Annotated in this window: 54 protein-coding genes and 2 tRNA genes (1 of these 56 only partly in view); 27 read left to right on the top strand and 29 right to left on the bottom strand. The window is 40.9% G+C overall.

From position 1 onward, the window contains the following. Nucleotides 1–703: the final stretch of a dipeptidyl-peptidase 3 family protein gene (locus PSH48_RS13675; protein ID WP_055254716.1), read on the top strand. It extends 998 nt beyond the left edge of the window; 703 of the gene's 1,701 nt are visible here — the last part of the coding sequence; the start codon falls outside the window, past its left edge; it ends in the stop codon at nt 701–703. 44 nt (nt 704–747) lie between these two features. Here the strand turns inward: PSH48_RS13675 and PSH48_RS13670 are convergent, their stop codons facing one another. Continuing rightward, complete coding sequence (locus PSH48_RS13670; protein WP_273611752.1) at nt 748–1,152, bottom strand: HIT domain-containing protein; 405 nt, start codon at nt 1,150–1,152, stop codon at nt 748–750. 112 nt (nt 1,153–1,264) lie between these two features. Between PSH48_RS13670 and PSH48_RS13665 the strand changes: the two genes are divergently transcribed. Together PSH48_RS13665 and PSH48_RS13660 are read left to right on the top strand one after the other, a co-directional pair. Continuing rightward, nucleotides 1,265–3,490 (top strand): S9 family peptidase, encoded by a 2,226-nt coding sequence (locus PSH48_RS13665; RefSeq protein WP_004586850.1) that lies wholly within the window; start codon nt 1,265–1,267, stop codon nt 3,488–3,490. Nucleotides 3,491–3,633: 143 nt separating this feature from the next. Then, nucleotides 3,634–5,271, top strand: coding sequence for a methyl-accepting chemotaxis protein (locus PSH48_RS13660; protein ID WP_273611751.1), 1,638 nt, complete (start codon nt 3,634–3,636; stop codon nt 5,269–5,271). Nucleotides 5,272–5,490: 219 nt separating this feature from the next. Here the strand turns inward: PSH48_RS13660 and PSH48_RS13655 are convergent, their stop codons facing one another. After that, the gene (locus PSH48_RS13655; protein ID WP_004588515.1) at nt 5,491–7,026 is read right to left on the bottom strand and encodes a M17 family metallopeptidase; all 1,536 of its coding nucleotides are present in this window, start codon (nt 7,024–7,026) and stop codon (nt 5,491–5,493) included. A gap of 239 nt (nt 7,027–7,265) precedes the next feature. Continuing rightward, complete coding sequence (gene dinB, locus PSH48_RS13650) at nt 7,266–8,318, bottom strand: DNA polymerase IV (protein WP_024031675.1); 1,053 nt, start codon at nt 8,316–8,318, stop codon at nt 7,266–7,268. Between the two features lie 476 nt (nt 8,319–8,794). Between dinB and PSH48_RS13645 the strand changes: the two genes are divergently transcribed. The 3 genes from PSH48_RS13645 (at nt 8,795) to PSH48_RS13635 (ending at nt 11,369) form a co-directional block, all read left to right on the top strand. Continuing rightward, on the top strand, nt 8,795–9,217 hold the full coding sequence (locus tag PSH48_RS13645) for an acyl-CoA thioesterase (RefSeq protein WP_004588512.1): 423 nt from the start codon (nt 8,795–8,797) through the stop codon (nt 9,215–9,217). Nucleotides 9,218–9,283: 66 nt separating this feature from the next. Further along, nucleotides 9,284–10,336, top strand: coding sequence for an aldo/keto reductase (locus PSH48_RS13640; RefSeq protein ID WP_273611750.1), 1,053 nt, complete (start codon nt 9,284–9,286; stop codon nt 10,334–10,336). Nucleotides 10,337–10,490: 154 nt separating this feature from the next. Continuing rightward, nucleotides 10,491–11,369: an ABC transporter substrate-binding protein gene (locus PSH48_RS13635; protein WP_273611749.1), complete on the top strand. Its 879-nt coding sequence runs from the start codon at nt 10,491–10,493 to the stop codon at nt 11,367–11,369. On the opposite strand, the gene PSH48_RS13630 is transcribed toward PSH48_RS13635, so the two are convergent. The 6 genes from PSH48_RS13630 to PSH48_RS13605 all read right to left on the bottom strand — a co-directional run bounded on the left by PSH48_RS13630 (nt 11,326) and on the right by PSH48_RS13605 (nt 17,729). Next, entirely contained in the window at nt 11,326–11,940 is a 615-nt protein-coding gene (locus tag PSH48_RS13630) for a fumarylacetoacetate hydrolase family protein (protein ID WP_138684363.1), read from the bottom strand. The genes PSH48_RS13635 and PSH48_RS13630 overlap by 44 nt on opposite strands. 15 nt (nt 11,941–11,955) lie before the next feature. Continuing rightward, on the bottom strand, nt 11,956–13,926 hold the full coding sequence (locus PSH48_RS13625; RefSeq protein WP_029774157.1) for an ATP-binding response regulator: 1,971 nt from the start codon (nt 13,924–13,926) through the stop codon (nt 11,956–11,958). A gap of 61 nt (nt 13,927–13,987) precedes the next feature. After that, complete coding sequence (locus PSH48_RS13620) at nt 13,988–14,449, bottom strand: response regulator (protein WP_024031669.1); 462 nt, start codon at nt 14,447–14,449, stop codon at nt 13,988–13,990. Next, a complete protein-coding gene (locus tag PSH48_RS13615; RefSeq protein ID WP_273611748.1) occupies nt 14,450–15,934 on the bottom strand; it encodes a sensor histidine kinase in 1,485 nt (494 codons plus the stop codon). 27 nt (nt 15,935–15,961) lie between these two features. Beyond that, nucleotides 15,962–16,177, bottom strand: coding sequence for a hypothetical protein (locus PSH48_RS13610; protein ID WP_004588505.1), 216 nt, complete (start codon nt 16,175–16,177; stop codon nt 15,962–15,964). A 211-nt stretch (nt 16,178–16,388) separates the two neighbouring features. Next, the gene (locus PSH48_RS13605; protein WP_024031667.1) at nt 16,389–17,729 is read right to left on the bottom strand and encodes a sigma-54-dependent transcriptional regulator; all 1,341 of its coding nucleotides are present in this window, start codon (nt 17,727–17,729) and stop codon (nt 16,389–16,391) included. A 238-nt stretch (nt 17,730–17,967) separates the two neighbouring features. On the opposite strand from PSH48_RS13605, the gene PSH48_RS13600 reads away from it, so the two are divergent. Both PSH48_RS13600 and PSH48_RS13595 read left to right on the top strand, forming a co-directional pair. After that, nucleotides 17,968–18,486, top strand: coding sequence for an NUDIX hydrolase (locus tag PSH48_RS13600; RefSeq protein ID WP_054983507.1), 519 nt, complete (start codon nt 17,968–17,970; stop codon nt 18,484–18,486). A gap of 182 nt (nt 18,487–18,668) precedes the next feature. Next, complete coding sequence (locus tag PSH48_RS13595; RefSeq protein WP_004588502.1) at nt 18,669–20,045, top strand: NAD-dependent succinate-semialdehyde dehydrogenase; 1,377 nt, start codon at nt 18,669–18,671, stop codon at nt 20,043–20,045. A 208-nt stretch (nt 20,046–20,253) separates the two neighbouring features. Here the strand turns inward: PSH48_RS13595 and PSH48_RS13590 are convergent, their stop codons facing one another. Next, a complete protein-coding gene (locus PSH48_RS13590) occupies nt 20,254–20,517 on the bottom strand; it encodes a hypothetical protein (protein ID WP_029774160.1) in 264 nt (87 codons plus the stop codon). Nucleotides 20,518–20,899: 382 nt separating this feature from the next. Between PSH48_RS13590 and PSH48_RS13585 the strand changes: the two genes are divergently transcribed. After that, the gene (locus PSH48_RS13585) at nt 20,900–21,769 is read left to right on the top strand and encodes a hypothetical protein (protein ID WP_029774161.1); all 870 of its coding nucleotides are present in this window, start codon (nt 20,900–20,902) and stop codon (nt 21,767–21,769) included. Between the two features lie 111 nt (nt 21,770–21,880). Then, a complete protein-coding gene (locus tag PSH48_RS13580) occupies nt 21,881–22,390 on the top strand; it encodes a hypothetical protein (protein ID WP_029774162.1) in 510 nt (169 codons plus the stop codon). 271 nt (nt 22,391–22,661) lie between these two features. On the opposite strand, the gene PSH48_RS13575 is transcribed toward PSH48_RS13580, so the two are convergent. The 3 genes from PSH48_RS13575 to PSH48_RS13565 all read right to left on the bottom strand — a co-directional run bounded on the left by PSH48_RS13575 (nt 22,662) and on the right by PSH48_RS13565 (nt 24,452). After that, nucleotides 22,662–23,741 carry an endonuclease/exonuclease/phosphatase family protein gene (locus PSH48_RS13575; protein ID WP_273611747.1) on the bottom strand — a complete coding sequence of 360 codons (1,080 nt, stop codon included), beginning with the start codon at nt 23,739–23,741 and terminating at the stop codon, nt 22,662–22,664. Between the two features lie 23 nt (nt 23,742–23,764). Beyond that, nucleotides 23,765–24,127, bottom strand: a complete 363-nt coding sequence (locus PSH48_RS13570) for a hypothetical protein (protein WP_029774164.1) — start codon at nt 24,125–24,127, stop codon at nt 23,765–23,767. Between the two features lie 76 nt (nt 24,128–24,203). Beyond that, a complete protein-coding gene (locus PSH48_RS13565) occupies nt 24,204–24,452 on the bottom strand; it encodes a TIGR03643 family protein (protein ID WP_004588496.1) in 249 nt (82 codons plus the stop codon). Between the two features lie 118 nt (nt 24,453–24,570). Between PSH48_RS13565 and PSH48_RS13560 the strand changes: the two genes are divergently transcribed. The 3 genes from PSH48_RS13560 to PSH48_RS13550 all read left to right on the top strand — a co-directional run bounded on the left by PSH48_RS13560 (nt 24,571) and on the right by PSH48_RS13550 (nt 28,066). Further along, entirely contained in the window at nt 24,571–25,263 is a 693-nt protein-coding gene (locus PSH48_RS13560; protein ID WP_273611746.1) for a substrate-binding periplasmic protein, read from the top strand. An 11-nt stretch (nt 25,264–25,274) separates the two neighbouring features. Next, nucleotides 25,275–25,931: a YoaK family protein gene (locus PSH48_RS13555; protein ID WP_273611745.1), complete on the top strand. Its 657-nt coding sequence runs from the start codon at nt 25,275–25,277 to the stop codon at nt 25,929–25,931. 74 nt (nt 25,932–26,005) lie between these two features. Continuing rightward, a complete protein-coding gene (locus tag PSH48_RS13550; protein ID WP_273611744.1) occupies nt 26,006–28,066 on the top strand; it encodes a TonB-dependent receptor in 2,061 nt (686 codons plus the stop codon). A 15-nt stretch (nt 28,067–28,081) separates the two neighbouring features. Here PSH48_RS13550 and PSH48_RS13545 read toward each other — a convergent pair whose 3' ends face one another. Then, nucleotides 28,082–28,864 (bottom strand): AraC family transcriptional regulator, encoded by a 783-nt coding sequence (locus PSH48_RS13545; RefSeq protein ID WP_029771712.1) that lies wholly within the window; start codon nt 28,862–28,864, stop codon nt 28,082–28,084. A 101-nt stretch (nt 28,865–28,965) separates the two neighbouring features. Between PSH48_RS13545 and PSH48_RS13540 the strand changes: the two genes are divergently transcribed. Next, on the top strand, nt 28,966–30,168 hold the full coding sequence (locus PSH48_RS13540) for an MFS transporter (protein ID WP_223230507.1): 1,203 nt from the start codon (nt 28,966–28,968) through the stop codon (nt 30,166–30,168). On the opposite strand, the gene PSH48_RS13535 is transcribed toward PSH48_RS13540, so the two are convergent. The 6 genes from PSH48_RS13535 to PSH48_RS13510 form a co-directional block, all read right to left on the bottom strand. Beyond that, entirely contained in the window at nt 30,165–30,389 is a 225-nt protein-coding gene (locus tag PSH48_RS13535; protein ID WP_004588490.1) for a hypothetical protein, read from the bottom strand. The two genes, PSH48_RS13540 and PSH48_RS13535, sit on opposite strands and share 4 nt — an antisense overlap. 273 nt (nt 30,390–30,662) lie before the next feature. Beyond that, nucleotides 30,663–31,109, bottom strand: a complete 447-nt coding sequence (locus tag PSH48_RS13530) for a RidA family protein (RefSeq protein ID WP_029771736.1) — start codon at nt 31,107–31,109, stop codon at nt 30,663–30,665. A 15-nt stretch (nt 31,110–31,124) separates the two neighbouring features. Continuing rightward, the gene (locus PSH48_RS13525; RefSeq protein ID WP_029771733.1) at nt 31,125–31,535 is read right to left on the bottom strand and encodes a GFA family protein; all 411 of its coding nucleotides are present in this window, start codon (nt 31,533–31,535) and stop codon (nt 31,125–31,127) included. Nucleotides 31,536–31,565: 30 nt separating this feature from the next. Beyond that, nucleotides 31,566–32,177, bottom strand: coding sequence for a TetR/AcrR family transcriptional regulator (locus PSH48_RS13520; protein ID WP_029771731.1), 612 nt, complete (start codon nt 32,175–32,177; stop codon nt 31,566–31,568). A gap of 102 nt (nt 32,178–32,279) precedes the next feature. Further along, complete coding sequence (locus PSH48_RS13515) at nt 32,280–33,569, bottom strand: M20 family metallopeptidase (RefSeq protein WP_054983526.1); 1,290 nt, start codon at nt 33,567–33,569, stop codon at nt 32,280–32,282. A gap of 19 nt (nt 33,570–33,588) precedes the next feature. Further along, a complete protein-coding gene (locus PSH48_RS13510) occupies nt 33,589–35,022 on the bottom strand; it encodes an amidohydrolase family protein (RefSeq protein ID WP_055254757.1) in 1,434 nt (477 codons plus the stop codon). Between the two features lie 135 nt (nt 35,023–35,157). Here PSH48_RS13510 and PSH48_RS13505 point away from each other — a divergent pair, with 135 nt between their 5' ends. The 7 genes from PSH48_RS13505 to PSH48_RS13475 all read left to right on the top strand — a co-directional run bounded on the left by PSH48_RS13505 (nt 35,158) and on the right by PSH48_RS13475 (nt 43,019). Next, a complete protein-coding gene (locus PSH48_RS13505) occupies nt 35,158–37,227 on the top strand; it encodes a bifunctional 2',3'-cyclic-nucleotide 2'-phosphodiesterase/3'-nucleotidase (protein ID WP_273611743.1) in 2,070 nt (689 codons plus the stop codon). A 162-nt stretch (nt 37,228–37,389) separates the two neighbouring features. Next, nucleotides 37,390–38,304, top strand: coding sequence for a LysR family transcriptional regulator (locus PSH48_RS13500; protein ID WP_273611742.1), 915 nt, complete (start codon nt 37,390–37,392; stop codon nt 38,302–38,304). A gap of 108 nt (nt 38,305–38,412) precedes the next feature. Continuing rightward, complete coding sequence (locus PSH48_RS13495) at nt 38,413–40,368, top strand: TonB-dependent receptor domain-containing protein (protein WP_273611741.1); 1,956 nt, start codon at nt 38,413–38,415, stop codon at nt 40,366–40,368. A 322-nt stretch (nt 40,369–40,690) separates the two neighbouring features. Next, complete coding sequence (locus tag PSH48_RS13490; protein WP_273611740.1) at nt 40,691–41,158, top strand: DUF4405 domain-containing protein; 468 nt, start codon at nt 40,691–40,693, stop codon at nt 41,156–41,158. Further along, nucleotides 41,158–41,451, top strand: a complete 294-nt coding sequence (locus PSH48_RS13485; RefSeq protein WP_273587942.1) for a hypothetical protein — start codon at nt 41,158–41,160, stop codon at nt 41,449–41,451. Before PSH48_RS13490 ends, PSH48_RS13485 begins: the two co-directional genes overlap by 1 nt. Nucleotides 41,452–41,529: 78 nt before the next feature. Continuing rightward, the gene (locus PSH48_RS13480) at nt 41,530–42,249 is read left to right on the top strand and encodes a GDSL-type esterase/lipase family protein (protein WP_273611739.1); all 720 of its coding nucleotides are present in this window, start codon (nt 41,530–41,532) and stop codon (nt 42,247–42,249) included. After that, entirely contained in the window at nt 42,246–43,019 is a 774-nt protein-coding gene (locus PSH48_RS13475; protein ID WP_273611738.1) for a polysaccharide deacetylase family protein, read from the top strand. The genes PSH48_RS13480 and PSH48_RS13475 overlap by 4 nt, the downstream gene beginning before the upstream one ends. A 255-nt stretch (nt 43,020–43,274) precedes the next feature. On the opposite strand, the gene PSH48_RS13470 is transcribed toward PSH48_RS13475, so the two are convergent. After that, nucleotides 43,275–43,359: transfer RNA gene (locus tag PSH48_RS13470), tRNA-Leu, on the bottom strand. 306 nt (nt 43,360–43,665) lie between these two features. Here PSH48_RS13470 and PSH48_RS13465 point away from each other — a divergent pair. Continuing rightward, entirely contained in the window at nt 43,666–44,166 is a 501-nt protein-coding gene (locus PSH48_RS13465) for an RDD family protein (RefSeq protein ID WP_029771767.1), read from the top strand. A gap of 300 nt (nt 44,167–44,466) precedes the next feature. Here PSH48_RS13465 and lptG read toward each other — a convergent pair whose 3' ends face one another. Next, nucleotides 44,467–45,534, bottom strand: a complete 1,068-nt coding sequence (gene lptG / locus PSH48_RS13460; protein WP_031289389.1) for an LPS export ABC transporter permease LptG — start codon at nt 45,532–45,534, stop codon at nt 44,467–44,469. Further along, nucleotides 45,531–46,643, bottom strand: a complete 1,113-nt coding sequence (gene lptF / locus PSH48_RS13455; RefSeq protein WP_024031637.1) for an LPS export ABC transporter permease LptF — start codon at nt 46,641–46,643, stop codon at nt 45,531–45,533. Before lptF ends, lptG begins: the two co-directional genes overlap by 4 nt. Before the next feature lie 308 nt (nt 46,644–46,951). On the opposite strand from lptF, the gene pepA reads away from it, so the two are divergent. The 3 genes from pepA to PSH48_RS13440 all read left to right on the top strand — a co-directional run bounded on the left by pepA (nt 46,952) and on the right by PSH48_RS13440 (nt 52,085). Further along, nucleotides 46,952–48,463: a leucyl aminopeptidase gene (pepA, locus tag PSH48_RS13450; RefSeq protein ID WP_273611737.1), complete on the top strand. Its 1,512-nt coding sequence runs from the start codon at nt 46,952–46,954 to the stop codon at nt 48,461–48,463. 267 nt (nt 48,464–48,730) lie between these two features. Further along, the gene (locus PSH48_RS13445) at nt 48,731–49,177 is read left to right on the top strand and encodes a DNA polymerase III subunit chi (protein WP_024031635.1); all 447 of its coding nucleotides are present in this window, start codon (nt 48,731–48,733) and stop codon (nt 49,175–49,177) included. Between the two features lie 55 nt (nt 49,178–49,232). Next, nucleotides 49,233–52,085, top strand: coding sequence for a valine--tRNA ligase (locus PSH48_RS13440; protein WP_273611736.1), 2,853 nt, complete (start codon nt 49,233–49,235; stop codon nt 52,083–52,085). A 105-nt stretch (nt 52,086–52,190) separates the two neighbouring features. Here the strand turns inward: PSH48_RS13440 and PSH48_RS13435 are convergent, their stop codons facing one another. Further along, nucleotides 52,191–53,492, bottom strand: coding sequence for an outer membrane protein transport protein (locus PSH48_RS13435; RefSeq protein WP_273611735.1), 1,302 nt, complete (start codon nt 53,490–53,492; stop codon nt 52,191–52,193). A 280-nt stretch (nt 53,493–53,772) separates the two neighbouring features. On the opposite strand from PSH48_RS13435, the gene PSH48_RS13430 reads away from it, so the two are divergent. Then, nucleotides 53,773–54,096, top strand: coding sequence for a hypothetical protein (locus PSH48_RS13430; protein ID WP_029772472.1), 324 nt, complete (start codon nt 53,773–53,775; stop codon nt 54,094–54,096). Here the strand turns inward: PSH48_RS13430 and PSH48_RS13425 are convergent. Then, nucleotides 54,056–55,282, bottom strand: coding sequence for an HD-GYP domain-containing protein (locus PSH48_RS13425; RefSeq protein WP_273611734.1), 1,227 nt, complete (start codon nt 55,280–55,282; stop codon nt 54,056–54,058). The genes PSH48_RS13430 and PSH48_RS13425 overlap by 41 nt on opposite strands. A gap of 151 nt (nt 55,283–55,433) precedes the next feature. Further along, nucleotides 55,434–55,508 (bottom strand) — tRNA-Arg (locus PSH48_RS13420). 234 nt (nt 55,509–55,742) lie between these two features. Between PSH48_RS13420 and PSH48_RS13415 the strand changes: the two genes are divergently transcribed. Then, nucleotides 55,743–55,925 (top strand): hypothetical protein, encoded by a 183-nt coding sequence (locus PSH48_RS13415; protein ID WP_024031630.1) that lies wholly within the window; start codon nt 55,743–55,745, stop codon nt 55,923–55,925. Here PSH48_RS13415 and PSH48_RS13410 read toward each other — a convergent pair. Genes PSH48_RS13410 through PSH48_RS13400 form a run of 3 tightly spaced genes read right to left on the bottom strand, consistent with a single transcriptional unit; the run spans nt 55,922 to nt 57,642 of the window. Beyond that, entirely contained in the window at nt 55,922–56,728 is an 807-nt protein-coding gene (locus tag PSH48_RS13410) for a phosphotransferase (RefSeq protein ID WP_273611733.1), read from the bottom strand. The two genes, PSH48_RS13415 and PSH48_RS13410, sit on opposite strands and share 4 nt — an antisense overlap. Nucleotides 56,729–56,731: 3 nt before the next feature. After that, nucleotides 56,732–57,349, bottom strand: a complete 618-nt coding sequence (pnuC, locus tag PSH48_RS13405) for a nicotinamide riboside transporter PnuC (protein WP_004588465.1) — start codon at nt 57,347–57,349, stop codon at nt 56,732–56,734. 41 nt (nt 57,350–57,390) lie between these two features. After that, nucleotides 57,391–57,642 carry a hypothetical protein gene (locus PSH48_RS13400; RefSeq protein ID WP_004588464.1) on the bottom strand — a complete coding sequence of 84 codons (252 nt, stop codon included), beginning with the start codon at nt 57,640–57,642 and terminating at the stop codon, nt 57,391–57,393. Nucleotides 57,643–57,671 lie beyond the last annotated feature (29 nt).

The raw sequence follows: 57,671 nt of genomic DNA, 5'->3' as shown, positions 1-57,671 counted from the left end.
ACCAAACGATGAGCAAGTACAGCTTGAAAAAGGCACTCGTCGCCTGCAGCTTAAAAACGCAATGCGTGCAAAATTTGATAAAATTTTAGTGCCAATTGCTGAGCAGTTAATTGTACCTGAGCAACGTAAGCATATTACCTTTAACGCCTTTTTTGCCAATACCATGTTTCACGAAGTGGCTCATGGCCTAGGTATTAAAAACACCATTACAAATAAAGGCACTGTGCGCCAATCATTACAAGAGCACGCAAGTGCACTTGAAGAAGGTAAAGCCGATATTTTAGGTTTATACATGGTTGAGCAGTTACTTAAAAAAGGCGAAATTACCGAAGGCACATTAGAAGATTACTACACCACCTTTATGGCGGGTATTTTCCGCTCAGTACGTTTTGGTGCATCAAGCGCACATGGTAAAGCCAACATGATCCGCTTTAACTTTTTTGCTCAAGAAGGCGCTTTTTCTAAAAATGAAGAGGGTTTATACCGTGTAAATATGGAAAAAATGGGCGTGGCTATGGCTAAGCTGTCGCGCTTAATTTTAACATTACAAGGTGACGGCGATTACGAAAAAGTAGATCAACTAATTGCCACTCATGGCGATATTAAAGAAGAGCTTGCTAAAGACTTAGAAAAACTAAGCCAAGCAAATATTCCGGTTGATGTAACCTTTAAACAAGGTAAAGACGTGTTAGGCCTTAACTAACCCAACACGTAATACTTTGTAATAGTTTAATAAAGCGCTGTAGTTTATAACTGCAGCGCTTTTTTTAGCGCTATTATTTGCTCATCTGTGTATGGTTTTGCAGGAAACTTACCCCACACCGGTGCAGGCCACGCAGCATCAGTTGTAAAACGTGCAATATGATGAATATGTAATTGCGGCACCATATTACCCAAAGCGGCCACGTTTAATTTATCAGGGCTAAACACTTGCATAATAAGCTTGCTGAGTTTGGCCGACTCTTTTAAATATACAATTTGATCGGCATCAGATAAATCGATGATCTCTTTTAAATTAGGTTTTCTGGGCACCAATACAAACCAAGGATATTGGCTGTCGTTAAGCAATAGCACCTTACATAAAGGCCAATCTGCCAGTTCTATACAATCGCGCTTAAGCTCTGGGGCGAGTTTAAAAGTGTGGTTCGTCATCGTCACATCCTAGTTAGTCTTTAATAATGGCCACTTTATAGCATTTATTTGCAGTTGCACACGCTTAGCTTTACCATTTAATACAATATTTATAATAAGCTAAGGCAACCTTGTGCTAAAAAAAATAAAACACTTAACCCTCGCACTACCGCTAGCTGTTGGCGCACTGAGCGTACAAGCAAAACCATTATCGCTAGAGCGTATTTTTGATGATCCGAGCTTGTCGGGTAAAGCTCCCGTACAACTTAAGTTTTCACCAGACGGTAGCCGCGTAACTTACCTGCAAGGTAAAACCGATGACTACAACCGTTATGATTTATGGGAATACAACTTAAAAGATAACACCAACAGAATACTGGTTGATTCTGCAAAGCTGTTTTCAGGCCCAGAAAACCTCTCTGATGAGGAAAAAGCACGCCGCGAACGCCAACGTATTTTTGGTAAAGGTATTTTAGAGTATAAATGGTCTAAAGATGGCAAAGCCCTGTTATTCCCACTCAATGGTGACCTGTATTATTACGAGCTTGCATCTGGTAAAAGTAAAAAACTTACCAATACAGAAGCGTTTGAAACCGATGCCCGTTTTTCTCCTAAAGGTAACTATGTATCGTTTATTCGCGAGCAAAACCTTTACGCTTTAGCACTTGATTCAGGTAAAGAAATACAACTGAGCAAAGATGGCGGCGGCGTTATTAAAAACGGCATGGCCGAATTTGTAGCACAAGAAGAAATGAGCCGTATGACTGGCTACTGGTGGGCTGGCGATGAATCTAAAATTGCATTTACCCGCGTAGATGAAACCCCAGTAAAAGAAGCTATCCGTAACGAAATTTATGCAGACGAAGTAAAGCTATTTAATCAGCGTTACCCATTTACAGGCACAGACAACGTTGAAATACAACTTGGCGTTGTGTCTTTAAATAATCAAAACGTTGACTGGGTTGATTTAGGTGACGATAAAGACATTTACATTGCACGTGCTAAATGGCTAAAAGACAGCACTACCCTTTCGTATCAATGGCAAAATCGCTCACAACATAAGTTAGAACTACGTTTTTACAATAGCGATACTAAAACGCAAAAAGTAGCGTTAACAGAAAACAGCGATACGTGGATCAATTTAAACTTTGATCTGCATTTCTTAAAAGACAAAAAGCATTTTGTATGGGCTTCTGAGCGCGATGGTTTTAAACACCTTTATTTGTACCGCACTAATGGCCAGCTAATTCGACAAATCACTTCAGGAGACTGGGTTGTTGATAGCTTAAAAGGCGTGGATGAGAAAAAAGGCATAGTGTACTTTGCAGGACGTAAAGACACCCCGCTTGAAAGCCATTTATACAGCGCACCACTGTTTAAAAAAGGCAATATTAAGCGCATTACCGAACAAGGCCAATACCACAAAGTGGTAATGGCTAAAGACAGCAAAACGTTTATTGATAATAGCTCATCGGTAAACAAGCCTAACTCGGCGGCACTACGTAAAGTAAATGGCGAATTTATCACATGGCTTGAACAAAATAAGCTTGATGATAGCCACCCATTAACACCTTATTTAAGTGATTTAGCAACTCCAGAGTACGGCACAATTAAAGCTGAAGATGGCCAAGTAATGCATTACCGCTTGTTTAAACCAAGTAATATTGCAGACGGTAAAAAGCACCCAGTAATTGTTAATGTATATGGCGGCCCGCATGCACAACGCGTTACAAATAGCTGGCGCAGCAAAAACTTGTACTTTCAATACATGGCGCAACAAGGCTATGTTATTTTTCAGCTCGATAACCGAGGCTCATACAACCGTGGTAAAAAGTTTGAAGATGCTATTTACAAACACTTAGGTGTTGTAGAAGTAGCTGATCAAATTAAAGGGGTTGAGTTTTTACGCACGCTTGATTACGTAGACCCACAACGCATTGGTATTTATGGCCACAGTTATGGCGGCTACATGGCCCTAATGACCATGTTTAAAGCGGGCGATTACTTTCAAGCCGGTGTTTCAGGTGCACCAGTTACTGACTGGGCACTTTACGACACCCATTACACTGAGCGCTACCTTGGTCATCCAAAAACCAATGCCAAAGGCTACGAAGACAGCGCTGTATTCCCATACGCTGATGGCTTAAAAGGCCCATTAATGATTTACCATGGCATGGCCGATGACAACGTGTTATTTACCCACGCCACTAAATTATTTAAACAACTACAAGATAACGAAAAACAGTTTGAAATGATGACCTACCCAGGCTCAAAACACAGCTTACGCGGTAAACAGGTGCAAACACATTTACACCAAACCATTACAAACTTCTTTAATCGACATTTTGATGTTAAATAATCATATGACGACTAAATAGACTAAAGGCTGATTGAAAAATCAGCCTTTTTTTTGTCTTAATAAGTTAATGAGCCTAGATTAAACGCTTTTTTTAGCTACGCTTATTCTATGCGCTAAGGCGTACACTAATTGAGGACAAATTAATGCTTAACCTACGTAGTTTCAGTATTTTCCAGCGTTTTTTACTGTTAATAGCCATTGTTGTATTTGGCTTAATAGTACTTAGTATATCTAGCTTAACTCATCAATATAGCTCACTCAAAAACGAGCAATATCTAAAAACCCAAAATGTGGTAGAAACGGCATACAGTGTTATTGAGCATTACCACCAGCTTGAACAAAACAATACACTCACACAAGCGCAGGCTCAAACACAAGCACTGGCCGCTATAAAAGCGCTGCGCTATGACAAAACAAATTACTTTTGGGTAAACAACTATCAGCCCCAAATGGTAATGCACCCAATAAAGCCTGCGCTTAACGGTAAAGACTTAAGTAATAATAAAGACCCCGATGGCAAAGCACTATTTGTAGAAATGGTGAACATTGTAAAACAACAAAAAGAAGGTTTTGTGCCCTATAAATGGCCAAAACCAGGAAAAGATCAGCCAGTAGATAAAGTCGCATTTGTAAAAGGTTTTAGCCCGTGGCAATGGATTATTGGCTCAGGCGTATACCTAGATTCAATAGATGAAGCATTTAGCGAGCAGCGTAATCTCATCATAATTAGCGCCTTAGTTATGATTATTGCTGTAATTATACTAAGTTACTTTATTGGTAAAAGTATACTCACGCCTACTCGTCTTGCCGCAGACATGATGAAAAACATATCGCAAGGTGAAGGTGACTTAACACGTACGCTAAACGAATCGGGCAATGATGAAATATCAGAGCTGTCACGCTCTTTTAATTTATTTGTTTTAAAAATGCGCGAGTCGTTAGTACATGTATCGCACAGTGCTGATGATGTAAGCCGACACGCTCACACGGTGGATGAGTCAAGTAGAACAAGCCACTCCTTTATTGAGCTACAAAACGACAGCTCCACACAGGTAGCTGCCGCCATGGAGCAAATGACGCACCAAATTCATGATGTGAGTCGTAATGCCGACGCCGCAGAACAAGCTGCCAATGATGCAGCGGACAATGCCTCAACCGGTAAAAACGTGGTAGCGAATACCATTACCGCTATAGAAACACTCTCAAGTAATATAGAAACAGTGAGTCAAGTAACTGAAGATTTAGCAAACGAAAGTAACAATATAGGCTCTGTGCTTGATGTGATCAGAAGTATATCGGAGCAAACAAACTTACTTGCACTCAACGCTGCTATAGAGGCGGCTCGTGCAGGCGAGCACGGCAGAGGGTTTGCAGTTGTTGCCGATGAAGTGCGCACATTAGCCAGCAGAACAGGGCAAAGCACAGATGAAATTCAAGCCATGATCACTAAATTACAAGAAGGCGCTAAAGCGGCAGTAGAGGCGGTAAAATCAAGCCAAGCACTGTCGGTGACGACGGTAGAGCAGGTTTCATCTGCCGATACATCGCTCAATGAAATAGAAAGGCTGGTATCTATAATTACCGACATGAACAGCCAAATAGCCCGAGCCACCGAGCAGCAAACGCAAGCCGCTGACGAGGTTAATTTACGTATTAACGAGCTATCTCAATCAACCGAGCAATCACTAAATAATACAAAGCAACTTACCGATGCCAGCGATAACCTTAAACAAAGTAGCCAAGGGCTTTCGAGCGTGGTTAATCGCTTTAAATTAAAATAATTAAAAAACAAAAGCCCTGAATTAACAGGGCTTTTTATTACATAAGCGTTTTTAGCTTATACCATTTCGCATAATTAAGTGATCTATTTTTAGGATGGAAAAACGTGTTGATGGCTAGGCAAAAAATTTGCTATTTAGTTGTTCTAAATGAGAATTTTTTAACACAGATAGCGACACGTTTAGCCCCGAAAAATGATTAAGTATTATTGCGGATTGGTATTACATACAGTAGCGTGCAAATAAGCTCGTTACTGATGCTGCGGTTGGCTTGCCGTGCTGCCAATCACCGCCTTCAACACCACTACCAGCAATGTCCATATGTACATAAGGAAGCGGCTGCTCAGAGTCGTTACCGTGTTTATCAAGCCCACCAACAACGGCTAAAAACGCCATAGGGAATTGATGCCCACGGGCTGTAACAGCAGAGGCCGCATTATTGCTTGATAAAACATCATCAGCGAGGGTACGCGGTTTGATAAAGTCGTAATCTTCACGGCGAGAGCGAGAAACCTCAGCTGCATCTGCCCATAAATCACCACAATCCGCTATTTGACGAGAGGTATTAGCGCTACGTGCAGGTCCGTTTTCAACATATGCTCCGTAAGGGCCCATAGCACGTGCCGCATGGCCTGTAAGGGTTGCCACGGTGAACAGTGTTGGGTTAACTTCACCTTTAGCTACATCTTTCATTTCGCTAAGTAGGTCACCCATAGCTAAACGCCCTTCTGCATCGGTGTTACCAATGCGTACACGTACGCCTTCACGGCTAGTGATAATTTCATCTGGTACAAAACAATCTGAGCCAATTGAATTACGGACCACAGCTAAGTAAGAAATAACTTTAACGCCTTTAGGTTGGTAATCTGCCACGGCTTTCATAAAGCCCGCAACGGATGCAGCCCCACCTTTATCGCGGCTCATACCCGCCATGTAACCGCCTACTTTTAAATCGGCGCCGCCGGTATCGTATACTAAGCCTTTACCAACAAACATTAGCGTGCGCGTTACTTCACCTTCTGGAACGTATTCTAGCTTAACAACACGTGGATGATGGCGCTCAACCGCATAAGATGCGCGCGCAACAGTGCTAAGCATAGGGTAGTTTTTATCTATCGTGTTAATATCGTCAATCACATCAACCGCTACTTTAGAGCCTTTAAAAAGCTCAACACAGTAATCAGCAAAACGTGGTGGCGCCATACGTTCAGGCTCAGTACCGCATAAGTCACGTGCTGCATATTGCCCTGCTGCAATTGCATTTACAGCTTTAACTGTTTGCTCATTTGCATCTATTAAACCAATTTGCGTAATAGGCTCAATGCTTTCGCCGTGGTATTCGCGCGCCTCTAAAGGTTGCCATAATGCTTGGCATGCGCCTAAATACGCCACTTCTAATGCATGCTGGTAACGCGCATCTGTATGTAATTTTGGTAAGTAAATAGCAGGGTTTACACTACCCGCGGCTTTTGCTTCGTTAATCGCTAGCTTAGCGGCATCAAAGTAGCGTCTTACATCATCGTAATCGCGGTTAAGCGGCCCAGTAGGCGCTAAAACAACGCGTACATTATCAACCACTAAAAACGTAACTTGTTTACCAATACGAGAATCTACTTTAGCGTGTGATTCGATAGCATCACTTAATGAGTTATTGGCTAATTGAGAAAAGTCATCACTAATTATAATAAGTGCATCGTGAGAAAATGAGTCAAAGCTTGCACTAAGTGATTGTGCAGCTATCGCTTGAGGATATGCCATAAGTAAAACTCCTGTTAGAAAACATAAGGGGCTATTATCGTTGATATAAAAACACAAAACCAGCCAACTGCGATCAGCTCATTTTAATCTGGCAACTTGGTTTTACAGCTAACTAAAGTGACTCAGTGTTTTAAGAAGAAATTAACAACCACTATATAGTTTTTTGTAAAGGCAGCCCCTGCTTATACCACGTTTAAATTACTTTGCTAAAGCACTCTAAATTGCAAAAAAGCGTGTAGTTAATCAAGAATACTCAGTTGCAAATTTAAATTAGGTTCATTTTTAACACCCACTCCAATACCTAATAAACGCACCGGTTGCTGCATACCGCGTTGATACGCCTTAGAGAGTAATTCAGTAAAAATAGCAGTATTTAATTGATGATGAGCTTGATCCGCTGAGGTAACAACAAAGTTTGCAAACTTCACTTTTACACTTAGCTTATTAATACGATTTTGTAGCTGTTGCTTATTAAGGCGCGCTGTTAGCTCTTCCAGTAATTTAGGTAACTGATCTAAACATTCTTGTAAGCTATTTTTATTGTATTCATAGGTGTGTTCAACACTAAGGGATTTACGCACTCGCTCAGTGGTTACTTTACCAATATATTCGCCAGCACATTTTTGATAAAGCGATACACCAAAATTCCCCACGTGCTGCTGCATCCAATTAACGCCTTTCTCGCGAACGTCTTTACCTGTGTATAACCCCTTTAAATTAAGCTTTTCGAGGGTTACTTTGCCCACACCAGGGATTTTACCTAGCGGTAAATTATTTAAAAACGCATCAACTTCATCCGGCAAAACCACAAATTGGCCATTGGGTTTATTTTCGTCACTGGCTATTTTGGCAATAAACTTAATGGGGGCAACTCCGGCAGAGGCGGTAAGACCGGTATCGTTATAAATATCTGCTCTAATTTGCTGAGCAATAAGCGTTGCGCTGCCTTTGCATGCGGTGCTGTTGGTTACATCTAGGTAAGCTTCATCAAGCGACAGCGGCTCTATTTGGTCGGTATAGCGTTTAAATACAGCGCGTATTTGGTTAGAAATTTCTTTATAAACCGCCATGCGCCCGGGCACAATAACTAAATCGGGGCATAGTTGCTTAGCGTGGTAGTTAGACATAGCCGAGCGAACACCATATTCGCGCGCTATATAATTTGCTGTAGAGAGCACACCACGACGGCTATTACCACCAATCGCTAAAGGCACACTGGCAAGTTTGGGGTTATCGCGCATTTCAACCGCTGCATAAAAGCAGTCCATGTCGATATGAATAAACTTTTTCATTACCACATAACAACTGTTTATTTATACAGCCATTATTAAGGATTCACTTTAATTAAGCAAGTCCATTAAAGCCTGTTTAACTTGCTAAAGTTAAAAGCGCTACTAGGTGTAGCGCGTTAAACCGTGCAAGCTTTAAACAGCTTTTTTAAAACGGCTGCTTAAAGCGCTTTGATTTTTTAAAGCAATGTAGCCAAAAAACAAACTCCAATAAAAACCCCGCAGCTAAAAGCATTATGCCGCCGGAGGCATTACCCATTGCATAGCAAGCAAAAGACGCTATAAAAACTAAACTGGCTAAAGCCCAATTAATTATATTTTGCATGTGTGTTCTCGTGTGTGTGTTGTCTGTGTTATTTAACTGTAGTCCTAAAAATAAATAGGTACAATCATCTTATAAAAAAACATGGCATTTATTGTCTTGAGCTACAAACACCATATTGATAACCTCATTCATTTAAAACTAAGAGTACACATACATGCAAAGGTTCAAAGATCAGCACCCTATTCATACCGATATCACCGTAGCATGGGCCGATATGGACGCCCTACAACATGTTAACAACGTGGTGTACTTGCGTTATTTTGAAATTGCGCGTATCGATTTTCTAAATAAAATAAATCAGTTTGATACGATAAAACCAGGTGGAATAGGCCCGGTGATTAGTGAAAACAATATTCGCTATAAACGTCCAGTGACCTTCCCTGATACCTTAACCGTAGGTATTACTATTTCAGATATAAAAAGCGACCGTTTTATGATGAATTACTCTGTATTTAGCCATGCTCAGCAAGCTATTACTACCACAGGCTATTCTCAAGTTGTTATGTTTGACTTTAAAACAGGACAAAAAGCGGCGATTTCAGAGCCATTACTATCGGCACTACACCAATTCGCTTAAGTAGGCTTATTGCGAATTGGTATTAATTATCCACTCTCAAGATCTTACATAATTTAAGGATTTTAAATGCAATACAGTCCGTTAGGCAGCAGCGGTGTTGATGTTTCTAGAGTATGCTTAGGCAGCATGACTTGGGGTAAACAAAATACCCAACAAGACGCCGATGAGCAAATAGCTTATGCCTTGGCACAAGGCGTTAATTTTATAGATACTGCCGAAATGTATGCCGTTCCTCCTTCACCAGAGACCTACGGTAAAACAGAGCAAATTATAGGTAACTGGCTAAGTCGCAATGCGCAAAAGCGCAGTGATATTGTATTGGCGACCAAAATTGCAGGCAATGGCTTGTCGTGGGTACGAGATGGCGGCGATATAACACGCAGCGCTGTCATTGAGGCCGTAGATAACTCGCTTAAACGCCTACAAACCGACTACATAGAATTATACCAATTGCATTGGCCTAATCGCTCTACCCCACATTTTGGCAGGCAGTGGCCAGGTAAACTCACTTTTAGTGACGTAGATACTGAGCAACAACAGGCGGGTATGCTTGATATTTTAGAGGGCCTTGATGAGTGTGTTAAAGCTGGGAAAATAAAATATTGTGGCCTTTCAGATGACACCCCATGGGGCATTAGCCAATTTTTAAATTTAGCAAAAGCGCATAACTTACCGCGTATGGTGTCTATTCAGAACGAGTTTAGCCTAGCGCACGCTAAAGATTGGCCCTACTTAATTGAGCAGTGTATCCATGAAGACATTGCTTATTTACCTTGGTCGCCGCTTGCTGCTGGCTTGCTAACGGGTAAATACCTAAACGGCGCGCGCCCAGCGGGCTCGCGTTGGACATTTATGCAGCGCAATGGCATTTTTAGAGATACCCCTAACGCGCAAAAAGCCACGCAGCGTTATGTAGAGCTTGCACACGCAAGCGGCATAACCCCAGCCCAATTGGCACTTGCTTGGTGTAATCAAGTCGATGGCGTTACCTCGTCAATTATTGGTGCGACCAGCATGGCCCAATTAAAAGAAGACATTGACGCTTTTAGCATAACTTTAAGCGACGACACGCTAACTGAAATTGGCACTATTTTTAAAGATTACCCGCAGCCATATTAAACCCAAATAATAGGCAGTTTTTTTTACTGCCTTTTTCTCTCTTACATTTGAACATATACAAAGTAAAACTATACTAAAGTTACCTTAAAATGATTGTTTTTAGTGAGTTATGCTTAGAAATGTAATTATATTTTTCGGTGTGCTAGGTGGTTTAATGCGTTACGGGTACGCTGACAATACTCACCCAATTGAAGAAATTGTATGGTTACAAAGTTACACGCCCCCGTTTCATATGGATAAAGATTCGCATGCGCCGCAAGGCGGTATTTGTGACAACCTCACCGAGCAACTAATTAACAGTATTGATGATGTAAAACATACGCGACTAATCGTGCCGCAAGAGCGAATTAATAAGCACTTAAATGAAGGCGATAATGTATGCTTTCCGTGTGTTATTCATAAAAAAACGGCCAATGGGGTGTTACAGTTTTCTACCCCAACCACAGTTTACCCGCCTTTTTCGGTTTTAACCACTCAACAACTTGCCCCAGAAATACACGCGAAGCATGGCAGCCCGATTAAACTTATTCATTTATTGTCAGACGAGCAATATGTGTATGGTCAAGCCGCAGCGCGCAAGTTTACTTCAAAAATTAATAAAATAATCGAAAACACCACGGTGTATCATAAAGCATCGCTAAGCTGGAGCAGCGAAAATGAAAGCCAAGCTGTTATTGCTCGCTTAAGTCGCGGCTTTTTAGATTACACAATAGACTACCCGTTTATGAGGGATTATTTTGTCAACCACAGTAAGTTTAAAAATATAGTCAGTTTACCAATTGAAGAAGACCCCAGAGAGTTTGTTTTAGGGGCTATAGGGTGTGCAGTAAGAGCACCGAATGATTTTGCTACCAAGGCGCTTAATAAAATAAATAAAGCGCTACATAAGCAGGTATTACAATCGCCTGCTTATATAAATAGTCAGCGTTTTTGGTTAGAGCAAAGTTTTCCGCAGTTTACTAAGCATTACCAACAGCAAATACTTAATCCTATTGCGCCTGCCAACTTTGCGATAACAAGCAGGTCGAATTAGCATACAAGCTTACTGTAAATACGCTGTTTGCAGGCACTTCCCCTACGCCTGCAGGCGTTCCTGTCATTATTACATCGCCATTTTCTAAGTGCATAAACTCATTAATTTCACTTAAAATATCTTTAGGCTTATGTATCATAAATTGCGTATCGCCTTGTTGAATAACGTTATCGTTAATTTTAAGCTCAAACGTAAACGCCTGCTCAGCATCCGCTATAGCGACAAAGGGCGTTAATAATACCGAGCCGTTAAACGCCTTGGCGCGCTCCCACGGTAACCCTTTATTTTTAAGCTTACTTTGCACGGTACGTTTAGTTAAATCCAACCCTAAACCTACGCCTGCCAACTCATTATTTTTAATAACAAAACACAGCTCGGCTTCATAGTGCAGTGTGTCGTTATTGTGCGTAGCAAATAAGGTAGACGAAAGCGCACTGTTCGGTTTATTAAACAATACCATTTGATCTGGTAGCTCATTATTAAGCTCAGCAATATGCGCGGTGTAATTACGCCCAACGCATACTACTTTAGAGGGTGTTAATAACTCACTTTCTAGTTTTATCGACTGCATAAAATAACTTCTAAATTACGAGCTGATCAAGGTTTCTAATAAGCTCAGGTTAATCGGTTTCAAAAGTACATGATTAATATTTAAATCTTTGATCTGCTTAGGATCGGGCTCTGCACCACTAACAATCACTAAGCTTAAGTCAGGGTAACGTTCGTTAATTTGCTTACCTAAATCTACACCACGCCCGTCAGGTAAGTGCATATCGAGCAATACCTTATTAAATTGTTGGTCATGATTGAGGGTTTGTAAACACTGTGCACACGTTGAGGTAATAACGGTTTCTACCCCTAAACTTTCTAGCAGCAACTGCGTAATTTGCGCTGCATCTTGGTCGTCCTCAACCAATAAAAAGCGCTGTTTTTTCTCTATTACAGCTTTGTCGCTGTGAATGTTTTTAGCTTGAGGCGCATGCTCTGGCGATACTAAGTAATCTTGTAAGCATTGATACAAAGAAGAGCTATCAACGGGCTTTGGTATTACATCGTTAAAGCCAAGGGCGGCAAGCTCTTCATGTATGCCTTTCATAGTGGCGGCAGTAAGCGCAATAATTGGGCCTGTGTAGCCCATTTTTCTAAGCTCTATTGTCGCTTCTTTACCGCCCATTACAGGCATATGTATATCAATAAAAATAATGTCGTAAGGTGAGCGATACGCCTCGGCAATTCTTACTTTTTCAAGCGCTTGCTGGCCATGTTCGGCGTAGTCTACACGCGCACCACATGTGCTAATCATATGGCCAACTAACATGCGTAAATCGCGTAAATCATCAACCACTAATACGCGGCCGGTCACTTTGCATGGTGCTGATTTTGTCTGTAGTTGCGAGCCACTACTAAAGTTTAATACTTGGCGTTCTACTTCACTTATATCACCTGGGTACACCGAAATAGTAAAGGTAGAGCCTTCGCCCATTCTAGAGGTTAAATCAATACTGCCGTGCATACGCGCTAATAGCTCGGCACAAATAGCAAGGCCTAAGCCTGCTCCGCCAACAGAGCGCGATTCTACATCGGCTATTTGCTCAAAGGGTTTAAAAATTAATGCTTGTTTTTCAGGGGCAATCCCCATGCCTGAATCTTTAATACTAAAAAATAGCATTTCTTGGCCTTCAACCCACTCGGTCCAGGCACTAACCACTATTTCGCCCTTTTCGGTAAATTTAACCGCATTATTGATTAAGTTAATGAGTATTTGGCGTACGCGGGTGGCATCTACTCTAACAATAAGAGGTAAGGGCTGTAGAGACTCAAAGCGAAGGTTTAAGCCTTTATCAAGCACAGATACACGCATTAAGGTGTAAACATCAGCCAGCATGCTATCTAAGTTTACTTCACTTAAGGTGAGCTCTAATTTGTCGGCAGCAATTTTAGATAAATCGAGCACGTCGTTTAACAAACTTAGCAAGTGCTTACCGTTTCGGTAAATAACCCCTAATTCGTTTTCGGCCTGTTTGCTAAAGTCGCTTTGTAGCAGTAACTCTGTGTAACCTAATATAGATGAAAGCGGGGTACGTAATTCGTGGCTTAAGTGGGCTAAAAACCTGTCTTTTGAGCGGTTCTCTGCTTCGGCTTTTAAACGCTCTACTCGCTCGCCTTCAACATCTTTACGCGCTAAAGCATAACGTATAGCGCGAGCAAACCGGCTCGAACTCATTTCTGTTTTTATAAGGTAATCTACCGCGCCGGCATCAAGTGCTGCAGAGTCTAATTCATCATTAGATTGCCCCGTAAGCATAATAATTGGCCCGCTAAATCCATTAGCAATGGCCTTTTTTAATACACTTAGCCCATTTGAGGCGCCTAATCGATAATCAAGCAAACAAATATCGTGATCGTTTTTACTTAAAATGCTTATTGCTTGCTCAGGAGAGCTTATCCATTCTATGTCAAATGTATGTGAATCTAACTGATCTAAGTAGTCGCAAGTGAGAATGTAATCATCTTCATCGTCTTCTACTAAAAGTAAGCGAGTCACTTTATCTAACATACTACCTCCTTTTAATTGCATTTAATAAGCCCCTAATTAGGGGCTTAATGTTGCTACTTATTTAGTCGTTAAACGTTGTCGGCAGCTCTACAAATTCTACCCAGTATTTTCCTAGGGTTTTCATTAAATCAACCAAGCCATCAAACGTTACCGGTTTAGTAATATAAGAGGCCGCTCCTAAGTTATAGCCTTTAACCATGTCTTCTTCTTGCTTAGAAGTGGTTAAAATAACAACCGGTATGCCTTTAAGGTTTGGGTTTGCCTTAATGGCCTCAAGTGCTTCACGGCCATCCATACGTGGCATATTTAAATCAAGCAAAATCAACCCTGGGCGTGGCGATGAATTTTTATCTTCAAACTTACCCTTGCGCTCTAAGTACTCTAATAATTCAACCCCATCTTCCACAAAATGCAGCTCGTTTAATACACGGCTTTCGGCTAGCGCATCTTGCGTGAGTAGGCGATCATCCTCGTCATCATCTGCCATTAATATTGTAATAGGTTTCACTTTTGAATACGGCATCTAAGCCTCTCCTTGAAGTGTGAAAAGCGTTGTTTCCACAGGTAATTTTATTATGAAGGTTGCCCCTTCACCGTCTTTACTATGAGCGGTAATTATCCCACCATGCCGCTCAACTATACGCCTACAAACTGAAAGCCCAATCCCTGTGCCTTTATATTCCGAACGCCCATGCAGGCGCTGAAATGGTACAAATATTTTATCAGCATACTCTTGTGAGAAACCAATACCATTATCTTTTATGGTAATAATTTGCCAACCCACTTTTTCGTTATGCTCTTCACTAAACTCGTCTTTGTGCTCGTACATTACGCTTATGTGTGGCTCAACACCTGGCTTTCTAAACTTAACAGCGTTAGACAGTAAGTTTAAAAACAACTGCTGCATTTGGCTTTTATCGGCTTGTATAACCGGTAGTTCGCCCACCTCTACTTGTGCATTGCTTTCTTTAATGGCAACTTCTAAATCACTTAAAATGTCGTTAACTACGCCTTTTAAGTCAGTGTCATCAAAGTCTCTACCTCGCGTTGTTACCCGCGAAAACTCTAGCAAGTCGTTAATAAGGTTAGACATACGTTGCGCTGCATTTTTCATACGGCCTATGTAATCTATGCCTTTTTCGCCCAGTTCATCTTTAAACATGGTTTCTAGGCGGTCACTAAATGCTTGAATTTTTCGAAGTGGTTCTTGTAAATCATGGCTGGCAACAAACGCAAACTCTTCAAGCTCTCGGTTTGAGCGGCTAAGCTCATCTGAATATAAGGTCAGCTCTTGCGTGCGCTCAGACACTTTTGTTGCAAGTGTTTCGTTTTGTCTTTCAAGCTCCTCACGGTATTTAGCCGCGTTTCTTAAATTTAGGCGGGTTAATAAAAACATACCTATTATTAAAAGCGCACTGGTAACCGCTGTAATAGCAAAAGTGATTTTTGCTTCATTTTTTATTTGTGCCAGCTTAGAAAAGTGGCTCACCTTAAACAGTAATTCTCGGTCTTGAATATCATTAACTTTAACGCGAATATCTTTGTACAGCTCTCGCCCTCTGTGCGTATTTAATACATATAACGCACGGCGCTCTTTGTCATTAGTAGCCAGCTTAACCGTTTGTTTAAGCTCTTTAATTTTAGCTTCTGTTAACACTAATAGCTCAGCAATTCGCTCAGCTTGGCCATCAATTTCAGAGTGTAAAGACTTTACATGCTCCTTTTGCGATTCTATTTGCCCTATCGCATCGTAATAAGGTATTAAGTAGTCTTCTTCTTCGGTGAGTAAATAGCCGCGTTGGCCAGACTCTGCCTGCACAATTGATAAGTGAAGACGCTCAATAGCATCGGCTAATAAACTGGTGTTATCCAAGCTTTTTTGCGTTTGCGTTAATCCCTGAATAGTACTTAATGCCAAAACTGCATTGCCAACAACAATGCACAGTACTATTGCAATAAAAGCGGCCCACGTTATATTCGTTTTACCCTGCTGCTTTTGCTTACTCATTATGTGTAAATACCTAATTTTAAATGACTACTTGTTATTAAAATCAGTAATGTTTTGCAAGCTTTCGCTACATTGCTGACAGTTTGAAATTATTTTATCGAGTGCTGCTAACGCTTTGTCTTTTGGCATATCGTTTTCTAATACCAGTTTAATGAGCTCTGCATTCATAGAAATTCTATTCAGTGGAGCTCTCGCATCATGTACCAATTTATTTAGCGTATTAACTTCTTTTTCATCACTCATATTAATTCCTATACTTGTTTAACCTGAACTCTGGTTAAGAGACTTACTAAAATATTAAATTATAGTGATAACCAAATTCTTTTCTCTAGCCAGATATTTTAATGAAAACAAGGTGAATTTACGCGTCAATAGCTGGCCTATTGCAAGCAAGTTAAACGCAGTTAACGTTGAAAATAGCTGCTAGAGATAGGTTTATTATTCAGAGTTCAGGTTATTTATATTCTCCAATTCCGCCGTATGCGTTTAATCGGTTATACAATGTTTTTGTACTTATCCCTAGCATTTGCGCAGCTAGCGTTTTATTACCTTGCACCTTATCTAGCGTGGCGTGGATTAACTCTTTTTCGACTTCTTCAATGGTTTGCCCTGCCGAAACATGGTTATCGGCCACTTGCGTATTTACACGCGAAAACGGCGACTCTAAGTTATCCGGAAGTGTAATTTCGCTCGATTGTGGGTCGCTCATAATAAAGGCGCGATGGATAGCGTGGCGAAGTTCACGCACATTGCCTGGCCACTCGTATTGCTGTAGTTCTTTTAGCTGCTCGTTGTGCCAATAAAACGAAGTGCCATTTTCATCGTTAAGTTGCTCTAAAAAGGCTTTCGCAAGCAGTGGAATATCTTCTTTTCGCTCTCGCAGCGCAGGTATATCAATGGGGAAAACCGCAAGCCTAAAGTAAATATCTTCACGAATAATATTGTTTTGCGCTAAGTCGGTCAGCGAACGGTTAGTCGCAGAAATAACGCGGCAGTTTATAGGCAATTCACGATTGCCGCCTACACGTGTTACTTTTTTAGTCTCAAGCACACGCAGTAAGTTTGGCTGCATATCTATAGGCATTTCGGTTACTTCATCTAAAAATAACGTACCGCCATCTGCTTGCTCAAACACCCCTTCTTTACGGGCAATTGCACCTGTAAAAGCCCCTTTTTCATGGCCAAATAACTCACTACCTATTAATTCTTTAGACAAAGCACCACAGTTGCTCGCCACTAAAGGGCCTTCGCATTGGCTTGCGTTATGAATTGCTTGGGCGACCACTTCTTTACCGGCACCGCTTTCCCCCATTAGCATCACGTTAGCATTGGTTTTAGCTACGCGCTCTATCATGGTGTAAAGCTTTTGCATTGGCTCTGATTCACCAATTAAACTATTAAAATGGCGAGTAATAGCCGGAACTTTAGCTTTTTTAGCTGTTTTTTTAGGGCCGTTTAATACCAGCTCTAGGTCTTCGCGTTGCAGCGGCTTTAATAAATGCCCAACATCTTGCTCACACATGTCTGCCAAAATCCCTTTTACTGAAGGGTGGCCAGAGATAAGCGTCACTTTTGGAGACTGCCCAATCATTTTTAAATGATCGAGTAAATGAAGACCACTGCCATCTGGCAGCATAAAATCGAGTAATACGTGATCAAAGGTATTATTTTCAAACCATTGATGTGCTTCTTTTAAGCTAGTTGCAGTACAAATGTTGTGCCCGAGGAATTCGACAATGTGGCAAACAACGTCACTAAATTCAACGTCATCATCGACTAAAAGTATGTTTAACATGATAAATCCCTATGCTTTTCTTCTTATTCTACGCACCCTATTTTGCAAATAAAAGGGGCTACTAGAATCTCTTAAAAATGATTAAACTATTGAGTCTTTTAACGTTTAATTTTAACAACCGAGTATGTACGTAAACTTAAGCCATACCGATCATAATTTTTAAAAATAATTAGAATTATTTTTACTACTCGCCTAAGTATACCAGCTGATATAATTTTGCTTTTAAAAAGGAGACAAAATGCAATTATTAAAAACAATGGTCCACCCTGGCATAAATTTAAACCAAGGCACTCAATTTACCCGCCGCACAGGCCGCGCCATTGTGATTAAAGATGCACACATTTTATTAATGTATACCAATCGCTACGAAGACTACAGTTTACCCGGCGGCGGTGTGGATGAAGGTGAAACCCTAGAGCAAGGGTTAATAAGAGAGCTTAGCGAGGAAACTGGCGCGCAAAATATACAGGTTATTAAACCCTTTGGGTTATACGAAGAGTACCGACCTTGGTACAAAGACGACTTTGATATTATACATATACAGTCGTATTGCTATTTATGCGATACAGACAAAGAGCTTGGCAAAGCACAGCTTGAACATTACGAGCAACAAAATGGTATGACGCCTAAATGGGTCAATATATACGACGCCATTGCGCACAACGAGCGCACAATGAGCCTTAGCGAAAAACAAGGGTTGTCTATCATTCGTGAAACTTACCTACTAAAACAAATAGCACAGCAGCTGTTTAACTAAGGCTGTAAAATTTGCATAAAGCAGTATTTTTTACTGCTTGCTCATCACTCGCTTTTTATTTACATCCCACAATTAAATTTAAAGCGACTACTATTCAATAACTTAAGCTCTATTTTACTTTATAAAACAAACTGGCTTTGTGTTTGCACCCTTACTGATAACTAATTTGTAAGGAGATAAAAATGAGTAACACAGTTAAAACAATCAACCCCGCAACTGAACAAACCATTGATACCTACACGCTGCTTTCTCAAGAGGAAGCTGAGCAGGTAGTCGAAAAATCTCACGAAACATATTTAAAATGGCGCCAAACCTCATTTACCGAGCGTGCTAAGTATTTAAATAAACTAGCCTCTTTATTTGAAGAGCAAAAAGAAGCCATTGCTAAGCTAATGACCGAAGAAATGGGTAAAGTGTACGAGCAAGGTTTTCAAGAAATTGAACTGTGCGCTGGTATTTGTCGTTACACAGCCGAAAACGGCCCACAAGTACTTGGCGATGAAGAGCGCGATATGGATGGCGGCCGCGCTATTGTTAGCTACCAACCAACGGGCGTTTTATTAGGTATTCAGCCTTGGAACTTCCCGCTTTACCAAGTAATTCGTTACAGTGCAGCTAACATTATGGCCGGTAATACCACCGTACTTAAACATGCCGGTAATGTATTTGGTATGGCAGAGAAAATCGATACCCTGTTTAAACAAGCGGGCTTCCCTGAATATTGCTTTAGCAACTTACTTATTGATGGCAAAACTGCCAGCGCGCTTATTTCACACAAAGCAATCAGCGGCGTAACATTTACAGGCAGTGACGCTACCGGTAAAAAAGTAGCTGAAGAAGCAGGTAAATACGTTAAAAAAACAGTGCTTGAGCTTGGCAGTAACGATGCCTACTTAGTACTTGATGATGCAGATTTAGACCTTGCTGTTGAAACCTGTGTTACAGGGCGCATGATCAACAACGGCGAAACCTGTGTATCGGCAAAACGCTTTGTGGTTGTAGAGTCATTATATGATGACTTTAAAGAAAAAATTAAAGCGCAATTTGAAGCATTAAAAATGGGCGATCCAATGGCCGAAGATACCGATCTAGGCCCAATGGCACGTGAAGATTTACGCGATAAAATTCACGACCAAGTAATGCAATCTGTTGAAGCCGGTGCAAATGTAGTCACAGGCGGTGAAGTGCCATCGCAAACAGGTTACTACTACCCACCGACTATTCTTGATAATTTATCGCCGGGCATGCCAGCATACGATGACGAGTTATTTGGCCCTGTAGCCTCGCTCATTAAAGCAAAAGACAACGACGATGCAATGCGTATCGCCAACGACTCTCGCTATGGTTTAGGCGGTGGTATTTTCTCTAAAGATGAGAAAAAAGCCATTGAACTGGCTAAAAAGCACTTTGATACCGGTATGATCAACATTAACGGTTACGGCCTTGCCCAACCAAACCTACCGTTTGGTGGTGTTAAAGAAAGTGGCTACGGCCGAGAACATGGCGGCTTTGGTATGCGCGAGTTTGTAAATATCAAATGTATTATGATTAATAGCTAATTTAGCTATAAATACCAATATATAAAAAACCTAAAAGTGGGTAATCTCTTTTAGGTTTTTTTCTTTAAAATTAGATTACAGCAGAGCTCATCCTTTACTGACCAAACCCCACGAAACTAAATACTAATAGCTGAAAATGTACATTTTTCTTCTTAATCATTATCAACATTAAAAAATAATATAATAAATTCTGAGGCACTAATTGCAGTTAGATTCCGGCCTGAGGGTCAGGTTCAATGCCAAAAATGAGAACTGGCGCTAAAATAATAGTAAATAATGCAGCTATAATTCTGATAAGAAAGAGTCGTTTATTTTGGTAGTTGTTAGCACTCGCTAAAAAATACAAAACCAAATAAGGTAATAGCATAAACGCAAAGCCAATCTCCGTTGGCATCCAGTACTTGATTGCAACTGCAACTAAAGATAAGGCAGCAAGCGCCTTAACTGGGTAGTACATTTTTTTATAATTCACATGCTTTCCTTTGCACGCAGTGCTTCATTAGCACCAAGTAAAATATTGCCGAACAATATAAAAACTTTAACTATGCAATGCAATCTATTTCACTAGACTTAACCTGACAGGCAATAATGAGCGATAACCGGACACTGAAAAAGTTAAAGTTATTCTTGTTTTGATGAGTAGGTTCCTAATTTTGCCCGATAACATTATTAACCGCCATTTTGATGCAAAATAACAAGCTTTGAATTAACACTATTTCAATAACATGTTTATAAAGGTAATTATTGATGAAATTATCGGAGTATGTAATATACGCCGTTTTGGTGTGTTATAAACCACCAAAATGGTGTTTAATAAGCTGTTATGCGCTTAAGCAAAGTCAAGGATTTGAGATTTGATTCTAGGAACGAAAACATTAGAAAAACTTCGCATTCTTATCAATGAAGAAACAGAATACCGAAGTGGGCCTAAAATAATTCAATTCTTCAATGAGTTGGGATTTAGTGACAGTTACGGACAAGGCTTTCCTTCGCGTTGGATGTATACCGATGAAAGACTTGCAGCAATCAATGGCACACCAAATATTGATAAATGTATTAAAAACTTATTCTCTCCTGTTAGCTTTATTGAAACCCCTGAAAAACTTGATTTACATATCTCAGAATTCAATAAATATCTCGCATTTGATAAATGGAAAGTTGTAAGAAACCACGCGGATATCTCGTTTCAAAAACTAGATAAAGTTGAATTTACTACTCCTAAGAAAACAAATGATGAAGAAGGTTTTCTCAACCAAGAGTTTAAGGATTTAAAGCTATCTAACCTTCAATTGGATAGCACTATAACTAGCGTGCTTGAGTATAGAATTAAAGAAATAGAAAACTGTTTTTCTGCTAACGCTCCACTCTCTGTAATTCTTATGGCTGGTAGTACTCTTGAGGGTATTTTACTTGGCGTTGCAACTAGTAATCCAAGGATATTTAATTGCGCTAATAGCGCACCCAAAAATCGGGAACAGAAGGTAAGGCCATTTCAAGAGTGGTCACTTGCAAATTTTATCGATGTTTCAAAAGAGATAAATTTATTGCATCATGACGTTCATAAATTTAGTCATGCACTCAGAGATTTTAGGAATTACATTCACCCATTTGAACAAATGAGTACAGGCTTTAACCCTACAATGTATACAGCTAAAATTTGTTTGCAGGTATTAAAAGTCGCCATACACCAAATCAATGAGAATAATAGGTGTATCAGCGCATAACAAGAGTCTAAGGTTACGACAGTCCGCTCATGGCACATTAAAGCCCTTGGAATTGAGCCCGAAACTGATTTTTATCGCTCGAACTAACAAGGAGCTTATTTGAGTTAATAAATGACAAAATTAACATATTATAAAAATTTATCTTTATCAGTTATTTCCATCGCATTAGGCCTAGTCATCGGGTTTGTAAATCTAAATCAGGTTAATAGTGGCTTTCCTTTTAAAAGTGACCTTGTAGAAAAAAGTGGTCTTGTTGATTGGGTTCAAGCACATGATTATGGAATACGCTTCGGGTTTGTTAATGATCCAATGAATTTTAATTACCCGTCAAAATCAAATGGGCAAGGCATTGTTGAAGAGTCTCTTTTGAAATCAAAAGATCAGCTTGTTACTATTTTATTTGAGGCTTCTGATACGCATTCGCCAATCTACTCTTCGAACATATATCATAATTTTTTTGAGTTAAAAGTGAATGGACTGCTTGTTCGTTCTTATGAAGAATCTGAACAAGCTTGGAAGTCAGACAACAAGTTGACACCTTTTATTGTTGCTCTATTTTTAATTGGAGGAACATATATCTGGCGCAAAACAAAAAAAGAGTACAAATATACTCAATATTGAAGCACAGCTAACTCTCACATCATCAGGCCAAAGGGTTCTAATCTTGACTCCTCATATCACGATTCATCAATGTCTACTCGTGCACTCTCCAGCCACTCGAAACCATAAAATATTTCCAAGGTATTTTACTGTGTCGGATGGCGCTTCGCTTATCCGACCTACACTAGCTGATGAAGTAATCAAGTTTGATGAAATATCATGAATTAAACCTGAGCGTTCAAGTTAAAACGTATTTACTAACAGCTAAAAACTAATAGCTAATAGCTAACAGCTAGCCCTCCTCAAACCTTGGTACTTTTCGTTTATCAGCTTTACTCATAGCAAGCTCTTGTATTTCTTCTTGCTTAAGCTCATCTGATTTATCTTCTAATGAATGCTGCTTGGCGTTTTCATACACCAGCTCAGTGAGTAGTGCAAAGTGGTCGGAGCCATATTTAGCAAGGCGCTTAATGCGCTTTACTTTAAACCCTTGGCTGTGAAATAAATGATCGAGCGGCCAACGCATAAAAAAGTAACTTGCGTGAAAGGTGTTATAAAAGCCACGGCCTTTACGTGGGTCTAAAAAACCACTTATTTGCATAAATAAACGGGTGCTGCGCGACCATGCCACATCGTTTAAGTCACCGGCTACAATGGTCGGGCGTGTTGGCTTTTTAAGTGCTTTAGCGACCATTATTAGCTCTGAGTCACGTGGGCGCGATGAGTCTTCTTCAGTGGGACTTGGTGGCGCGGGGTGTATAAAGTGCCCTTGCATTTCAAGGCCTTCATTGTTTTCGAACAGGATATGAATTGAAGGAATATCATCTTCAATAAGCTCACATATTTGCGCATCAAGAATTTTAAATTTACTGTATAAATGCATGCCGTAGCGATTGTCTTTAGGGCATTCAATATAATAGGGGTAGTTTTTTTTAAGAACAGCTAATTTATTTTCCCACCAGCTGTCGCTTTCAAGGGTAATTAATAAATCGGGCTGGTGTTTATCAACCAGTGAGATTAGTTGCTCACTATTGTGGTTTGACATAAGCACATTAGCCGACATGATTCTAACACTGTGATCTTCGCTCACGGAGGCCGTTTTAACTTCTTTTTTAGCAAGCCAAGTGTAAGGAAATATCCACTTACCTTGTAATGCCATGGTTAGTAATGCGGTTAAAGCAGTATACAAATACCCGCTATTGCCGCTTTGCCACAGTAAATAAAACGATATAATTGCAACAGCGCTGGCTATATAAAATACCTGTAGTCGAACAAAGTCGCAGCTGCGCACTAAGTAGTGCTGACTGTACGACATAGGCAATAAGGTCACTAATAAAAAAAAGCCAATGATTATAGCCAGTGCAATGAGCATTTAAATATCCTTATAAATTGTACTTAACGAGTTAAAATTGAAAGTATTTCTCGGGTATCGTGCACCATGTGTATAACTGTACTGTCTATTTTTATACTTACTGTACCATTATCTCTAGAACGTTCAATAACGCGGCCTTGTTTATATATATTGCGGTCTAGGTAATCGCCTCTATGGTAACGCTTACTTAACCCTGGTGGCGTCCACCCAGCACGCACTAACTTTTTTTGCTGCTTTTTAGATAGTTTCTTACTGCTTTTATAGTTGTGCTGCTGATGTTTATGGTGACCATTTTTATGGCCGTGATTGTCTTTGTCGGGCTTTGCCTGTGCATTAACGCTAACCAAGGCACCCGCTAAAACAACCGTATATAAAAACGCTTTCATAAATAATCTCTAATAATGTTAATAGCTAAAGATTATCAAACACGCCTGAACATCATATGAAACTGCAAGCAGCTATTTATCTCGGCTTGTACTGTGTTTTGCAATGACTGCGCATTATGGCTGGGTCTCGCAGTTTTAAATGCTTGGTTTTACGCCCTGCGTGGCGTTTACGCCACACTTTAAAACTCCCCTTTGAAATATGCTCTCGCATAAACAATACCAGCTGTGAATAATTAAGCCCGTATAACTGCTCTATAGCCTCAAAGGGGGTTCTGTCTTCCCACGCCATTTCTATAATTCGCGATTGCTGCTCTGCGTTAAACATGGTTATCTCTTAAAATTTAAACTTATACGAGAAGAAAAAATACATAGATCATCCCCTCAAAACCGAATATCGCTGTATAATAAACACACTAACATAAGAAAAAATCGGATTTACATTTATGCGCACATTACTGCTGCTTTTAGCTTTTAGTTTTTCTTCGCTTTTATTAGCAGCGCCTAATAAAACATTGCGCTGTGCAACTACCCATTACCCGCCTTTTACAATTTATGACGATGAAACACATACCTTTACGGGCATAGACATAGACTATTTAGCTTTTATAGAGCGTAATTTAAATTTAAACATTGAGGTGGTGCATTTACCGTGGGCACGCATTAAAAAAGAAATGACGTTAGGTTACTACGATTGTTACTTTGCGTTGGCTAATAATACCGAGCGTGCGCAATATTTAGAATTTACCACTGAGCCGCTACACACCACTCAATTTGGTTTATTTAGCACAGAAAAAGCAAACCTTAATAATGACTTATCAAATTCACGCATTGCTATGCTAAGAGGCGTTAAATTACCCAGTGTACTGGCAAAAGAATACAATATTAAACAAAGCAACTTTATGCATTCACTCTCCACTAAAGCCACGTTTGATTTGCTTGATAAACAGCGTGTTGACTACGCAATAACTAATTATCAAGCCGGTTTATGGTACTCAAAAGGCTATAAAAACATTCATGCTAAGCAGCTTGAAGGCTACGCCCTACCTGTTTATATTGCTTTTAAGCACGGCATGGTCGACACCACACTCGTTGATGAGCAAATAAAGCGCTATAAAGCACAATTCGGTGTGCATTAATAAGGTAGGCAATGTTAACTAAATTACCAAAATGGGTTGAGTACGGCGCGTTTACACTCGCCTTTATTGCTGGCATTGTTAACGCTATTGGGTTATTAGGGTTTGAGCATCAGGCTATTTCGCACCTTTCGGGCAGTGTAACGCTACTTGGCATTACATTAATGAGTAACATCTCTAGCGCACTATTGCTATTGGCTGTAGTGCTGAGCTTTATGCTTGGCTCTGCCCTTTCTGGTTTTTTACTTACCGGCGGCTCGTTAAAGCTGGGGCGCCATTACGACACCCTATTATTTATTGAAGGCCTATTGCTGCTTTTAAGCGCCTATTTACTCAGCCGCGCCCATGTTTATGGCATAACGCTTGCCTCTGCCGCCTGTGGTTTACAAAACGCCCTTGCCACTAACTACAGCGGCGCAGTAGTGCGCACCACTCATTTAACCGGTATTTTTACCGACCTAGGTTTAATGATAGGCAAAGCGCTAAAAGGTGAACCCTTTGATACCCGCAAAGGCGTAATATTTATACTTATTATTGCCGGCTTTTTATTAGGTGGAGTGTGCGGGTTTATGCTTTATGAGCACTTAGCCCTACTTGCTTTAACCGTGCCCGCTGCGGCTTGCTTTATATTATCGCTAACTTACCGGGTATATAGAATACGCGCACTTTAACGCAAGCGGTTTAAAAACTGTTTAAAACACCTTACCATGGCGTTAATAAAGCGTTACTCACCTTAAAGGAATGTATGAAACCTTATATTTTGCCGCTGTTATTACCACTCAGCCACGTTGCACTTGCTGATAATAAAAACGATGATGCAATAGAAACCATAACAACCACCGCATCACGTACAGAAGCACTGGCTACACTCTATCCGCTCACTATTAGTACCTTATCTGAAGCGCAGTTAAATAGCATTGCGCCTACTCATGTTGAAGAGTCGTTACAACGTATTGCAGGTGCGAACGTACAGCGCGGAAATGGGCAAGAATACCTACCGGCACTTCGCTCGCCGGTGCTCTCGGGCGCGGCAGCCTGTGGCGGCATACTAACCCTTGAAGATGGCATTGCACTGCGTGCCGCAGGCTTTTGTAATATTAACGAGCTATTTGAAGCGCATAGCGAAATGGCGCAGCGTATTGAAGTATTAAAAGGGCCGGGCTCTGCACTTTATGGCTCAAACTCCGTACACGGTGTAATTAACGTAATAACGCCTGATACAACCCAAGGCGGTGGATTAGTCGGGCTTGATTATGGCTCATACGGATATGCCCGTTATAAGCTTCGCGCTGGGCAAGACTACGGCAACAGTGGTATTGGCATAAACGCTAGTGTTACCGACGATACCGGTTACCGCGATGATGAAAGCGTTAAACAGCAAAAAATAAATATTCGTCATCGTTTTGAGCGCTCAAACCTATTGCTTACCTCTGGCCTTACATACACAAATTTAGATCAGCACACTGCGGGCTTTATTACGGGTTTTGAAAGCTATAAAAACGAAGACATAGCACAGCAAAACTTTGACCCCGATGCATTTAGAAAAGCCCGCTCATTTAGAGCGTGGAGCAACGCCCAGTGGCAATTAAAAAACAGCAATGTGCTTTCTATTACGCCTTATGTGCGCGACCAAAGCATGGACTTTTTTAAGCACTTTTTACCTGGCACCCCGCTTGAAACTAACAGTCAAACAGGCATAGGTGTGCAATCGCTTTATCAACATAACTTGCAAAGTAATATAAAAGTAAACCTAGGGCTTGATGGCGAATACACTCGCAGCGACTTTACTCAAAGCCAAAACGAGCCAACTCAAGGCTCTGCATTTTTAGTAGCCACAGTACCGCAAGGCAAACACTACGATTATGATGTAAACGCAACCCTGTATGCGCCGTTTGCATCAGTTGAGTGGCAATTAAATAAATGGTTTATTAGCGCCGGCCTAAGATATGAGCATATGCAGTACGATTACACTAATAATATGCTCACAGGGCGCACAACAGAAGACGGCACAGAATGTGGTTTTGGCGGTTGCCGTTATAGCCGCCCAGCCAGTGGTAAAAATAGCTTTAGCAATACCTCACCTAAATTTGGCGTGAGCTACAAGGTCAACAATAACAATACGCTATACGCTAACTTTTCGCGTGGCTACCGAGCGCCGCAAGCGGCAGAGCTTTACCAATTACAACGCGAACAAACCACCGCCGATTTAAACCCCGAAATAGCCAATAATGCCGAGCTTGGTTTAAAAGGATATTACAGCAATATAAGTTACGCATTGGCTGTGTATGCTATGAGCAAACACAATACTATTTATCGCGATAGCGACTTCTTTAACGTTAATGATGGCAGTTCACGTCACAGAGGTATTGAGCTTGAAGTAGATTATGCATTAAGCAAAACGCTTAACTTACAATTTGCAGGTACACATGCAAAGCACACGTATACCAATAATCAGTTAATTAATGGGCTAAATATAAACGGTAACAACGTAGACACCGCGCCTCGCAATGTGGCTAACCTTGATTTAACCTGGCAAGCCTTTAATAACCTAGCGCTTGCACTGCAATGGCATAGCGTAAGTAGTTACTATACCGACCCAGAAAACCTACATAGCTACGAGGGGCATGATATTTTAAGCTTGCGTGCAAAGTGGCAAGTTACCAATAATTTAGAAGTGCTTGCACGTATAATTAACCTTACCGACGAAGCTTATGCAGAGCGTGCTGATTACACCAGCTTTACTGGCGATAGGTACTTCCCGGGTAAACCGCGTAACGCCATGCTTTCAGCTACGTACACGTGGTAAAACCATGTATAAAGGTTAATTTAAGTCGCCCATATATTTAGTGGGCGACTTTCCCATTACCTTTTTAAACATAGTTATAAACGCACTCACCGATTCGTACCCCAATAACGCCGACACTTGCTGTACACTTTGCCCATCTGATAGTGCCTGCAGCGCTGTAATTATATGTAATTGCATTCTCCACTTACCAAAGGTCATACCGGTTTGCTTTTTTATAAGCCGTGCCAACGTCCGCTCGGTTAAAGCAAAGTCGTGTGCCCATTGTGCAAGGGTTTTACGATTATTTGGCTGTGCGAGTAACTGCTGCCCCATTGCTTGAATAACCGCATGCTTAGATAACACAAAGTCGAGCGGCTGGGCGGGCATTTCAATTAATAAATCAAACAGTACCTGAGCTAAACGTGCTGTTTTAGTGTCTTCATTATAGGCTTGGTGTTCGCTTGCTAGTTTTAGCATTAAACTTTTTACCAGCCCCGTTATTGCTAATGTACAGGTATGCTGTGGCATGCCGTGCTTATTGGCATCAATAAATACAAAACATAATTTGGCGTTATCAGATGCGCGATTGCTGTGTAAGGTGTTTGCAGGTACCCAAATAGCGCTGTGCGTTGGCACCATCCACATTTTGTTAGCCGCTTCGCAGGTAACATAACCATCAAGCGCTAAAATTAGCTGCCCCTTAGGGTGAGTGTGTAACGGGTATTCTTTGCTGCCTTGTGCGGTATCTACTTTGGCAATTATAGGCTGTACCATGTGCTCGTAGTTTTGTAGGTATCCCCACCCTTTAGGCTCAAACATATTTTGTCAGTTTTTAGTTATTTAATGTCAGTATAGCTAAATTATAATACTGCTGATTTGTTTATACTAGCGCCAATAATTAGCTAACTTATTTTGTAATAATGACTCACACACCTCACAGTAATGCTGGTATGTCGCGCTTTTCAAGCGTATTGCTTGTAATAGGTATTTTACTTATTGCTGCCAATTTACGTGCGCCTTTTACAGGGGTTGCCCCTGTGCTTGAACAAATAATTGCGCATTTTAATTTAACCGCTTCGCAAGCAGGCTTTATTACCACCTTACCGCTAATTGCCTTTGCCATTATATCGCCTATGGCTGCAAGCCTGGCTAAACGCCAAGGGCTTGAGCGCACATTGTTTTTTGCTGTATTTTTAATATTACTGGGTATTGCCGCACGGGTGGTTAATTCATCCATTATGCTATTTGTAGGCACAGCCATAATAGGCGCAGGTATTGCCATAGCTAACGTATTGTTACCAAGTATAATAAAACGCGACTTTGCGGCAAAAGTGGCGGTAATGACCTCTGCTTATGTACTCACTATGGGCATTGCCTCGGGTGGCTTTTCAGCATTAGTTTATCCACTTAGCCAATATGAAGAGTTAGGTTGGCAGTTTGCATTAGGGGCAAGTGCACTCATTACAATTACCACTTTAATTGTGTGGATGGCGCAATTAAATAAACACACAAAACCGGCACAAACAGCACAGGCCTCAACACTTAATAAAAGCGTGTGGCGCTACCTACTTGCTTGGCAAATTACCTTGTTACTGGGGCTAAATTCATTTTTAAATTACATCATTATTACTTGGCTGCCTAGCATACTCACCGAAGCGGGCCAAAGCGCAACACAAGCAGGCGCGTATCATGGTGCTTTTCAAATTGCGACCGCCATACCTGGGCTTGTGCTTATACCTTTGCTAGGAAAATTAAAAGATCAAAGTGCGCTTAGCTTTATACTTGCATCACTGAGTGCGTGCTGTGCGCTAGGGCTACTTTATATGCCAAGCTTTGCATTAGTGTGGACGCTACTACTTGGCTTTAGCTCGGGGGCGTGTTTTATTTTAGGGCTGTCGTTTATTAGCTTACGTACCGATAACTCCACGCAAGCGGCTTCGCTTTCGGGTATGTCACAAAGTATTGGCTATTTGTTAGCGGCTATTGGCCCTATGGTAGCTGGGGCGCTACATACAAGTACCGGCAGCTGGAGTGCGCCGCTTTGGTTATGTGCAGGTGCAGGTGTGTTATGTGCTACATGTGGATGGTTTAGCGGCAAAAACACCACGCTTAATAATAGTTAACTTACTAGCTGCTGTAGCCATGAAAACAAGCCCGTTGCTGGCTTTTTTGCGGGGCGATGCTTTTGCTCAAAGCGCTTATTAGCAGCTTGTCGTTGTTCGCGGCGCAGCTGTGCTAAATTAGCTTTTGCAGCAAAGCGCAAACGCTGCTCTTGGGTTAGTTCGTCATTAAAGTTAATGGCTGACTTTTTAACTGCTCGGCTACTTTTCGGTGAACTACACATATTTTTCTCCAAATGACTGTCTTATAAATAGACAGTCATTTGGTTAAAAAAATTTCACACAAATTTAAAGCGCAACGTTATCTTTATAAAATTACGCAACCTAAAATTACTTACACCAATCGTGTTAAGTTATTAGGCATTTATAGCGACAGATAAATAGCGTGATAACAAAGCATGAATATCGACATGCAGTTGTTCTACATAAGAAATTTACAACGCTGTTAGCGCTCTATTTAGCACGTTAGAATGATTAAATATTTAAGTCGATTGGTGTTATACAGCACCAATACACTCTACTTCTACTAACGAATCAAGGGCTAACGCGTTTACTGCAAATGCACTACGTGCAGGATACGGCGCACTAAAGTATTGCGTATAAATAGCGTTAAACGCTTTAAAATCGCTAATATTGGTAAGCATAACAGTGCACTTTACAATATTGCTCATGCTGTAGTTATGCTGCTCTAAAGTGCGCTTAATGTTTTCAAGGGTTTGCTTAGCTTCACCTTCAAAACCACCCGCTGCTAACTTACCGGTTGCAGGGTTAATCCCTATTTGCCCCGACATATAAAGCGTATTACCGGCTTTTACTATTTGCGAAAATGGTAAGTTAGGATTAGCTTTGCCTGTATTTAAAAAGTCGACATTACTGGGTTTTGCCTGCGCAAAACTCGTCAGTAGTACACTTGCTAATAAGGCTGTTTTTGTCAGTGTTTTCATTAATAGCCTACCTGTTTATTTAGGCGTAGTTTCAAAAGCCGGCACTTGGTGTAAATCGTTTAGCCATGTAAGCGTTGATTGCGACCAAATTTGCGCAGCTGGGGTAAACTCATCACGCTGATCAACTGCCCCTATGCGCAGGCCGTACACTCTATCGGCTTTTGCTTCGTTGGTTGCGTAAAGTGTAGTGCCGCACGTACCACAAAAACCTTGTGCGCGTTTATTACCGCTTTGTGCTGTTTTAACATACTCTTTTGGCTCGCCTTTAGTAAATACCACCGAGTTTGGCTCAGCCATAATTACCGCTCTAAATGGCCCACTCGACATGCGTTGGCAATCGCTACAATGACATACAAGTACGTTATTATTTTGCGACTGAGCTTGGTATTTAATTTCACCACAATAGCAGCTTCCAGTAATTTTCATTTTACTCTCCTTGAGCATGTTTAAAGGTGTTTAACCTAAATAAGCTAAAATAATTTTAGGTAGTTCTTGCGCGTATTGCTGCGCCGATAAATCACAGGCTATCGCAGGGGTTAAATCGTGATACAGCACTTTATCAAGCAATGAGCTGACAATTAAAAATACTGCCGTACCTGCCGCCGCCTCGCTCACTTTGGTATCTGTTTGGCTAATTAATTGCGCTAAACGCTGATAAATTACTCGTCTGTTTATGTGTTTATCACTGCCTAATAACTCGCTGTGCAAACGCGAATTTAAATGTAGCGTTCTAAATACCCCCTGCTGTGATGATAAAAACACATAGGTTTTATGGCATAAAGTGTTAACTACATCGTCTAAGTTTTTATAGTGCTGCGCCTCAAGCTCTGTTACCCAGTTATCTAATGCAATACCAAAGTCTTGATACAACATGGGCAGCAGCGACTCTTTATTTTTAAAGCGACGGTAAAACGTACCTACCGACACCTCGGCGTAATCGGCCAGCTCTTTTATACTTATGTGCTCAAAAAACTTACTTTTTAAACTGTGATGCAGCGCTTTTAATAGTTTTTCTTGGGTTTGTTGACTGCGTTGTTGCTTAGGTGCCAAAAAGGGTTGATCAGACATAAATTTAAACGTGTTAGGTTAAAGTGCACACATAGTGCAGCTTGTTAATATAAACAACAATACCCAGCTAGCAATTACTTTACTCGCTGGGTAACTACGGCATTATTTTTGGCTATTTAAATAATCTACCGCTAATTGGCTAAGCGCTTTGGTACCCACTTTAAACGATGACTCATCGGCATAAAAATAAGGTGAGTGGTTACTTGCTACCGTTTTCAAGTCTTGATCGTCAGGCGTACCACCTAAAAATACAAATACACTAGGTATTTCTAGGGCATAAAACGAAAAGTCTTCTGCGCCGGTTATTTTACCCATTTCTTGCACGTTTTGTTTACCGGCTGCTTTTTCAAGGCTAGGTAACATTTGCGCAGTAAGTTCAGGGTTATTAACCGTTACTGGGTAACCTTCGTGAATATGCACATCGGCCGTTGCCCCCGATGATTTAGCAATATGTGTAGCGGTTGTTTTAATATTTTCAAAGATTTGCGCGCGATTATCCATATCAAAATTACGAATAGTGCCAACCATTTCAACTTCTTCAGGAATTATATTATTACGCACACCACCGGCAATTTTACCAAACGACACAATAGCAGGCTCTTTGGTTATATTTACTTGGCGGCTAACAATATGGTTAACGCCCGTTACAATTTGCGCAGCGGCAGCAATAGGGTCAACGCCTGTCCACGGTGCAGAGCCATGCGCTTGGCGACCATGTACAGTTATTTCAAAGCGATCGGCACTGGCCATAAACGGCCCACTTCGATAGCCAATTTTCCCCGTATGTAGGCTCGATGTAATATGCAGGCCAAATGCTACGTCAGGTTTATATTTTTTAAATATACCTTCTTTAAGCATTAGCTCTGCACCGCCCTCTTCGCCTAAAGGTGCGCCCTCTTCAGCAGGCTGAAACACAAACATGATGTTGCCATGCAATTCATCTTTCATATTTGCTAATACTTCGGCTGCGCCCATTAGCATAGCTACGTGCGTGTCGTGGCCACAAGCGTGCATTATGCCTACATCAACGCCACGGAAATTTGTGGTTTTGGTTGATTTAAATGGCACATCTGTTTTTTCTGTTACCGGTAGCGCATCCATATCGGCGCGTAGCATTACTGTAGGGCCAGGCTTTGCGCCTTTTAAAATACCAACAACACCTGTGTAAGCAATATCGGTTTGTACTTGCATACCTAACGACTTTAAATGTTTAGCCACAATGCCTGCGGTACGCGTTTCGCGATTACCAAGCTCAGGATTTTGGTGAAAGTCGCGTCGCCATTCAATTACCTGCTGCTCTACATTTTTAACGTGTTGATCAAGGTTTGCCTGCGCGTTAAACGCACCAAGTGCAGCAAAACCTAATGCCACCGAAAGTAGTGATTTTTTCATCCTGATTTCCTTTATTATTTTAATGAAGCCCAACAACCGATTTAGTGTTATCGAAAAGTGCTGTTGAGTTATAGCCTACACCATTTTTAAATACAGTTTCCATATTACGGATAGCCGACGCATCTTTAGCAAAGTCGCCATTAACAATAACCAAGTCGGCATGTTTACCTACTTCAATACTACCTATTGTATTTTGCTTATTTAAATACTGCGCTGCATTTAACGTAGCTATTTTTATTGCTTGTGGCTGCATAAACCCAGCCTCTACGAGTAATTCAATTGCACGCTGGTTGGAAAAGCCAGCAATAACGCCGCCATAACCTGTTGGGTCAGTGCCCACCATTAATTTACCACCAGCGGCTACAAACATTTTTTCTAGCTGCATCATTTTTTTAAATACTAAAGGCCAACTAGATTCGCTCTGCTTTGCTATTTTTTCAAAGCGCGACTCGTATTGATCACGTACTTGCGGTATTAATGCATCAAGTGCTTTTGGGTAGGCTTTAGGGCGACCTTTAGTAAAGGTTTCAAATACAGTAAGTGTAGAGGTAAGTACTACATTTTTAGCCACTAAGTAATTTATTAGACTCGTTACTTCTGGCGAGTTTATATCTAACTCAACAAACGATTGCTGTACGTCTTTATTACTTGGGCATACATCTTTTTGTTTGTTTTTAACAAAGTCGGTGGCGGCAAAAAAGCCATGTTCTAGGTTATCAATACCTAAAGCGGCTGCTTCGCGGTATGTAACTGAACATAAATGAGCCGTTACTTTGTTATTTTGCTCGTGCGCTTTTTTAATAACAACATCAAGCTCATTTTGATTAATATGCATATACGCTTTATATGAGGTAACCCCCTCTAAGCCCCAGTAGTCCATCATTTTTTTAGCATCGTCTGCATCGCGTAGCGACTTTATTTTTAAAATAGGTAAACCGGGGCCATTTAAATACGGCGCCGTTACATCTATATCTGGGCCTAAACTTTTACCTGCGTTTATATCATCTCTTAATTTTAAATCAGCATATGGTGCAGTGGTGCCTGCAGTACGAATTGTGGTTGCACCGCCTGCTAAATATAGGCGAGGAAAGCTGTAAAGCATTTCGGTGTAATGAGCCTTGCCAGTTGGATAAAACATGTGCTCATGCATCATCACCAATCCCGGAATTAATGTTTTTCCACTACCGTCAATAATATTCACACCTTTAGCGACGCCTACTTCTGCTGTGGCGCCTATATTCACAATTTTATTTTTATTTATTACAACCGTTTGATTAGTTTGTGCCGGTTTGCCGGTGCCATCGATTAACGTGATATTTTTAATTGCATAACGCCCCGCTTGATAACGTACAAATTGCTCATCAACTGCATAACTTGTAAAGCTAGTTAAAGCGCAAGCAATTAATAATAAAGATTTTTTAATTTTTTTAAATGCGTACATAGATATACTCATAGTGTGTGCTCATCTGGGTAGAAGACATTACTATAAATGCACCACCTAAAAATGTAAATCTGGATTCACATTTTAATTCATCATACTTTAATAAATCTTTTTTACTGTACTCTTTTTAAATTACACGGAATGACCATGAAAAATCGAATCGCTAAAAAGCACGTTTTAAAATCAACATTGGCACTGACTATTGCACTCGCATTGAGTGGCTGCGACATTGATGATGACGATAATAACGACCCTGTCGTTGTGGAAACACCAGAGCCTGCACCGGTTACTTTGCGCGTGATGGAAACAACCGACATACACATGTATTTATCTAACTACGATTACTTTGCACAAGCCCCATCAGAAACCTTAGGGTTTGTTAATACCGCTACCCTTATAAAAGAAGCCCGCAATGAAGTGCAAAACAGTGTACTTGTTGATAATGGTGATTTAATTCAAAACAGCCCGCTTGGCGATTACGAAGCGATTGTACGTAAAGACGATATTTTAAATGGCGCAACCCATGTAGCCTTTAAAGCAATGAACTTGCTTGATTACGATGTTGCTAACTTAGGAAACCATGAATTTAATTTTGGCTTAGAGTTTTTAGATGCCACATTAAGTGGTGCCGACTTCCCGTATATTAATGCCAATGTATACGTTGATGATGGTGATGATGACGACAGCAACGATGAAAACCGTTACACACCGTACTACCTTCAAGATAAAACCGTATTTGATATAAACGGCAACGAACAAACAATTAAAATTGGTTACTTAGGCCTTACCCCACCGCAAATTATGCAATGGGATAGCGCGCACTTACAAGGTAAGGTAATTGCAAAAGATATTGTTGCTACTGCTGAAAAGTTCATTCCACAAATGAAAGCACAAGGCGCCGATATTATTATTGCCATTCCGCACTCTGGGTTAACAGCCAGCGCCCAAGAAGACCTCGCTGAAAATACAGCCCTTTACCTGTCTAAAGTAGATGACGTAGACGCCATATTGTTTGGTCATAACCACCGTTTGTTTCCGGGTGATTCGTCGTACAATGGCTATGAATCGGCGGGTATTGATAACGTAAACGGTAAACTTAATGGCGTACCGGCTGTTATGCCTGGCTTTTTTGGCAATAACTTAGGGGTTATTGATTTAATTGTTGAGCCAAACGATGAAGGCGGCTGGGAAGTAACCAGCTCAAAAGTAGAAACCCGCGCCATTAGTGGTACAGATGAAAACGGCGACTTTATTGATTTAGCTGCTGTAGATACCGATGTAGCTGCCGCAATTGAACTTGAACACCAAGCAACGATTGATTGGGTGAGCGAACCATTTGCTGAAATTTCAAACCCTATTTATAGCTTTTTTGCTTTGGTGCAAGACGACCCGTCAATTCAAATAGTATCAGATGCACAAATAGCGTGGGGTAAAGCGTTTATTCAAGGCACTGAGCTTGATGGCTTACCCGTGCTTTCGGCAGCAGCCCCTTTTAGAGCTGGGCGCAATGGTATTGAAGATTACACCAATGTAAAAGCAGGCGATATTACCTTACTAGATACCGTTAGTTTATATGTGTTTCCAAACACTATTCGTATGGTAAAAGTAACAGGTAGCGATGTTAAAGAGTGGCTTGAACGCTCTGCGGGTCAGTTTAATCAAATTGATGTAAACAGCAGCGCTGAGCAAAACCTACTCGATACCACTTTTCCCACTTTTAACTTTGACATTATTGACGGCGTTACCTTTGAAATTGACGTCACTCAGCCAAAACGATACGACAACGATGGCGTATTAATAAGTGAAAACAATTCGCGCATTACTAACTTGCAATACCAAGGTGAAGCGATAGATTTAGAGGCAGAGTTTTTAATTGTAACTAATAACTATCGTGCATCGGGTGGCGGTAACTTCCCGGCGATTGACGGTACTAGCCGTGAAACATTTGAAGGCCCAGATGAAAACCGCGGTGTGCTGCGTAGTTATATTATTAGCGAAGCCGCTAAAAGTAGCACAGGCAGTATTGACCCTTCGGCCGATAATAACTGGCGCTTTAGCACCGTGACCACCAGCACAGAGCTAAATGTTGTGTTTAGAACATCACCGCTTGATGAAGTAGCTACTATTGCACAAACACTCCCTGCAGTTGCGCCTACCTCACCACTTAAAACAGATGAAAATGGTTTTGCGCTATACACCATAGATTTAAAAAACTAATCGCACATAACCTACAAAAACCAGCTTAATTGCTGGTTTTTGTTTTTTAACAGCGGTGTATTTTGATGTGCTGGCTTATTTTTATTAAAAACACATTTACGCCAAGCTTAATTTAAGTGCTAGGATAATGGCTTGAAATACTGATAACTTGCAAACCTAACTATGAATTTAAATCAGCTCGATCTAAACCTTCTTATTATTTTAAAGCAGCTTTTAAACGAAAAACATATTAGCAATACCGCCTTAACTTTAGGCATGAGCCAACCTTCTATAAGCCGCTCGCTAAGTAAATTGCGCTCCTTGTTTGACGATCAATTATTAATAAGAATGGCTGGAGGGTATGAGCTAACACCAAAAGCGCAATCAATTCAGCAAGACCTAAATTCTATTTTAAATATGGTAGAAACACTGGTTAATAAGCAAACCTTCGACCCTAAAACCAGCACAGCCACCATAAAACTGTTTGGCCTACCGCCGCAAATGCATTTATTTATAAAAACAATAATTAAAGATGTTCGCGAGCAAGCGCCTAACATCACCCTTGAAATAGACACCCTGCCTAAGCCGCAGTTTTCTGATTTGCTTAAAGGCGATACGCACTTTGTGATTACTGGCCACAAGCCCGCTAATTCAGAGGGTAAGTTATATCAACAGCCGTTGTTTGAGCGCGAGTTTAAATTAGTAATGGCTCGCTCCCACAGACTGGCTAAACAAGAATTAAGCGTTGATTTATTGCGTGACTGTAATTTTGGGCAAATATCAATTCAGGGTGAAAAAGCATTAACTATTGCACAAAACTTTGCCGCGCTAGGCATTGATAATATAGCGACGCCAATACGCTTAAAAAACTTTTACAGTATTGGCAGCATTGCTGAAAACACTGATTTAATATTTTATGTGCCCAATCATTTTGCTGAAGATGTGTGCCAACAGCATGACGTAGTTGCCAGAACCCCGCCCCCAGAACTTAGCTCAGAGTATGCACAAGTGGCTTTATACTGGCATCAACGCCACCATAATGACCCTGTATGTCAGTGGTTTAGAGAGCTTGTAAAAAATAAAGTATTTGAAGTTTAAATAACTGTTATTCATGTAGGGTATGTATTTTAAATTGCCATTTAAGGCGGTGAGCGATTTAATACGAATCATTCTTAATAATATTAAAATTAGATAAACATACTCACCATGAAAAACACGCTCCCATTTAATAAGCATGCGCTTAACGTTGTTATTGGTACTTTGTGTACTGGTATGTCATTCATAAGCTTAGCGGAACAAGCTCCCGATACCTCTGAAACCATTGAAGTATGGGGCACAACAATTACTAATGACTCGCTATTACAAGACGATATTGAAAGAAAACAAGCCAACCATTTAAGTGATTTACTCCGTGACCAAGCTGGTATTGACGTAGGTGGCTCGCACTCTATTGTACAAGGTATTAATATTCGTGGTGTTGACGATTTAGACCTCAACATTACTGTTGATGGTATTAGCCAAAACAATAATATGTTCCACCACTCAGGAAACTTACTTATTAATGCTGACATTTTAAAAGCAGTAGATATAAAAGTAGGGACTAACTCGGTGCTAACTGGCGGCCTTTCTGGTGGTGTAGCCTTTGAAACCAAAGATGCTAAAGACTTACTAGAGCCAGGTGAAGATTTTGGCGCACGCTTATACACAAACTTAGGTACCAATGATTACGCAGGTGGCTCTGCTGCGGTATATGGTCAGCTAACCGACAACATAGACGCCCTTGCCTACTACACCTACACCGACAGAAATAACTTTGAAAACGGCAATGGTAAAGAAGTTACAGGTAACGAAGGCCGCACGGTAGATGGCATATTCAAGCTCGGCTGGGATGTAAACGAGAGTAACCGTTTAGTGTTCTCATACGACAGATATAACGATGAAGGCGATTACTACGTAAAAACCAACTTTGGTGCAGGCTTTGCTGAAGATTCAGACGCGCAAACAGAAGATATTGACTACACACGTACCAGCACTTCACTTGCCTACGAACTAAATAAAGGCGATGCCATTACCCTACGCGCTAGCGTTTATCGCAACGAACTAAGCTATATTGCACTAGGAACTGAGGGTAACTCTGAGCATACGGGCTACACTGCCCTTGCAACATCTAAAATTGCACTTGCTGGATTTAACCATACATTACGCTATGGCGGCGAAGGGTATGAGCAAGTATCAAAACGTATAGAAAATCAAGTACAAACCAATAAAGACACTGCCGACTCGCACGCTATTTATATTGAAGACGAAATCGCTGTAACCGATCAGTTATTTGTAACCCCTGGCGTGCGTTACAACTACTTTAAAGTAGATATGTACTCAGCCGGTACTAACGATTCGTTAGATAAATCGTGGAACGAGTTAACGTTTGGTTTAGCGGCTAAATACCTAATTAACGATAACTGGAGTGTTAACGCAAGCTCTACAGAGCTTTTTCAAGGCCCTGGCCTGCGTGAAAGCTACGTTGATTACAGCACTAACTTTGATAAAGACCTAAAAGCAGAAACCGGTGTTAATAACGCCATTGGTTTTGCCTTTAAAGATCAAAATATTATGGGCTTAGACTCATTTGGTTTTTCATTAAACCTGTTTAAAACCCGTATTGAAGATTACATAGACAACTGGGCAATTGGTAAAGGTCGCCCTATTGGTACCTATGAAAACTCGGGTGATTACGATATAGATGGTTTTGAATCAACGCTTTCACTGCGTAAAGCGCTATTTAGTGCGCGTTTAAGTTACTCTAAGTCAGACTCTGAACAACTAGAGACAGGCGAGCAACTGCGTTATGAAGTAGGTGATAGCATTTCACTAAACCTTGGCTACGAAGTACCAAAATACGACTTAAAATTTAACTGGACCAGCCTAGTTAACAGAACTGATGACTCAGTATCAAGCGGTGCTGATATTCATAAAGTGGGTTATCAGGTTCATAACATCAGCATGCAGTGGCTACCAAGCCAGCTTGAAGCACTAAGCATGACCTTAGGTGTTGAGAATATTTTTGATAAAACGTATTACTCTCACGCTTCATACTCAAGCGACACAGTGCAAGATTACGAAGCGGGTCGTAATGTTAAATTAAGCGCGTCTTACGTTTTTTAATTTAATAACTTGCTCATGATTTAAGGCTCAATATTTTATTGAGCCTTTTGCTGTTTAAGGGGGGTGTACCTTAAATAGCGTCAACCATACCAATCCGCAATAATACTTAATCATTTTTAGGGGCTAAACGTGTCGCTATCTGCGTTAAAAAACTCTCATTTACGACTGCATGGATGCAGAAGATAGAGCAATGCAGGAGCAATTGCCGAGAACAACTAAATAGCGAATTTTTTGCCTTGCTATCAACACGTTTTTCCATCCTCAAAATAGTTCACTTAATTATGCGGATTGGTATTATAAATAAATTATTTCAGGGTCAATAATGTCTGATTGGAAACAAAACTTACAAAAGTTCCGTTATGTAATGGACACCTTACTGCTTATTAGCTTTATGCTAGTAAGTGCACCTCAAGCTACTGGCATCCCTTTACACGAATGGTTTAGCCTATTTTTTATTATTCCTTTTGTTGTACATTTATTGCTACATTGGGATTGGGTAACACGCAGTTTTGGCCGTTTATTTGCCAATATAACAGCACGTGAGCGCTTTAATATAGTGTGGGATTACCTACTTTATTTAATGATGTTATTAGTGTTTGTAAGCGGCTTTTTAGTGTCGGTGGCTCTACTACCCGCACTTAATATTAGTTTAAACATTCAAGACTTTTGGTCGAAAATACATCACGATTCAGCCACCTTTATTATGCCCATGCTAGGTGTGCATTTAGCGCTTAATTTTTCTTGGATAGTAAAATTGACTAAACGCATGTTTGCCAAGGAGGCTAAATAATGAAGCACCTAAAACAACAGTGGAAAACCCGCACCAGCATTGTGTTAGTTGTATCTATTTTAGTGAGCCTTTTACTGGTTAGTTTAGAGCTTACCAACTGGGCCGCACAAATAAATCAGCAGGGATACTCCCACGGTGCAGCTGAGGGTGAAAAGCCGAAAATAGCCCCTATTTTGATGTACATTTTACCCTTTGTAAAAGAGCTTATTTTAATAGGCGTACCGATGTTACTTACTTTAGGGATTGCTAAACTATTAGGCTTAATAAAAAGGATGGTTAAAAACAAAGTCTGAATACGAATGCAACACGTATCAAAAACCGGCGTTTATAGATACATTGCTAAGTTAGTATGTCTATAAGCGCAGGTTTTTATGAGTTATAAACCAAGTAATTACACACTCCAACACATCACTTTTCTACTTGGCACATTAATTATAGGTGCTGTATTAATAAGCTTTAAAGTTAATGCCGAAAAGGCAATTCCTTTTCAATCGCAATGGCTAAAAAACCACTATGCTGAGCGTACAGCCCATTTTAAGCTACAACCTTTACGCAAAGGCGATATTGTATTTATTGGCGATAGCATTACAGAGCAAGGGCTAAATTGGAGCATACGGTTTAACGACCTACGCGTAAGAAACCGCGGTATTAGTGGCGATATGACCTACGGTGTTTTAGCGCGTTTAAACGAATTAAAAGCAGCCCCGCCTATAGCTATATTTTTAAAAATTGGCGTTAACGATATTTTTAATTACCATTATATAAAGCAAGTTAAAGACTTAGCGTCGGTGAGCAACAATATCGAAAAAATAGTGACTCAGCTCAATGACTCACTCCCAAATACACAAATTTATGTACAAAGTATTTTGCCCGATCATCGCGATTTTATTACGCAAATGGCGCAAACAGTTAACCAACAAATTAAAGCAATTGAGCACGCAAACTTTACCTATATAGACTTGCATCCCGCATTTTTAGGCCCTCAAGGCATGCTTAATGAAACGCTCACTACCGATGGCACCCATTTGAATCAGGCAGGCTACGCCCTTTGGGCTAAACAGCTTGCACCAATAATGAAAACCTTAAAATGAAGAGTTTATTAATTGCTATATTAATGGCGGCAAGCTTTACGTGTGAAGCCAGTAAAGCACCTTTAAAAAGCTACCCTACCGGCGCGACTAAAGCTGTTATTTTTAGCTACGACGATGGCGTTATACAAGACAGAAAGCTTGTGGAACTATTTAATAAGTACCAGGTTGTTGGTACGTTTAACTTAAACTCAGGTTTATTTGCTAAAAAGCTACCGTGGATGAAAGCCTTTACCGGTAAAGAAGGCGAATATATAAAGCAAAGTGAAGTAAAAACACTTTATAAAGGCCATGAAATAGCAAGCCACAGTTACTCACATCCGGGCTTTGCGGGCTTAGATACAGCAGAATTAAAATTACAATTAGCCCGCGATAAGCACATTTTATCGCCCTTAAAAGGCAGCTCCTTACACTCTTTTGCATACCCTTTAGGGTCTTACGATAAAACCGCTATGAAATTAGTAAAGCAAGCGGGCTTTACTAATGCCCGAACAGTAAACGACGCCCTTAATTTTGAGCTCCCTACCAACTACATGGCATGGAACTCAACCGTTCACCACTCAAAAGCAATGCCATTAATAGAGCAATATATTGCGCTTAAAAGCAATAAGCTCACTGTAATGATGATTTGGGGTCATTCGTGGGAATATGACAAAAACACTAAAAATAATAACTGGGATTACGCCGAAAAGCTCGTTCAAACAATCTCAAATAAAGATGATATTTGGTATGTATCGGCTGGAGAGTTCATCGCGTTTTTAGAAGCTAAATAAGCGTGCGCAGTGCTAAGTAAAGCTCATATAAGCCCATTTAAATGTAGTAAGCGTAATTAGCTCATCCTTGATGCAGTATCCATCGTTAATCCATTAACTCACTTCGAGTAACTGCGGAACTTCGTTTCGGTTCACTCTTACCTAGCGGGCGAACTACCACTGATATTAGCGCCACTCTGAGTGGCCTCGAGCGCGCCCCGACACAAATTTTAGGCATAAAAAAACCCTAACCAATTTGGTTAGGGTCATAAAAAGTGGTACCAGCGGCCGGGCTCGAACCGGCACGCCTTTCGGCAGGGGATTTTGAATCCCCCATGTATACCAATTTCATCACGCTGGCGTCATTTTTCTTTAACCTTCTAAACACGAGAAGATAAAGAAAAACCACTTTAGAGCTCAGGATTATTTATGTGCCTTCGTCTCTATGCCAAGCATTATACAAACAATAGGGGTGGCAGCAAGCGTTTTATGACATTAGCCTGATCAACCGCTTAACATTTAGACAGCCTGTGCAAAATGTCGTTTACTGGTTGAAGTATTAAATACAGCTAATAGTAACGCCAAGGTATATCACTGAACTATAGCGCTTAGTATTTGTGAGCTTTTTTGCTAAACTAGCGCGCATATTAACAGTGAGAGTGTATTTATGTCGGGTGAGTTTCCACGAGCTGGTTTTTGGCGTCGTTTTGCGTCGTTAGTTTATGATACGTTAGCTATTATTGCGTTTGCTATGTTAACGGTTGTGCTCTATTTGTTTGCCGTACAAGGGCTTATTTCACTTGATGTTATTAGTTTAAATGGTGCTGAAGATGTATCGGCACTTATTCAAGAGTCACTGCTGCTGTCGAGTATTCGAAGTGCCTTACTTGTTATTGTTACTTTAGTATTTTTTGGCTATTTTTGGACTAAAAGCGGGCAAACTATTGGCATGCGCGCATGGCGTTTAAAAGTACAAACTAGTGAAGGAAGCTTAATTAGTTGGCCGCAGTCTATTGTTCGCAGCCTAAGTGCCCTGCTTGGTTTAGGTAATCTTGTGGTATTAATTGATTTTAAAAACAAAAAAGCGCTGCAAGACTATGTCTCAAAAACTGAGGTAATTACTCTTACAAAAGAAGAAAACAAACGTATTTACCGTGAGCTAGATTAATACCTATTTATACCAATGCGCAATAATACTTAATCATTTTGCGGGGCTAAACGTGCCGCTACCTGCGTTAAAAAATGCTCATTTACGACTACATGGATGCAGAAGGTAGAGCAATGCAGGAGCAATTGCCGAGAACAACTAAATAGCGATTTTTTTGCCTAGCTATCAACACGTTTTTCCAGCCACAAAATTGATCACTTAATTAAGCTGACTGCTAATAGTTTTTGAATAACGCGTTATAAAAACAAAAAAGGTGACCATAGGTCACCTTTTTTAGTATTAAATAAGCGCTTATAACGGCTATACCCGCTTATTCATCATGTACGTAGCAAAGCCTATAAATAGTATACTTGGCAGTACCGCGCCTATAATAGCGGGTATTTGATAAACCATTACCACAGGGCCAAATATTTCATTTATTAAGTGAAATACAATTCCCGTTACTACACCCATAATGATACGCGCACCCATAGTAACGGTACGTAACGGGCCAAATATAAACGACAGTGCAACCAGTAGCATTACGGCAACAGACACAGGCTGCATTAGCTTACGCCACAAGGCCAGCTCATAGGTGCTGGTATCTTGCTCATTTTGCTGTAAATACCCTAAGTACGACCAAAGCCCTGTAAAGGAAAGCGACTCAGGCTTTACCGATACAACACCAAGCTTTTCGCCCGTTAATTGCGAAGGGTAAAACTCTTCATCAATGTGTTCACTGCTTATTTGCTCATCACTAATATGAACCTTGTTTACATCGCGTAATAACCAACCTTCATCACGACCAATGGCCACTTTAGCTTTGGTTATTTGAGTTAAATCGAGTGACTTATCAAATTGATACATGTGCACACCGTTTAAACGGCCGTTTTGATCTACATCTTCAATATTAATAAAATTGTTGCCATCTTTAGCCCATACGCCTTTTTGTGCATTGAATACATCGCCGCCATAAATTGCCTGATTACGCATTTCTTTGGCGTGTTGTTGCGCCTCTGGTGCGCCCCACTCACCAAGAGCCATCATACACACAGCCATAAACACGGCGGTTTTCATTACCGAGCCTATAATTTGCAAGCGCGACATACCCGCAGCTTGCATTACCACCAGCTCACTGTTTGAAGCCAGTGCACCTAAGCCTGTTAAGCCACCAATAAGCGCGGCCATCGGGAAGAATATAACTAAATCGCCCGGCATACTGTAAAAAGTGTAAAGCGTTGCGGTCATTAAATCGTAACTGCCACGACCAACCGACTTTAGCTGATCAATAAACTTAATTAATGTACTAATCCCTACTAGCACCAACAAAGCAAATCCGGTGGTTTGTAAAATGCTGCGGCCTAAGTACCAATCGAGTGTTTTCATCATGCGCTTAACTCCCGTTTTGTTACAACGGCTTTAAGCCAGGCGCCCAAAGGGCGACCTTTTATAATTAATAAACTACCTATAAATAAAGCGCTTAAGTGAATCCACCACAAACCAATTGAAGGCGGTATTTTGCCATCTTCTACGGCAAATTTTGCAGCATTGAGTAAGATAAAATAACCTAAGTACAAGCTAATGGCTGGCACTAATTTAGCAAATTTACCTTGGCGCGGATTAACCACACTTAGCGGTACTGCTATTAACGTTAGTAACGGAATAGAAAGCGGTATTGCAATACGCCACTGCCACTGGGCTATAGATTCAGAGGTATTGAGTGGCAATAGTTGATTAGTAGGTATTGCTTCTAATTTACGGCGCTGATGCTCTATTTCTTGCTCGCGTATTTGTACGCTGTAGCCATCAAACTGCGTTAAATTAAGGGCCGGTGTTTTGCCATCGGTTTCGTAGCGTTTGCCATCAGTTAGCACTAATTGTTGCTCACCGTTTATTGCCTCTACCACCACACCTTGTTCGGCATACACTAAACGTGCAAGGTCATCTTTTTCGGTATCGGGCAGCTGCGCTACAAATACTTTGTTAAGCTCTTTACCGCCGTTTTCAATGTTATGAATAAACACCACAGCTTTTTCATTACCGGTTTGTTGAAACCGCCCAGCCCTTAACGCAGATAAACCCGCATCGGCTTTGGCTTGCTCTTTTAATTGGTACTCTTGCTCACTCGCCCACGGCGCAAGGTACATGGTGAGAGAGGCTGCTAATATAGCCAAACCCACACTCGAAATTAAAGTAACGCGTACCACATACCATTCACTCACCCCACAGGCTTTAAGAACGGTCATTTCGCTGTCGGCGTAAATGCGGCTGTAGGCTAAAATAATGCCCAAAAATATACTCAATGGCAGGATCAGCGAAGCTAATTGCGGCAGTTTAAGCGCAATCATCGATAATACTAACTTGGCAGGAATGCTCCCTTCAGAGGCATCTCCTAAAATAACCACAAACTTTTGTGACACAAAAATGGTCATTAAAGTTAAAAATACGGCGACCTGCGATTTTAAAACCTCAGCGGTCAAATAACGAAAAATAAGCAATGCTCGCCCCTGTTAAACATAGAATTTCACTACAATAGTGATAATTTGATAATAAAGTAGCTATTTTACCCAGTTTTATCTGGTAAATAAGTCGTTATTATAAGCTAACAAAATTAATTATCCTACCTAAGTGCACGATATATTGTTGCATTAGTAGCCCTTAAACATATAAAGTTCAATTACACAGTAAGAGTCAGAAAAAATCAGCTAAAATTAAGATTATCTCTACATAAGTTACGTAGCGAAGACTAGATTTTATTTTTTTAGCCCCAATTAATAACGTATATGACTCACAACCAGGAGTAACAATGGAATTTAACGTAAAAAGTGGTAGCCCAGAAAAACAACGCAGCGCGTGTATTGTCGTTGGCGTTTACGAACCACGTAGGTTATCCCCCATTGGTGAACAACTCGATAAAATCAGCGATGGTTATATCTCAAATTTACTACGCCGTGGCGACCTAGAAGGTAAGCCGGGGCAAGTGTTATTATTGCATCATGTACCTAACGTTTTAAGCGAGCGCGTATTGCTTGTTGGCTGTGGTAAAGAGCGCGAGCTTGATGATAAGCAATATAAGCAAATAATTTCTAAAACAATTAATACCTTAAACGAAACCGGCTCAATGGAAGCGGTGTGCTTTTTAACAGAGCAACACGTTAAAGGTCGTGATACCTATTGGAAGGTTCGCCAAGCGGTAGAAACAACACAAGATTGCCTATACACATTTAACCAGCTAAAAAGCAAAAAAGTAGACCCTCGTCGTCCACTTCGTAAAATTGTGTTTAACGTACCAACGCGTCGCGAGCTGACCATTGGTGAAAGCGCTATTGAGCATGGTTTAGCCATTGCCGCAGGTAGTAAGCTATGTAAAGACGTAGCCAACATGCCACCTAATATTTGTAACCCTGCTTATTTAGGCGAACAAGCGCAAGAGCTGGCTAGCAATTTTGACAACATCACCGTTGATATTATTGGCGAAGAAAAAATGGCCGATCTAGGTATGAACTCGTACTTAGCAGTTGGTCGCGGCAGTGATAACGAATCGGTTATGTCGGTTATTAACTACAAAGGTGCAAGCGATGAGCAAGCGCCTATTGTGCTAGTAGGTAAAGGCTTAACGTTTGACTCAGGCGGTATTTCAATTAAGCCAGGCGAAGCCATGGATGAAATGAAATACGACATGGGCGGCGCAGCCGGTGTAATTGGCGCTATGCGCGCACTGGCACAAATGCAGCTACCTATTAACGTAATTGGTGTTTTAGCCGGCTGTGAAAACATGCCAAGCTCTAACGCGTATCGCCCTGGTGATATTTTAACAACAATGTCGGGGCAAACCGTTGAAGTGCTTAATACTGATGCCGAAGGCCGATTAGTATTATGCGATGCGTTAACTTACGTTGAGCGTTTTGACCCAGATACAGTAATTGACGTAGCAACACTAACAGGCGCATGTATTGTTGCCCTTGGTGCACACGCAACAGGTTTACTGTCAAACCACAACCCACTTGCGCATGATTTATTAAAAGCGTCTGAGCAAAGTGGCGACCGTGCATGGCAGTTACCACTGTGGGATGACTATCAAGATCAACTCGATAGCCCATTTGCCGACTTTACAAACTTAGGTGGGCGCTCTGCTGGTACTATTACCGCAGCGTGTTTCTTATCTAAGTTTACTAAAAAGTATAACTGGGCTCACTTAGACGTAGCCGGTACCGCGTGGCGCAGTGGCGCTAAAAAAGGCGCAACGGGTCGCCCTGTTCCTATGCTTACTCAGTATTTATTAAACCGAGCGGGTGTAAGCGAAGCTACGCACGACTAATAACCTAATTAACCTGAGCCTTATTTAGAAAAGCCACTCAGCAGATATTTTTAGCGCTAACAACGTTAAATTTATTTGCCATAGGCAAAATATTTTAACCAGAGCTTAGGTTATTTAACTTGTATTAAGGCGCCATTTGGCGCCTTTTTTATTGCTGTAATTATCTGGGTATTAATTGAAGCAAACCCCGTTATATGGCAAAATCTGCCTCTTAATTTATGTGTATCAACTATGTGCACATTCAATGTCATGGGAAACCCCGATACAATGAACATGAATGCTCAATTTTTCGTTCTAAAGCAACAAGATGAATCTAAAGCGCAGGCTGATGATCATTTTGCTTTAGCAGCTCAAATTGCCGCAGAGCAGTATCGATTAGGGCATCGTGTATTTATTTTTGTAGATAACGAACACACCGCCTATGCCATTGACGAAACCATTTGGGCATTTGATCCCGACAGTTTTGTGCCGCATAACCTGCAAGGCGAAGGCCCTAAAGCCGGCGCACCAGTAGAAATAGGCACCACGCCTCCTGTTGGCAAACGTAACGTTTTAATTAACCTAGCTAATAACCTGCCTGATTTTATTAGGCGTTTTAGCCAAGTTTTTGATTTTGTACCAGTAGAGTCTGTAGCTAAACAAGCCGCTCGTGAGCGCTTTAAAAAGCTGCGCCAACTTGGTGCCAATATCAGCACGCAAGAGATTAATAGCTAGCCGTTTAGGATAAAGCTAACCAACTAATTTAAGTACTTATTTAAGGTTCTGTGTAATGGATAAAACCTACAATCCGCAAGATATTGAACAGTCGCTATACCAAGACTGGGAACAAAAAGGCTACTTTAAGCCATCTGGCCAAGGCGTACCGTATTCGATCATGATCCCGCCGCCAAATGTCACCGGTAGCTTGCACATGGGCCACGCCTTCCAAGATACAATAATGGATACCCTTACGCGTTTTAAGCGTATGCAAGGTAACAACACATTATGGCAAGTAGGTACTGACCACGCGGGTATTGCAACGCAAATGTTGGTTGAGCGTAAACTACACGCTGAAGAAGGTAAAACACGTCACGATTTAGGCCGCGAAGATTTTATTAATAAAATTTGGGAATGGAAAAACGAATCTGGCGGTACTATCACTAAACAGCTTCGTCGTCTTGGCGCATCGGTTGATTGGGACCGTGAACGCTTTACGATGGACGATGGCTTATCTGAAGCGGTTAAAGAAGTCTTTGTACGTCTTCACAAAGAAAACCTTATTTACCGCGGTAAGCGCCTAGTAAACTGGGATCCAAAATTACACACAGCTATTTCAGACCTTGAAGTTGAAAACAAAGACAAACAAGGCCACATGTGGAATTTGCGCTACCCTCTTGCTGATGGCGTTAAAACACAAGACGGCAAAGATTACATTGTCGTAGCAACAACACGTCCAGAAACCATGCTAGGTGACTCAGGTGTTGCGGTTAATCCAGAAGACGAGCGCTACACAGATTTAATTGGTAAAGAGATTTTACTGCCTATCGTAAATCGTCGTATCACAATTGTTGCAGATGAACACGCTGATAAAGACAAAGGCACGGGTTGTGTAAAAATCACCCCTGCACACGACTTTAACGATAACGAAGTTGGCAAGCGTCATAAAATGCCAATGATCAATATTTTCGATAAAAACGCAGCCATTCTTAGCCAAGGTGAAACATACACCTTTGACGGTAAAGAACTTGAGTTTGATGCGCCAATTCCTGAGCGCTTACACGGCCTAGACCGTTTTGCTGCGCGTAAAGCGATTATCGCAGAATTTGAAGAACTTGGTTTACTCGAAAAAATCGAAGATCATGCGTTAACTGTACCTTACGGCGACCGCTCTGGTGTGATCATTGAGCCACTCCTTACCGACCAATGGTATGTACGTGTTGCGCCACTTGCAGAACCTGCAAAAGATGCCGTTAAAAATGGCGACATTCAGTTTGTGCCTAAACAGTACGAGAACATGTACTTCTCGTGGATGAACGACGTACAAGATTGGTGTATTTCACGCCAGCTTTGGTGGGGTCACCGTATTCCAGCTTGGTACGACAGCGAAGGCAACGTTTACGTTGGCCGCGATGAAGCTGAAGTACGCCGCGATAACAACATTGCCGATGATGTTACGCTAAGCCAAGACGAAGACGTACTTGATACCTGGTTCTCATCTGCGCTTTGGACGTTCTCAACGCAAGGTTGGCCAGAGAACACGGATGATTTAAAAACCTTCCACCCATCTGACGTGTTAGTAACAGGTTTTGATATTATTTTCTTCTGGGTTGCGCGTATGATCATGATGACGCTGCACTTTATAAAAGATGAAAATGGTAAGCCACAAGTGCCGTTTAAAACAGTGTATGTTACTGGCCTAATACGTGATGACAACGGCGATAAAATGTCTAAGTCAAAAGGTAACGTACTTGACCCACTAGATATGATTGACGGCATCGAGCTTGAAGATTTAGTACAAAAGCGTACTGGCAACATGATGCAGCCTAAACTTGCCGCTAAAATTGAAAAAGACACGCGCAAAGTATTTGCAAATGGTATTGAAGCACACGGTACCGATGCGCTTCGCTTTACCCTTGCAGCAATGGCATCAACTGGTCGTGATATCAACTGGGATATGAACCGCCTAGAAGGTTACCGTAACTTCTGTAATAAACTATGGAATGCAAGCCGTTACGTATTAATGAACACAGAAGAGCAAGATTGTGGCTTCAACGATGCACAAAAAGAGTTCTCGTTAGCCGATCGCTGGATATTAGGTCAATTTGAAGCAACGGTTAAAACCTACACTGAGCACCTTGATAACTACCGCTTTGATTTAGCCGCTAATACACTTTACGAATTCACTTGGAACCAGTTCTGTGATTGGTACTTAGAGCTGACTAAGCCGGTATTATTTAAAGGCAATGAAGTACAGCAACGTGGTACACGTAATACACTCATTACGGTATTAGAAAGCCTACTGCGCTTAATGCACCCAATGATGCCATACATTACCGAAACTATTTGGCAGCGCGTTGCACCACTGGCAGGGCTTGAAACTAAAGGCACCAGCATCATGATACAGGGCTTCCCTGTTTATAATGAAGCAAACGTTGATGCCCAAGCTATGGACGACTTAGAGTGGGTTAAACAGTTTATTTTAGCAATTCGTGTTATTCGTGGTGAGATGGACATCAGCCCAAGTAAGCCACTTAACGTGTTGCTAGCTAACGCATCGAGCGATGATGTGCGCCGTATTAACGAGAACGAGTCATTTATTGCCTCGCTTGCTAAACTTGAATCGTTCACCCTGCTTGAAAACAAAGACGATGCACCAGCGTGTGCAACATCCTATGTTGGCAACCTTGAAATTATGATCCCTATGGCGGGCTTAATTGACGTTGAAGCAGAGCTTGCACGTATTAACAAGCAACTCGAAAAAGCAGAAAAAGGCCTAGCCCAAGTGCAAAACAAGCTGGCTAACGAAAAGTTTGTAAATAACGCACCAGAAGCCGTACTTGCAAAAGAGAACGCGAAGCTTGCTGAATTCACTGATGCTAAAACCAAGCTACTTGAGCAAAAAACTAAAATAGAAAGCTTATAATTTTAGTTGCCTGCTAAAGCAATTTAGCAGGCATTAAAAAAGCCGCTCACTGTTAAAGTGAGCGGCTTTTTTGTGCCCTGCGATTAACCACAAGGCACAGCTACATTAGAACTTGTAGTTGTACTGAGCGCCAACAAGTACAGCGTGGCCTTTAGATTCAAAAGACCATTGCTGAGGTAAAGTGTCACTTTCTACTGTTTCAGTGAAAGTTTGTGTTTTACCACGTAATACGCTCACACCTAAATCAACATTCGAGTTTTTATCAATCGCGTAATTACCACCAAAAGAGAACCAAAAACGGTCTGTATCAGGGATAGAAATTGATAGATGCTTCTGTGATACAGGCGACTCATCAAAGGCAAAACCAGCACGCAATAACAGGTTTTCGCTATATTGGTAATCAGCACCTATCGAGTAGCGAAGTGCGTCAGAAAAATCTTCCGTTTTTTCAAATGCGCTAAACTTATCACCCGTTGGACTCGTTACTTGCGCCTCTAACGAATCAAAGCTGCTCCAACCGGTCCATAGTACACTGTAGTGTAAGCCTAGTTTTTCATCTAGCTGGTGAGAACCAGAAAATTCAGCAATTGCAGGTAATGTAATCTCAACTGAGCCTGGTAGCTCAATTTGTCCGTCCAACCCACCATCAATGAATGTAGGTAGCTCATTAGAGTATTCACCTTCAAACGTGATGTCTGTTTCGCTACGGTAGTTAAAACCAAAACGGCTGTTTTCATCTAACTGATACATTAAGCCAATGTTTAAGCCATAACCCATATCATCGCCTTCAAGGTTAACAGCATCGGCACTTGCAGGAATAGACGCAATCGCAGGGTTTACTGGTGGTACTTCACCGAACTTACGAATAATTTTAGCCTCTGCATACACTGCATTTAGACCAATACCAAAACTAAACTGCTCTGATACTTTATAAGCAACACTTGCATTCATGTTCACTGTGACAATTTCTGTTTCACCAGCAATTTGACCAGCAGCATAGTCATCATCAAATTCGGTCGCAAGGCCAAAGTTAGAAAACGCGCCAAAACCAACCGATACTTTATCGTTTACAGGCATAGTGAAATAAGCAGCCGGAATAATCGCACTAGGAGCGATACTGTCATCATTTAATACGCTATTATCGAAACCATATCCGTTACCGGTTCCTTCTAAGCTCACATCTGGAATTACACCAATAGCAGCAACACTAAGTTGCTTATCTTTAAATAAAGTCATTAATGCAGGGTTGCGAGCAACAACAGACGCATCATCTGCGATAGATGCTTCACCTGCGTATGCACGGCCTAAACCTGACGCGTTTTGCTCTGCTAATTGAAACGCGGCTGCAAAACTATCAGCCGAAACAAATGCAAGCGAAGCTGCAATAAGAGTTTTAGAAAATTTCATTGTTGTGTCCTTAACCAAACAAGCGTTTGGGTATCTATGTGTTGTTATTAGGATTTTAAACTTGGCTACACTACCTTAATTTCTTATAAAAAACTGTAACAAAACGACAAAAACACCAAAAAACACGTTTTTTAACTACATTTTAACAACTATTTAAAACTCATCGGAGCAGAAATGTGTTATTAGAGCTTATACTCTAACTGTAATTAATTATCATTTAGATTGACTTGTAATTCCCTGCATTTTAAACTCATTACAAAATCACAAAGGAAGCAAATAGGTGATCATTTTACTTATTATTGCAGGGCTCATTTTTTGTGGCGCCAGTGTGTTTTGTTTTTATAAAGCAAACTATTGTGCCTGCACACAAGCCGGCCAATGCGATAACCCCGTAAACCATTACTGGTTAGGGGCCATGCTAAATGCATTAGTGTCGTTAGCTTTTTGCTGTATTGCATTGCATGTACAGCAAGGAACATTATTATGGCTAACGTTAATGGCGAGTTGTTTTTTAGGCGCTTATATTTCTGCTAAGCGCGAAAAACTTAAACGCTGTAAAAAAGCTAATTCAACAAGTGCTCTTTTAACAAACGAGCCAAATTAATTTGATAGTCGAGTGGCTTGATACTCGACACTATTTTAATACTTTGATCAGGCTCATTTAAGTCTAAGTCTTTAGGGGTGACGTGGTGCCCGTGTTTAGCATTATAAAATAGCTTAACTTTAGGCTTGATGGGATTTGATTTATTGCCCTCGAGCACGAGAGCTAATCGCTCATTAGTTAATTTAACAATAGTGCCTACTGGGTGCACACCTAAACATTTAATAAAGTGCTGTACTAGCTCTGCATCAAATAGCTCTTTGTTAGCCAACAAATAACGCAGCGCATTGATGGGTTCATCCCCTTCTTGATGGGGTCTATCGCCTGTTAGCGCATCGTACACATCAACAATCGCCATGATGCGCGCTGGGCGGCTAAGCTTTTCAGCTGTAATACCACGCGGATAGCCTGAGCCATCTAATCGCTCATGGTGGTTAACTATCATGTCGAGTATTAGGGGGGTAATGCCTTTTTCACCTTTAACCAAGCCTAAACCTTGAGCCACATGGCGTTTAATAATATCCATTTCGCTGCTAGTGAGTTTACTTGGCCTAGAAATAATCCCCTGGGGGAGTTTAGCTTGGCCTAAATCGTGAAGTAACGCGCCCATAGCAAGCTGCTGCACGGCTTCTTCTTTGTATCCTAAATATTTAGCAAATACGGCGGTGAAAATAGCGCAGTTAATCATGTGGCGCCAATTGTAGCTATGTTTGTCTTTTATGCGGGTTAAAATGGTCATTGCGCTGGTATTTCTAAATACCGAGCTGACTATATCGTTAGCCATTTCATCAATCACCTTTAAATTAACCGATAGCCCTGTGGTTACATCGCCATACAAAGCTTGCAGCTTGCGATTATGCTGCTCAAAGTTAATGCTGGCTTTGGCAAATTCTTGCTCAAGGGTAATCCCAGGTTTTACAGCGGGTGGTTTTGTTTTACTGCTTGAAGTGGTGCTCTTTTGTGGCGGCGCACTCTTAGGTTTGTACTTATCGGGTATGGCGGCATCGCCTTTGGTAAAGTCGATAAGCAGCTCTAAAACGCCTTCGGTTACTAAGCGTTTTATAATTGCCTGGTTTCGCACTAAGCCACTGGTTTTTATTTTTATACTGTTGAGCCCTTCATGCTGTTTGGTAACACTGTCAACAAACATACCTGGGGTGAGCTCTGAAATGGGTAACGCGATGAGCATGGCAGAAGCGTTTTCTACAATTAAATATGCCTACTAAATAGCATTATTTAACCCTAAAAGTCTACTTTTTGAGTTGAGGGCAATACCATATAACTATAAAGGACTACTAAAATGAAGGTAGACGTAAACAAGGAAAACAATAAAAAGCAAATGGCGCTCTTGCTAGGAATCGAACCTAGAACTTAGCCTCCGGAGGGCCACGTGATATCCATTTCACCACAAGAGCACATTTGTTGCCAAAACACTAACTCGCGATATCAATGCTTTAGCACTGGCAATAATAAAGAGATCTTTAAATAAATACCAGCATCATTGAGTTATATGCCTATAAATCAAACTGTTTTTGATAAAACACTTCACAACTAGCCAAAAACAAGCTATTTATTGGTATTCGATAAAAAAATAGTAACCGTTTGGCAACATGTTCTGAATGCTTACGGATTATATAGAGGATGTAATTATGAGTTTAATGTCGACTGAGCAAGTGGCTGAGTTTTTAGGTGTAAAAGCCGAGCGGGTAAAACGCCTTGCTCGTGAGAGCTTGCTTATTGCCAAGTCTGAAGATGAAAACGGTGAGCCCCAATTTGATGCTGACGAAGTAGCGAAGTACAAAGAGCTTGCCGCGCGTTTTGGCGGGCTTTAATCTTTTATCTCGTTTAATAACTTATTTAGCTGCGCGCGTAATGTGCTTGCCTTATTATTTATGTCGCGCTGCTCATACCACCCTATACACAACACCAAAAACACCACTTTAAAGTAACGTAGCTTGTCATAAGCGCAATAAAACTCACTGGGTATTGCTTGCTGGGCGCTATATTGCTCAAGCAAAGTGTGCTCTGCGTGCGCATTTAACTCTAAGCTAACCGCAAGTGCCGCTAGATCAAAATACACGTCGTTTGTTTGCGCATATTCAAAGTCAATTAAATACATGCCTCTTGAATTTACTATTAGGTTATCTTTAACTAAATCGTTATGACAAAAGCCACTGTTGTAGGGCATGTCATTAATGGCGCTTAGCGTATCTTCAATTAAGCGGCTGTGCTGTTGATATATGTTGCTATTAGCGTAATACACAAGCTCTTTTGCAATATCCATTGGCTGTGTAGCTAGAGGGTAACTATGAACGCGTGCCAACTTCTCAACTAGGTCAATACTGTAATTATTAGTAGCAATATCACCACAAATATAGCGAAATGCAGCTCGCCTGTTAGCCTTATCGAGCCAAATGGGTTTAGGGCAAACGTTATGTTGGCTAAGTGCAGTTTGGGCTTGTAGCCCTATTTTAGGCCAATGCGATTTGTAGCATTTTAATAAGTAGTTTTGCTGTGCGGTTTTTATTAGGTAATTGTCGTTACTTAAACCATTCACTAATTTAGTGGTTTGTAGCACGTGCTCAGGTTCCACAAACTCACTACATAACGCGGCAATATTTGGATTACGATGCATGCGTTATAATTGCGCTAATGGCTTAGCTTGGCTTTGCTCGTACTCTTCGTACCAGGTTTTAAATCCCCACGCGGCCATAATAGTGTAAAAAATAAATAGCGCGAGCGTTGGGTAATAGCCTTTTTCGTAATACAAATACATAGAGGCCGCATCAATAACAATCCAATACAGCCAGTTTTCGAGTACTTTTTTAGCAACCAAATACGTGGTTACCACCGCAAAACAGGTTGTAAAGCTATCTAAGTAGGCAAAATCGGCGTGGGTGTAGTTTTGCATTACATAGCCAATAATAATGGCCGCTAAGCTCGTAGCGCCTATAAGAATGGCGTGGCGTTGTGTAGACCATGAGGTAATACTAATATTATCTGCTTTGCCTTTGCGCCATACCATCCAGCCAAATACAGCCATGTACATGTAATAAAAATTGAGTAGCGACTCCATAAGCAGCGCGCCATTCCAGTACATTATGGTATAAATAAGCGTGCTAAAAAAAGCGGCAGGCCAACACCATAGGCTTTCTTTTATTGCCAGTAATAAATAAGCAATAGACAACCCTACCGCAATATATTCCCAATGCGACATTGCTGTAAAACCACTTAAGGTTTGTGTTAAAAAATCCATGTGTGCGGTTACCGTTTTTAATACACGTTAAATAAAGGCGATTACTCTGGAGATAAATCGCCAGATAAAAACTTACAAACAAAAATAGCCTTACCAAACTCTTCGTACGAGCGTTTAATTTCGGTGTTTAGCACTTGCATTACTAAATCGTAATCGCCAAAAATTTGCGTAGAAAGCGTATTGGTGATCACTTTTAAGTTGTCGTATTCGTTCAAACGGTCAATAAAGCCCTTAATAAACGGAATGTAATCTTGATGAAGTGGGTATTTACTGATCTCTACTGATAATTTCATTTTAAACTCTACTTTTAATTATTTGATTT

Source organism: Pseudoalteromonas sp. Angola-4, assembly GCF_028599265.1.
Taxonomy (GTDB): domain Bacteria; phylum Pseudomonadota; class Gammaproteobacteria; order Enterobacterales; family Alteromonadaceae; genus Pseudoalteromonas; species Pseudoalteromonas atlantica.
Note: the sequence above shows the minus strand (reverse complement) of the source record. Positions and strands in the feature narration are given on the sequence as shown.

What these genes read in the sequence shown, in the direction of transcription:
- PSH48_RS13670 (WP_273611752.1), bottom strand. Translation starts at nt 1,152, where the DNA reads ATGACGAACCACACTTTTAAACTCGCCCCAGAGCTTAAGCGCGATTGT.
- PSH48_RS13660 (WP_273611751.1), top strand. Translation starts at nt 3,634, where the DNA reads ATGCTTAACCTACGTAGTTTCAGTATTTTCCAGCGTTTTTTACTGTTA.
- PSH48_RS13655 (WP_004588515.1), bottom strand. Translation starts at nt 7,026, where the DNA reads ATGGCATATCCTCAAGCGATAGCTGCACAATCACTTAGTGCAAGCTTT.
- dinB (WP_024031675.1), bottom strand. Translation starts at nt 8,318, where the DNA reads ATGAAAAAGTTTATTCATATCGACATGGACTGCTTTTATGCAGCGGTT.
- PSH48_RS13645 (WP_004588512.1), top strand. Translation starts at nt 8,795, where the DNA reads ATGCAAAGGTTCAAAGATCAGCACCCTATTCATACCGATATCACCGTA.
- PSH48_RS13640 (WP_273611750.1), top strand. Translation starts at nt 9,284, where the DNA reads ATGCAATACAGTCCGTTAGGCAGCAGCGGTGTTGATGTTTCTAGAGTA.
- PSH48_RS13635 (WP_273611749.1), top strand. Translation starts at nt 10,491, where the DNA reads ATGCGTTACGGGTACGCTGACAATACTCACCCAATTGAAGAAATTGTA.
- PSH48_RS13630 (WP_138684363.1), bottom strand. Translation starts at nt 11,940, where the DNA reads ATGCAGTCGATAAAACTAGAAAGTGAGTTATTAACACCCTCTAAAGTA.
- PSH48_RS13625 (WP_029774157.1), bottom strand. Translation starts at nt 13,926, where the DNA reads ATGTTAGATAAAGTGACTCGCTTACTTTTAGTAGAAGACGATGAAGAT.
- PSH48_RS13620 (WP_024031669.1), bottom strand. Translation starts at nt 14,449, where the DNA reads ATGCCGTATTCAAAAGTGAAACCTATTACAATATTAATGGCAGATGAT.
- PSH48_RS13615 (WP_273611748.1), bottom strand. Translation starts at nt 15,934, where the DNA reads ATGAGTAAGCAAAAGCAGCAGGGTAAAACGAATATAACGTGGGCCGCT.
- PSH48_RS13610 (WP_004588505.1), bottom strand. Translation starts at nt 16,177, where the DNA reads ATGAGTGATGAAAAAGAAGTTAATACGCTAAATAAATTGGTACATGAT.
- PSH48_RS13605 (WP_024031667.1), bottom strand. Translation starts at nt 17,729, where the DNA reads ATGTTAAACATACTTTTAGTCGATGATGACGTTGAATTTAGTGACGTT.
- PSH48_RS13600 (WP_054983507.1), top strand. Translation starts at nt 17,968, where the DNA reads ATGCAATTATTAAAAACAATGGTCCACCCTGGCATAAATTTAAACCAA.
- PSH48_RS13595 (WP_004588502.1), top strand. Translation starts at nt 18,669, where the DNA reads ATGAGTAACACAGTTAAAACAATCAACCCCGCAACTGAACAAACCATT.
- PSH48_RS13580 (WP_029774162.1), top strand. Translation starts at nt 21,881, where the DNA reads ATGACAAAATTAACATATTATAAAAATTTATCTTTATCAGTTATTTCC.
- PSH48_RS13575 (WP_273611747.1), bottom strand. Translation starts at nt 23,741, where the DNA reads ATGCTCATTGCACTGGCTATAATCATTGGCTTTTTTTTATTAGTGACC.
- PSH48_RS13570 (WP_029774164.1), bottom strand. Translation starts at nt 24,127, where the DNA reads ATGAAAGCGTTTTTATATACGGTTGTTTTAGCGGGTGCCTTGGTTAGC.
- PSH48_RS13565 (WP_004588496.1), bottom strand. Translation starts at nt 24,452, where the DNA reads ATGTTTAACGCAGAGCAGCAATCGCGAATTATAGAAATGGCGTGGGAA.
- PSH48_RS13560 (WP_273611746.1), top strand. Translation starts at nt 24,571, where the DNA reads ATGCGCACATTACTGCTGCTTTTAGCTTTTAGTTTTTCTTCGCTTTTA.
- PSH48_RS13555 (WP_273611745.1), top strand. Translation starts at nt 25,275, where the DNA reads ATGTTAACTAAATTACCAAAATGGGTTGAGTACGGCGCGTTTACACTC.
- PSH48_RS13550 (WP_273611744.1), top strand. Translation starts at nt 26,006, where the DNA reads ATGAAACCTTATATTTTGCCGCTGTTATTACCACTCAGCCACGTTGCA.
- PSH48_RS13545 (WP_029771712.1), bottom strand. Translation starts at nt 28,864, where the DNA reads ATGTTTGAGCCTAAAGGGTGGGGATACCTACAAAACTACGAGCACATG.
- PSH48_RS13540 (WP_223230507.1), top strand. Translation starts at nt 28,966, where the DNA reads ATGACTCACACACCTCACAGTAATGCTGGTATGTCGCGCTTTTCAAGC.
- PSH48_RS13535 (WP_004588490.1), bottom strand. Translation starts at nt 30,389, where the DNA reads ATGTGTAGTTCACCGAAAAGTAGCCGAGCAGTTAAAAAGTCAGCCATT.
- PSH48_RS13530 (WP_029771736.1), bottom strand. Translation starts at nt 31,109, where the DNA reads ATGAAAACACTGACAAAAACAGCCTTATTAGCAAGTGTACTACTGACG.
- PSH48_RS13525 (WP_029771733.1), bottom strand. Translation starts at nt 31,535, where the DNA reads ATGAAAATTACTGGAAGCTGCTATTGTGGTGAAATTAAATACCAAGCT.
- PSH48_RS13520 (WP_029771731.1), bottom strand. Translation starts at nt 32,177, where the DNA reads ATGTCTGATCAACCCTTTTTGGCACCTAAGCAACAACGCAGTCAACAA.
- PSH48_RS13515 (WP_054983526.1), bottom strand. Translation starts at nt 33,569, where the DNA reads ATGAAAAAATCACTACTTTCGGTGGCATTAGGTTTTGCTGCACTTGGT.
- PSH48_RS13510 (WP_055254757.1), bottom strand. Translation starts at nt 35,022, where the DNA reads ATGAGTATATCTATGTACGCATTTAAAAAAATTAAAAAATCTTTATTA.
- PSH48_RS13505 (WP_273611743.1), top strand. Translation starts at nt 35,158, where the DNA reads ATGAAAAATCGAATCGCTAAAAAGCACGTTTTAAAATCAACATTGGCA.
- PSH48_RS13500 (WP_273611742.1), top strand. Translation starts at nt 37,390, where the DNA reads ATGAATTTAAATCAGCTCGATCTAAACCTTCTTATTATTTTAAAGCAG.
- PSH48_RS13495 (WP_273611741.1), top strand. Translation starts at nt 38,413, where the DNA reads ATGAAAAACACGCTCCCATTTAATAAGCATGCGCTTAACGTTGTTATT.
- PSH48_RS13490 (WP_273611740.1), top strand. Translation starts at nt 40,691, where the DNA reads ATGTCTGATTGGAAACAAAACTTACAAAAGTTCCGTTATGTAATGGAC.
- PSH48_RS13485 (WP_273587942.1), top strand. Translation starts at nt 41,158, where the DNA reads ATGAAGCACCTAAAACAACAGTGGAAAACCCGCACCAGCATTGTGTTA.
- PSH48_RS13480 (WP_273611739.1), top strand. Translation starts at nt 41,530, where the DNA reads ATGAGTTATAAACCAAGTAATTACACACTCCAACACATCACTTTTCTA.
- PSH48_RS13475 (WP_273611738.1), top strand. Translation starts at nt 42,246, where the DNA reads ATGAAGAGTTTATTAATTGCTATATTAATGGCGGCAAGCTTTACGTGT.
- PSH48_RS13465 (WP_029771767.1), top strand. Translation starts at nt 43,666, where the DNA reads ATGTCGGGTGAGTTTCCACGAGCTGGTTTTTGGCGTCGTTTTGCGTCG.
- lptG (WP_031289389.1), bottom strand. Translation starts at nt 45,534, where the DNA reads ATGATGAAAACACTCGATTGGTACTTAGGCCGCAGCATTTTACAAACC.
- pepA (WP_273611737.1), top strand. Translation starts at nt 46,952, where the DNA reads ATGGAATTTAACGTAAAAAGTGGTAGCCCAGAAAAACAACGCAGCGCG.
- PSH48_RS13445 (WP_024031635.1), top strand. Translation starts at nt 48,731, where the DNA reads ATGAACATGAATGCTCAATTTTTCGTTCTAAAGCAACAAGATGAATCT.
- PSH48_RS13440 (WP_273611736.1), top strand. Translation starts at nt 49,233, where the DNA reads ATGGATAAAACCTACAATCCGCAAGATATTGAACAGTCGCTATACCAA.
- PSH48_RS13435 (WP_273611735.1), bottom strand. Translation starts at nt 53,492, where the DNA reads ATGAAATTTTCTAAAACTCTTATTGCAGCTTCGCTTGCATTTGTTTCG.
- PSH48_RS13425 (WP_273611734.1), bottom strand. Translation starts at nt 55,282, where the DNA reads ATGCTCATCGCGTTACCCATTTCAGAGCTCACCCCAGGTATGTTTGTT.
- PSH48_RS13415 (WP_024031630.1), top strand. Translation starts at nt 55,743, where the DNA reads ATGAGTTTAATGTCGACTGAGCAAGTGGCTGAGTTTTTAGGTGTAAAA.
- PSH48_RS13410 (WP_273611733.1), bottom strand. Translation starts at nt 56,728, where the DNA reads ATGCATCGTAATCCAAATATTGCCGCGTTATGTAGTGAGTTTGTGGAA.
- pnuC (WP_004588465.1), bottom strand. Translation starts at nt 57,349, where the DNA reads ATGGATTTTTTAACACAAACCTTAAGTGGTTTTACAGCAATGTCGCAT.
- PSH48_RS13400 (WP_004588464.1), bottom strand. Translation starts at nt 57,642, where the DNA reads ATGAAATTATCAGTAGAGATCAGTAAATACCCACTTCATCAAGATTAC.